Annotated in this window: 51 protein-coding genes and 1 tRNA gene (2 of these 52 only partly in view); 33 read left to right on the top strand and 19 right to left on the bottom strand. The window is 74.1% G+C overall.

The annotated features are described in order from the left end of the window. From treY to Q0817_RS03530, 5 genes are all read left to right on the top strand, one after another. Positions 1-1,220, top strand: the 3' portion of a protein-coding gene (gene treY, locus Q0817_RS03550; RefSeq protein WP_298584474.1) for a malto-oligosyltrehalose synthase. 1,138 nt of this gene lie to the left of the window's left edge; only the last 1,220 of its 2,358 coding nucleotides appear in the window; the start codon falls outside the window, past its left edge; it ends in the stop codon at positions 1,218-1,220. Positions 1,221-1,226: 6 nt separating this feature from the next. Continuing rightward, positions 1,227-3,098 (top strand): malto-oligosyltrehalose trehalohydrolase, encoded by a 1,872-nt coding sequence (gene treZ, locus Q0817_RS03545; protein WP_298584472.1) that lies wholly within the window; start codon positions 1,227-1,229, stop codon positions 3,096-3,098. 50 nt (positions 3,099-3,148) lie between these two features. Continuing rightward, a complete protein-coding gene (gene mgrA, locus Q0817_RS03540) occupies positions 3,149-4,231 on the top strand; it encodes an L-glyceraldehyde 3-phosphate reductase (protein WP_298584470.1) in 1,083 nt (360 codons plus the stop codon). 19 nt (positions 4,232-4,250) lie between these two features. Continuing rightward, positions 4,251-4,925 (top strand): LysE family translocator, encoded by a 675-nt coding sequence (locus tag Q0817_RS03535; protein WP_298584467.1) that lies wholly within the window; start codon positions 4,251-4,253, stop codon positions 4,923-4,925. A gap of 150 nt (positions 4,926-5,075) precedes the next feature. Continuing rightward, a complete protein-coding gene (locus Q0817_RS03530; protein ID WP_298584465.1) occupies positions 5,076-6,161 on the top strand; it encodes an inositol-3-phosphate synthase in 1,086 nt (361 codons plus the stop codon). 98 nt (positions 6,162-6,259) lie between these two features. On the opposite strand, the gene Q0817_RS03525 is transcribed toward Q0817_RS03530, so the two are convergent. Both Q0817_RS03525 and Q0817_RS03520 read right to left on the bottom strand, forming a co-directional pair. Beyond that, on the bottom strand, positions 6,260-7,048 hold the full coding sequence (locus Q0817_RS03525) for a phosphatase (protein WP_298584463.1): 789 nt from the start codon (positions 7,046-7,048) through the stop codon (positions 6,260-6,262). Next, positions 7,045-8,337 carry a glycosyltransferase gene (locus Q0817_RS03520; protein WP_298584462.1) on the bottom strand — a complete coding sequence of 431 codons (1,293 nt, stop codon included), beginning with the start codon at positions 8,335-8,337 and terminating at the stop codon, positions 7,045-7,047. The genes Q0817_RS03525 and Q0817_RS03520 overlap by 4 nt, the downstream gene beginning before the upstream one ends. Positions 8,338-8,530: 193 nt before the next feature. Here Q0817_RS03520 and alr point away from each other — a divergent pair, with 193 nt between their 5' ends. From alr to tsaD, 5 genes are all read left to right on the top strand, one after another. Next, positions 8,531-9,754 (top strand): alanine racemase, encoded by a 1,224-nt coding sequence (gene alr, locus Q0817_RS03515; protein ID WP_366139854.1) that lies wholly within the window; start codon positions 8,531-8,533, stop codon positions 9,752-9,754. Further along, positions 9,751-10,359 (top strand): tRNA (adenosine(37)-N6)-threonylcarbamoyltransferase complex ATPase subunit type 1 TsaE, encoded by a 609-nt coding sequence (tsaE, locus tag Q0817_RS03510; RefSeq protein ID WP_298584458.1) that lies wholly within the window; start codon positions 9,751-9,753, stop codon positions 10,357-10,359. Before alr ends, tsaE begins: the two co-directional genes overlap by 4 nt. Positions 10,360-10,420: 61 nt before the next feature. Continuing rightward, on the top strand, positions 10,421-11,098 hold the full coding sequence (gene tsaB / locus Q0817_RS03505; protein ID WP_298584455.1) for a tRNA (adenosine(37)-N6)-threonylcarbamoyltransferase complex dimerization subunit type 1 TsaB: 678 nt from the start codon (positions 10,421-10,423) through the stop codon (positions 11,096-11,098). 38 nt (positions 11,099-11,136) lie between these two features. Then, positions 11,137-11,652: a ribosomal protein S18-alanine N-acetyltransferase gene (gene rimI, locus Q0817_RS03500; protein WP_298584490.1), complete on the top strand. Its 516-nt coding sequence runs from the start codon at positions 11,137-11,139 to the stop codon at positions 11,650-11,652. Continuing rightward, a complete protein-coding gene (tsaD, locus tag Q0817_RS03495) occupies positions 11,649-12,746 on the top strand; it encodes a tRNA (adenosine(37)-N6)-threonylcarbamoyltransferase complex transferase subunit TsaD (protein ID WP_298584453.1) in 1,098 nt (365 codons plus the stop codon). Before rimI ends, tsaD begins: the two co-directional genes overlap by 4 nt. Before the next feature lie 30 nt (positions 12,747-12,776). Here the strand turns inward: tsaD and Q0817_RS03490 are convergent, their stop codons facing one another. The 6 genes from Q0817_RS03490 to Q0817_RS03465 all read right to left on the bottom strand — a co-directional run bounded on the left by Q0817_RS03490 (position 12,777) and on the right by Q0817_RS03465 (position 19,331). Continuing rightward, positions 12,777-13,922, bottom strand: a complete 1,146-nt coding sequence (locus Q0817_RS03490; protein WP_298584451.1) for a glutamate--cysteine ligase — start codon at positions 13,920-13,922, stop codon at positions 12,777-12,779. Between the two features lie 70 nt (positions 13,923-13,992). Then, entirely contained in the window at positions 13,993-15,276 is a 1,284-nt protein-coding gene (locus tag Q0817_RS03485; protein ID WP_298584449.1) for a class I SAM-dependent methyltransferase, read from the bottom strand. A 29-nt stretch (positions 15,277-15,305) separates the two neighbouring features. Then, a complete protein-coding gene (locus tag Q0817_RS03480; protein WP_298584447.1) occupies positions 15,306-16,064 on the bottom strand; it encodes an ABC transporter ATP-binding protein in 759 nt (252 codons plus the stop codon). A 13-nt stretch (positions 16,065-16,077) separates the two neighbouring features. Then, positions 16,078-17,094, bottom strand: a complete 1,017-nt coding sequence (locus Q0817_RS03475; RefSeq protein WP_298584444.1) for an iron chelate uptake ABC transporter family permease subunit — start codon at positions 17,092-17,094, stop codon at positions 16,078-16,080. Next, positions 17,091-18,179, bottom strand: a complete 1,089-nt coding sequence (locus tag Q0817_RS03470) for an ABC transporter permease (protein ID WP_298584443.1) — start codon at positions 18,177-18,179, stop codon at positions 17,091-17,093. The genes Q0817_RS03475 and Q0817_RS03470 overlap by 4 nt, the downstream gene beginning before the upstream one ends. A 180-nt stretch (positions 18,180-18,359) precedes the next feature. After that, positions 18,360-19,331, bottom strand: a complete 972-nt coding sequence (locus tag Q0817_RS03465) for a siderophore ABC transporter substrate-binding protein (RefSeq protein ID WP_298584442.1) — start codon at positions 19,329-19,331, stop codon at positions 18,360-18,362. 428 nt (positions 19,332-19,759) lie between these two features. On the opposite strand from Q0817_RS03465, the gene groES reads away from it, so the two are divergent. The 11 genes from groES (at position 19,760) to Q0817_RS03410 (ending at position 36,642) form a co-directional block, all read left to right on the top strand. Next, complete coding sequence (gene groES, locus Q0817_RS03460) at positions 19,760-20,056, top strand: co-chaperone GroES (protein ID WP_047801805.1); 297 nt, start codon at positions 19,760-19,762, stop codon at positions 20,054-20,056. 150 nt (positions 20,057-20,206) lie between these two features. Next, entirely contained in the window at positions 20,207-21,808 is a 1,602-nt protein-coding gene (gene groL / locus Q0817_RS03455) for a chaperonin GroEL (protein ID WP_298584438.1), read from the top strand. A 147-nt stretch (positions 21,809-21,955) separates the two neighbouring features. After that, positions 21,956-24,019 (top strand): acyltransferase family protein, encoded by a 2,064-nt coding sequence (locus Q0817_RS03450; RefSeq protein WP_298584436.1) that lies wholly within the window; start codon positions 21,956-21,958, stop codon positions 24,017-24,019. A gap of 194 nt (positions 24,020-24,213) precedes the next feature. After that, positions 24,214-26,313, top strand: coding sequence for an acyltransferase family protein (locus tag Q0817_RS03445; protein WP_298584435.1), 2,100 nt, complete (start codon positions 24,214-24,216; stop codon positions 26,311-26,313). Between the two features lie 42 nt (positions 26,314-26,355). Continuing rightward, entirely contained in the window at positions 26,356-27,918 is a 1,563-nt protein-coding gene (gene guaB / locus Q0817_RS03440) for an IMP dehydrogenase (protein WP_298584433.1), read from the top strand. Positions 27,919-27,952: 34 nt separating this feature from the next. Then, a complete protein-coding gene (locus tag Q0817_RS03435) occupies positions 27,953-29,074 on the top strand; it encodes a GuaB3 family IMP dehydrogenase-related protein (RefSeq protein WP_058872572.1) in 1,122 nt (373 codons plus the stop codon). A 100-nt stretch (positions 29,075-29,174) separates the two neighbouring features. Beyond that, positions 29,175-30,200, top strand: a complete 1,026-nt coding sequence (locus tag Q0817_RS03430) for an SURF1 family cytochrome oxidase biogenesis protein (protein WP_298584430.1) — start codon at positions 29,175-29,177, stop codon at positions 30,198-30,200. Beyond that, on the top strand, positions 30,193-30,789 hold the full coding sequence (locus tag Q0817_RS03425; protein WP_298584428.1) for a DUF3817 domain-containing protein: 597 nt from the start codon (positions 30,193-30,195) through the stop codon (positions 30,787-30,789). Before Q0817_RS03430 ends, Q0817_RS03425 begins: the two co-directional genes overlap by 8 nt. Before the next feature lie 23 nt (positions 30,790-30,812). After that, positions 30,813-32,420, top strand: a complete 1,608-nt coding sequence (guaA, locus tag Q0817_RS03420) for a glutamine-hydrolyzing GMP synthase (RefSeq protein WP_298584426.1) — start codon at positions 30,813-30,815, stop codon at positions 32,418-32,420. A 132-nt stretch (positions 32,421-32,552) separates the two neighbouring features. Continuing rightward, positions 32,553-36,347, top strand: coding sequence for a hypothetical protein (locus tag Q0817_RS03415; protein ID WP_298584424.1), 3,795 nt, complete (start codon positions 32,553-32,555; stop codon positions 36,345-36,347). Beyond that, positions 36,337-36,642, top strand: a complete 306-nt coding sequence (locus tag Q0817_RS03410; RefSeq protein WP_298584422.1) for a hypothetical protein — start codon at positions 36,337-36,339, stop codon at positions 36,640-36,642. The genes Q0817_RS03415 and Q0817_RS03410 overlap by 11 nt, the downstream gene beginning before the upstream one ends. Here the strand turns inward: Q0817_RS03410 and Q0817_RS03405 are convergent. The 3 genes from Q0817_RS03405 to Q0817_RS03395 form a co-directional block, all read right to left on the bottom strand. After that, positions 36,611-37,327 (bottom strand): SAF domain-containing protein, encoded by a 717-nt coding sequence (locus tag Q0817_RS03405; RefSeq protein WP_298584420.1) that lies wholly within the window; start codon positions 37,325-37,327, stop codon positions 36,611-36,613. The two genes, Q0817_RS03410 and Q0817_RS03405, sit on opposite strands and share 32 nt — an antisense overlap. 131 nt (positions 37,328-37,458) lie before the next feature. Next, a complete protein-coding gene (locus Q0817_RS03400; RefSeq protein WP_298584418.1) occupies positions 37,459-37,809 on the bottom strand; it encodes an FmdB family zinc ribbon protein in 351 nt (116 codons plus the stop codon). 63 nt (positions 37,810-37,872) lie between these two features. Then, entirely contained in the window at positions 37,873-38,514 is a 642-nt protein-coding gene (locus Q0817_RS03395) for a 5-formyltetrahydrofolate cyclo-ligase (RefSeq protein ID WP_298584415.1), read from the bottom strand. Between the two features lie 161 nt (positions 38,515-38,675). Between Q0817_RS03395 and galU the strand changes: the two genes are divergently transcribed. The 4 genes from galU to Q0817_RS03375 all read left to right on the top strand — a co-directional run bounded on the left by galU (position 38,676) and on the right by Q0817_RS03375 (position 43,266). Then, entirely contained in the window at positions 38,676-39,590 is a 915-nt protein-coding gene (gene galU, locus Q0817_RS03390) for a UTP--glucose-1-phosphate uridylyltransferase GalU (protein WP_298584413.1), read from the top strand. Between the two features lie 14 nt (positions 39,591-39,604). After that, positions 39,605-40,237 carry a GNAT family N-acetyltransferase gene (locus Q0817_RS03385; RefSeq protein WP_298584411.1) on the top strand — a complete coding sequence of 211 codons (633 nt, stop codon included), beginning with the start codon at positions 39,605-39,607 and terminating at the stop codon, positions 40,235-40,237. A gap of 155 nt (positions 40,238-40,392) precedes the next feature. Beyond that, on the top strand, positions 40,393-41,301 hold the full coding sequence (locus Q0817_RS03380) for a hypothetical protein (RefSeq protein WP_298584409.1): 909 nt from the start codon (positions 40,393-40,395) through the stop codon (positions 41,299-41,301). Positions 41,302-41,469: 168 nt separating this feature from the next. Next, positions 41,470-43,266, top strand: a complete 1,797-nt coding sequence (locus Q0817_RS03375) for a CYTH and CHAD domain-containing protein (protein ID WP_298584407.1) — start codon at positions 41,470-41,472, stop codon at positions 43,264-43,266. A gap of 111 nt (positions 43,267-43,377) precedes the next feature. Here the strand turns inward: Q0817_RS03375 and Q0817_RS03370 are convergent. After that, positions 43,378-43,450, bottom strand: a tRNA-Ala gene (locus Q0817_RS03370). 120 nt (positions 43,451-43,570) lie between these two features. Here Q0817_RS03370 and Q0817_RS03365 point away from each other — a divergent pair. After that, the gene (locus Q0817_RS03365) at positions 43,571-44,512 is read left to right on the top strand and encodes a LysR family transcriptional regulator substrate-binding protein (protein ID WP_298584406.1); all 942 of its coding nucleotides are present in this window, start codon (positions 43,571-43,573) and stop codon (positions 44,510-44,512) included. Between the two features lie 13 nt (positions 44,513-44,525). Here the strand turns inward: Q0817_RS03365 and Q0817_RS03360 are convergent, their stop codons facing one another. Both Q0817_RS03360 and Q0817_RS03355 read right to left on the bottom strand, forming a co-directional pair. Next, on the bottom strand, positions 44,526-44,867 hold the full coding sequence (locus Q0817_RS03360) for an antibiotic biosynthesis monooxygenase (protein ID WP_298584403.1): 342 nt from the start codon (positions 44,865-44,867) through the stop codon (positions 44,526-44,528). Beyond that, positions 44,864-45,892, bottom strand: coding sequence for a mechanosensitive ion channel family protein (locus Q0817_RS03355; protein WP_298584400.1), 1,029 nt, complete (start codon positions 45,890-45,892; stop codon positions 44,864-44,866). The genes Q0817_RS03360 and Q0817_RS03355 overlap by 4 nt, the downstream gene beginning before the upstream one ends. A gap of 123 nt (positions 45,893-46,015) precedes the next feature. Here Q0817_RS03355 and Q0817_RS03350 point away from each other — a divergent pair, with 123 nt between their 5' ends. After that, positions 46,016-46,819, top strand: a complete 804-nt coding sequence (locus Q0817_RS03350; protein ID WP_298584398.1) for a DedA family protein — start codon at positions 46,016-46,018, stop codon at positions 46,817-46,819. Positions 46,820-46,828: 9 nt separating this feature from the next. On the opposite strand, the gene Q0817_RS03345 is transcribed toward Q0817_RS03350, so the two are convergent. Then, positions 46,829-47,869, bottom strand: coding sequence for a magnesium and cobalt transport protein CorA (locus Q0817_RS03345; protein WP_298584396.1), 1,041 nt, complete (start codon positions 47,867-47,869; stop codon positions 46,829-46,831). Between the two features lie 103 nt (positions 47,870-47,972). On the opposite strand from Q0817_RS03345, the gene Q0817_RS03340 reads away from it, so the two are divergent. Genes Q0817_RS03340 through Q0817_RS03325 form a run of 4 tightly spaced genes read left to right on the top strand, consistent with a single transcriptional unit; the run spans position 47,973 to position 51,655 of the window. Next, on the top strand, positions 47,973-48,446 hold the full coding sequence (locus Q0817_RS03340) for an NUDIX hydrolase (protein ID WP_298584394.1): 474 nt from the start codon (positions 47,973-47,975) through the stop codon (positions 48,444-48,446). Further along, positions 48,443-49,474 carry a glycine betaine ABC transporter substrate-binding protein gene (locus tag Q0817_RS03335; protein WP_298584393.1) on the top strand — a complete coding sequence of 344 codons (1,032 nt, stop codon included), beginning with the start codon at positions 48,443-48,445 and terminating at the stop codon, positions 49,472-49,474. The genes Q0817_RS03340 and Q0817_RS03335 overlap by 4 nt, the downstream gene beginning before the upstream one ends. Positions 49,475-49,518: 44 nt before the next feature. Continuing rightward, entirely contained in the window at positions 49,519-50,736 is a 1,218-nt protein-coding gene (locus Q0817_RS03330) for a pyridoxal phosphate-dependent aminotransferase (RefSeq protein WP_298584392.1), read from the top strand. A gap of 49 nt (positions 50,737-50,785) precedes the next feature. Further along, complete coding sequence (locus Q0817_RS03325; protein WP_298584386.1) at positions 50,786-51,655, top strand: PPK2 family polyphosphate kinase; 870 nt, start codon at positions 50,786-50,788, stop codon at positions 51,653-51,655. A gap of 35 nt (positions 51,656-51,690) precedes the next feature. Here the strand turns inward: Q0817_RS03325 and Q0817_RS03320 are convergent, their stop codons facing one another. Both Q0817_RS03320 and xseA read right to left on the bottom strand, forming a co-directional pair. After that, positions 51,691-51,975 carry an exodeoxyribonuclease VII small subunit gene (locus Q0817_RS03320; protein WP_298584378.1) on the bottom strand — a complete coding sequence of 95 codons (285 nt, stop codon included), beginning with the start codon at positions 51,973-51,975 and terminating at the stop codon, positions 51,691-51,693. 58 nt (positions 51,976-52,033) lie between these two features. Beyond that, entirely contained in the window at positions 52,034-53,335 is a 1,302-nt protein-coding gene (xseA, locus tag Q0817_RS03315; RefSeq protein ID WP_298584372.1) for an exodeoxyribonuclease VII large subunit, read from the bottom strand. A gap of 63 nt (positions 53,336-53,398) precedes the next feature. On the opposite strand from xseA, the gene Q0817_RS03310 reads away from it, so the two are divergent. Both Q0817_RS03310 and Q0817_RS03305 read left to right on the top strand, forming a co-directional pair. Continuing rightward, positions 53,399-54,343, top strand: coding sequence for a hypothetical protein (locus tag Q0817_RS03310; RefSeq protein ID WP_298584345.1), 945 nt, complete (start codon positions 53,399-53,401; stop codon positions 54,341-54,343). Positions 54,344-54,353: 10 nt separating this feature from the next. Further along, on the top strand, positions 54,354-55,436 hold the full coding sequence (locus tag Q0817_RS03305; RefSeq protein WP_298584337.1) for a 4-hydroxy-3-methylbut-2-enyl diphosphate reductase: 1,083 nt from the start codon (positions 54,354-54,356) through the stop codon (positions 55,434-55,436). Between the two features lie 98 nt (positions 55,437-55,534). On the opposite strand, the gene Q0817_RS03300 is transcribed toward Q0817_RS03305, so the two are convergent. Together Q0817_RS03300 and Q0817_RS03295 are read right to left on the bottom strand one after the other, a co-directional pair. Beyond that, the gene (locus Q0817_RS03300; protein WP_298584330.1) at positions 55,535-56,896 is read right to left on the bottom strand and encodes a DNA recombination protein RmuC; all 1,362 of its coding nucleotides are present in this window, start codon (positions 56,894-56,896) and stop codon (positions 55,535-55,537) included. Between the two features lie 77 nt (positions 56,897-56,973). Continuing rightward, positions 56,974-57,112: the 3' end of an ABC transporter permease gene (locus Q0817_RS03295; protein ID WP_298584322.1), read on the bottom strand. Its footprint extends 623 nt past the window's final position; 139 of the gene's 762 nt are visible here — the last part of the coding sequence; its start codon lies beyond the right edge, outside the window; its stop codon occupies positions 56,974-56,976.

Genomic DNA, 57,112 nt, shown 5'->3' with positions numbered 1-57,112 from the left:
CCGAGCACCTGCGGACGGCCCTCGAGGCCGCCCGGGAGCAGCGTCCCGACCTCTCCGGCGCGATCGGGACCCTGGGCGGGCTGCTCGGGGTCGACGCGACGGACGAGGCGGAGCTCGGGGAGCTCGCCCGCCGCTTCCAGCAGACCTCCGGGATGGTCATGGCGAAGGGCGTGGAGGACACCGCGTTCTACCGCTTCTCCCGCCTCACGTCGCTGACCGAGGTCGGCGGCGACCCGTCGCACTTCGCCGTGACGCCCGAGGAGGCCCACGCCGAGCTCGCCCGGCGGGCCGCCGAGGAGCCCCTGGCCATGACGGCGCTGTCCACGCACGACACCAAGCGCTCCGAGGCGGTGCGGGCGCGGATCACCGTGCTCGCCGAGGCCGGGGAGCAGTGGGCCGGCGTGGTCGGCACCGTGAAGAGGCTCGCCGGGGCGGCCGGGGCCCTGGTGGGCGACGGCCCCCTCGTGAACCTCGTGCTCCAGGCCGTGGTGGGCGCCTGGCCCATCTCGCAGGACCGGGTGCTGGACTACGCCCTCAAGGCCGCCCGCGAGGCCGGCAACTCCACCGCCTGGGTCGACGGGGACGCCGAGTTCGAGCAGCGGCTCACCCGGTTCGTCGAGCTCGTCCTCCACGACCCGCAGATGCGGGCCGTCGTCGAGGGCTTCGCCGAGCACGTCACCCCGGCCGGGTGGTCGAACGGGCTCGCCGCCAAGCTCGTGCAGCTCACGATGCCCGGCGTCCCGGACGTCTACCAGGGCTCCGAGCGGTGGGCCGAGTCCCTCGTGGACCCCGACAACCGCCGTCCCGTCGACTTCGAGGAGCGGGCCGCCGTGCTGGCCCGCCTCGACAACCCCGTGGGCGGCACCGCGGACGGGATCCCCGCCGTGGGACCGGACGCCGCCGCCAAGCTGCTCGTCACCAGCCGCGCCCTGCGGCTGCGCCGGGACCACCCCGAGCTGTTCACCGGCTACACCCCGCTCACCGCGTCCGGGCCCCTGGCCGGGCACGTGTTCGCGTTCGACCGCGGCGGCGCCGTGACCGTGGCCACCCGCCTGCCCCTGGGCCTGGCCGCCGCCGGCGGCTTCGCCGGCGAGACCCTCGACCTGCCCCCGGGCGACTTCGAGGACGTGCTGACCCGCCGCCGGCACACGGGCACCGTGCCGCTGTCCGGGCTGCTGGCCGACTACCCCGTGGCGCTGCTGCGCCGGAAGGACTCCTGAACCTCCATGAACACCCGCGACCACCTCAACCGCTTCGACGTCTGGGCCCCGCACGCCAGGGCGGTGACCGCGCGCATCGAGGGCGAGGACCACGCCATGGTCCCCGCCGCGACCCTGCCCGAGGACTCGCCGGCCGGCACCGCGGCGCGCCGCGACGGCTGGTGGACCCTGCCCGACGGCGCCGACGTCCCCGACGGCACCGTGCGCTACGGCTACCTCCTGGGCAAGACCTTCGACGAGGGCACGGCCGAGGAGCGCTCCCAGGTCTCCGAGGTCCTGCCGGACCCGCGCTCCCGCCGCCAGCCCCAGGGCGTGCACGACCTCTCCTGCACGTTCGATCCCTCCGCGCACCGGTGGGGCGACGCCGCGTGGACCGGCCGCACCCTGGCCGGGTCGGTGATCTACGAGCTGCACGTCGGCACGTTCACCCCGGAGGGCACCCTCGACTCCGCGGTCGAACGGCTCGACCACCTCGCCGACCTCGGCGTGGACTTCGTGGAGCTGCTGCCCGTCAACGGGTTCAACGGCGAGCACAACTGGGGCTACGACGGCGTCCTCTGGTACACCGTGGCCGAGTCCTACGGCGGGCCCGCCGCCTACCAGCGCTTCGTCGACGCGTGCCACCAGAGGGGGATCGGCGTGATCCAGGACGTGGTCTACAACCACCTGGGCCCGTCCGGGAACTACCTGCCCTTGTTCGCCGACTACTTCAAGCCGGGCTCCAGCACCTGGGGCGACCTCATCAACCTCGACGGCTGGGGCTCCGACGGCGTCCGGGACTACATCCTGGACAACGTGGAGATGTGGCTGCGCGACTACCACGTGGACGGGTTCCGCCTCGACGCCGTGCACGCCCTGCAGGACCACCGGGCCGTGCACATCCTCGAGGAGATCGCCGAGCTCGTGGAGCGCGTGGGCGTGGAGACCGGCAAGCCCCTCTTCACCGTCGCGGAGTCCGACCTCAACGACCACCGGATGATCACGCCGACCACGGCCCACGGCCTCGGGATGACCGGGCAGTGGCTCGACGACTTCCACCACGCGGCGCACGTGGCGCTCACGGGGGAGACGCAGGGCTACTACGCGGACTTCGCCGCCCTCGGGACCCTCGACAAAGTGATGCGGGACGCGTTCTACCACGACGGCACCATGTCGGTCTTCCGAGGCCGCCACCACGGCCGGCCGGTCGACAAGCAGCGCGTGCGCCCGTGGCAGTTCGTCACGTGCATCCAGAACCACGACCAGATCGGCAACCGCGCCGCGGGGGACCGGATCAGCGCGAGCCTCACGCCCGACCAGCTCGTGCTGGGCGCCGCCGTGCTGCTCACCCAGCCGTTCACCCCCATGCTGTTCATGGGGGAGGAGTGGGGTGCGTCCACCCCGTGGCAGTTCTTCACCGCCCACCCCGAGCGCGAGCTCGGGGAGGCCGTGGCGAAGGGCCGCAAGGCGGAGTTCGCCTCCATGGGCTGGGACGAGGACACGGTCCCGGACCCGCAGGCCCCCAGCACGTTCACGGACTCGAAGCTGGACTGGGACGAGCTCGGCCGCGACGACCACGCCCGGGTGCTGGCCGCCTACCGCGAGCTCATCGCGCTGCGGCGCGCGGTGCCCGAGCTCACCGACCCGCGCTTCGACACGATCGGCACCGACCTCGACGAGGACGCCCGCTGGTTCGTGCTGCGCCGGGCCACGGCCCCGGGCTCCGCCCACGGGGTCGCGGTGCTGTTGAACTTCGGTGCCGAGCCCGCGCGGGTCCCGTTCCCGGGCCGCCAGGACGCCGAGGTGCTCTTCCGCTCCGGCGACGTGTCGCTGACCGACGGGAGCGGCAGCGCCGTCGCCGCGCTGCCCGCCCACGGCGCGGCCGTGGTGCGCTACTGAGCCACCGCCACCACCCACCGAACGACTCCCTCGAACCCCGAAAGGCCGCCGTGCGCACCTACGGACCCGATGTCCCCTACCTCCCGGCGGAGAACCGCTACGAGACCATGCCGTACCGCCGCGTGGGCGAGTCCGGGCTCAAGCTGCCCGTGATCTCGCTCGGGCTGTGGCACAACTTCGGCGACGACAAGCCGCTGGGCACCCAGCGCGCCACGCTGCGCCGGGCCTTCGACCTCGGCGTGACCCACTTCGACCTCGCCAACAACTACGGCCCGCCGGCCGGCGCCGCGGAGCTGAACTTCGGGCGGATCCTGGCGCAGGACCTCGCGCCGTACCGGGACGAGCTCGTGATCTCCTCGAAGGCCGGGTGGGACATGTGGCCGGGGCCGTACGGCTTCGGCGGCTCGCGGAAGTACCTGGTGTCCTCCCTCGACCAGTCCCTGCAGCGGATGGGCCTGGACCACGTGGACATCTTCTACCACCACCGCCCGGACCCGGAGACCCCGCTCGAGGAGACCATGCGGGCCCTCGACCACATCGTGCGCTCCGGGCGGGCCATGTACGTGGGGATCTCCTCCTACAACGCCGAGCTGACCCTGCGCGCCCAGCAGATCATGCGGGAGCTCGGCACGCCGCTGCTCATCCACCAGCCGTCCTACTCGCTGCTCAACCGCTGGATCGAGTCGCCCGGTCCGTCGGGGACCTCCCTGCTGGGCGCCCTGACGGAGGCGGGGATGGGCTCGATCGTGTTCTCCCCCCTGGCCCAGGGCATGCTCACGGACCGGTACCTCCAGGGCATCCCGGAGGGCTCCCGGGCCGCGGCGGAGAAGTCCCTGGACCCGGAGTGGCTGACCGGCACGACCCTGGAGAAGGTCCGCGGTCTGCACGACATCGCCGAGGCACGCGGGCAGAGCCTGGCCCAGATGGCGATCTCGTGGGTGCTGCGCGAGCAGGCGGACGGGCAGGTCAGCACGGCACTCGTGGGGGCCTCCTCGCCGCAGCAGCTCGAGGACAGCGTGGGCGCCGTGCGCCACCTGTCCTTCACCCCGGAGGAGCTGGACGCGATCGACCGGCTGGCCACGGACTCCGACATCAACATCTGGGCGGGCGCCCAGGACTCCAAGACCTCGTGAGCGACCGGGCCCGGTAGCCGTGGAGGTCTCGCAGTACCTCGCCCTGCTCGGGCTGTGGATCGCCGGGATCGTCGCCCCCGGCCCGGACGTCCTGGTGATCCTGCGCAACGCGTCACTGGGCTCCCGCGCGGCCGGGGTGCTCACCGCGGTGGGGGTGATGACGGGCAACCTCGTGTGGATCACGCTCTCCCTCACCGGGGTGACCGTCCTGATCGGCCAGGCGGACGGCGTCCAGCGGATCATCCAGGTGGCCGGGGCGCTGTTCCTCGGCTGGCTGGGCGTCAGCGGGATCCGGGCGGGACTCGCCGCGCGGACCCTGCCCGCCCGGGTGCCGTCCGCGGCGGGCGGACCCGGGACGGACCCGGACGAGCCGCAGGCGCCGCCGGGCCGCACGGTCACCCCGGGGCGGGGCTTCGTGCTCGGGCTCGTGACGAACCTCTCGAACGCGAAGGCCATCATCTTCTTCGTGGCGCTGTTCGCCAACGTGGTCCCGGCGGGCGCCCTGTGGTGGGAGACGGCCCTGGTCTTCGCGCTGCTCGTGGCGGTGGGCCTCGCCTGGTTCACCGCGGTCGCGTGGGTCGGCTCGGTCCAGCGGCTGGCCGCGGGCTTCCGGCGGCACGGCGCCGCCGTGGAGCTCGCCGCCGGCGTGCTGTTCCTGGTGCTCGCCCTCGGCCTGCTCCTCAGCGCGCTGTGAGCCCGACGGCGGGCCCCCCGGCCGGCCCCACCCCTGACGGGCACTAGACTGGAGCGCTGGGTCCTGCCCGGCACGGTGCCGGGCACCCGTGCGGGTGTCCGCCCGGCATCCGCCGGGGACGGAGCCCAGACGACCAGACAGAGGAGTCCCGTGTCCCACCATCCCATTCGCGTGGCCGTCGCCGGTGTCGGCAACTGCGCCTCGTCGCTGATCCAGGGCGTGCACTTCTACGCCGACGCCGACCCGGCCGCCTCCGTCCCCGGGCTGATGCACGTGCAGTTCGGCGACTACCACGTGGGCGACGTGCAGTTCGTGGCCGCCTTCGACGTCGACGCCGCCAAGGTCGGCCTGGACCTCTCGGAGGCGATCTCCGCCTCGGAGAACAACACCATGACCTTCGCCGACGTCCCGCACGCCGGGGTGACCGTCCAGCGCGGGCCCACCCTGGACGGGCTGGGCGAGTACTACCGGGCCATGGTCGAGGAGTCGGCCGCCGAGCCCGTGGACGTGGTCCAGGCCCTCAAGGACGCGCAGGTCGACGTCCTGGTGTCCTACCTGCCCGTGGGCTCCGAGGAGGCGGACCGGTTCTACGCCCAGGCCGCCATCGACGCCGGGGTCGCCTTCGTCAACGCCCTGCCCGTGTTCATCGCCTCCACCGACGAGTGGGCGGAGAAGTTCACCGCCGCCGGCGTGCCGATCGTGGGCGACGACATCAAGTCCCAGATCGGCGCGACGATCACCCACCGCGTCCTGGCCAAGCTCTTCGAGGACCGCGGCTACGTGCTCGACCGGACCTACCAGCTCAACGTGGGCGGCAACATGGACTTCATGAACATGCTCGAGCGCAACCGGCTGGAGTCCAAGAAGATCTCCAAGACCCAGGCCGTGACCTCCAACGTGCAGAAGGAGTTCGGCACCAAGGACGTCCACATCGGGCCCTCGGACCACGTCCCGTGGCTCGACGACCGCAAGTTCGCCTTCGTCCGGCTCGAGGGCCACGGCTTCGGCAACGCCCCGATCAGCCTCGAGTACAAGCTGGAGGTGTGGGACTCCCCGAACTCGGCCGGGGTGATCATCGACGCGATCCGGGCGGCGAAGATCGGCCTGGACCGCGGGGTGGGCGGCCCGCTGACCTCCGCGTCCGCCTACTTCATGAAGTCCCCGCGCGAGCAGCAGGCCGACGACGTGGCCCGGGCGAACCTGGAGGCCTTCATCCGGGGCGAGCGCGAGCGCTGAGCCCGCGCCCGCGGCCCGCAGGCCCCCGCACCGTCCCCGGTGCGGGGGCCTGCGCATCGGGAGTCCCGAGCACCTGGGGCCCCGCGCACCGGGAGCGCTCAGATGTAGTCCGCCAGGCCGGCGCGGTGGAGCACGAACGCCGTGACCGGCTCGTAGACGCGCGGCGGGAGGTTGTCGTCCAGCGGCACGGCGACCTCGATCTGGCCCTGCGCCTCCGCCACGAACACGCCGGGGTCGTTGCAGTCCGCGACCGCGACGGTCCGCAGCCCCCGGGAGCCGGCCGCCCCCGCGAGACCGTGGTCGGCGACCACGAGGTCGGGCGGGTTCTGCCCGTCGCGGCGCAGCTTCTCCAGGGTCAGGGACATGGGGCCGGGAAAGTGGGTGTGCCGCAGCCCGCCGTACTGCTCGACCATCACGACGCTCTCGATCTGCCGGACGTCGCCGTCCTCGAACGGGAAGCCGTCCGGGACCTGCACCACGTGCGCGCCCGCGCGGCGGGCCACCCGGGCCAGGTGCGCGTAGACCGGGAACAGGCCGGCCGGGTGGCCGGTGGCGAAGAGCACACGGCCGCCGCCGGAGACCACCTCGCCGAGGACCCCCGCGTAGCGCTCCAGCGCGGCGACGGCCCGTTCCGCGGAGATCGTGTCCTGGCCCTCGACGTGCGCCCGGTCGGGGGAGATGCCGACGCGGTCCCGCATGAGGGCGAACACGTCGTCGAAGGTCCACTCCCGGGTGCGCACCACGCCCATGTGCTGGTGCTGGTCGCCGTCGAGGAAGCCCTGGATGTTGCGCAGGTTCGCCTCGCGGGGCGTCGCGACCGCGCCCGTGATGCGGTGCTGGTCGAGATGATGGGTGAGGTCTGCGGAGGAGAGGGGGGGAGTCGTCACCGTTCGAGTGTATTCAGCCGCCGGCCGCTACCGTCGCGTACCCCCGCCCGGGCCCGCGTGCGCGCGTAGACCTCCGCCGTGGCCAGGGCCGTGCGCTCCCAGGAGTGTCCCTGGGCGCGCCGGGCGGCCGCCTCGCCCATGCGCACCAGCGCGGCCGGATCGGCCGCGAGCGCCACCACGGCCCGCGCCCACGAGCCGGGCTCGCGGTCGGGCACGAGCCGGCCGGTGAGCCCGTCGAGCACCGCGGTGCGCAGCCCGTCGACGTCCGTGGCGAGCACCGGCGTGCCGCACGCCTGGGCCTCCAGCGCCACGAGGCCGAACGTCTCGGAGGAGGACGGGACGGCGACGACGTCGGCCAGGCGCATCCGGGCCGCGAGCTGCGGGGCGGGCAGGGCCGGTCCGAAGCGCACGACGTCCTCCAGGCCGAGCTCCCGCACGCGCTCCCGCAGCGTGGCCGTGAAGCCGCGGGTGCCGACCCCCACGACGTCCAGCTCCACGGGCAGGCCGGGGTCGGTCTCCCGGATCCGGGCGAGTGCGTCGACGAGCACGTGCGGGCCCTTGAGGGCCTGCAGGCGGCCGGCGAACAGGATCCGCAGCGGGCGGCCGGGCGAGCCGGGGGGCGGTCCGCCGGCGCGGCGGGGCTCGCCGGGGGCGGCGTCCGGGGTGAAGGCCGAGAGGTCGACGCCGGGGGTGATCACGGTCAGGCGGGCCGGGTCCGCGTCGTAGAGCTCGATCATCTGCAGCGCCTCGGTCCGGGTGTTCACCACCGTGGCCTCGGCCCGGGCGATCAGCTCGGCCTCGGCCTCGGCCCGGGAGGCCGGCTCGAGCCCCTCGCCGGTCCGGGCGCGCAGGTTCTTCCCGAGCGCCGTGGTGTGCAGGGTCAGGACGAGGGGGACCCCCCAGCCGTCGGCGAGCTCCCGGCCCGCGGCGCCGGAGAGCCAGTAGTGGGCGTGCACCACGTCGGGCCGGTCGGCCTCCGCGCGGAGCACGTCCGCGAAGGCCGAGGTGAACCCGGGCAGGTCCTCCTTGCTCGCCCCGGCGGCACCGGGCAGGGCGACGGTGAGCAGCCGCAGCCCGTCGCGGATGCGGGTGCTCCGCACGCCCGCGGCGGGCGGGGCGCCGGCGCCGCGGTCCAGGGTGGCCATGTCCACGGTGTGGCCGGCGTCCACGAGGGCCTCGGCGAGGTGGCGGACGTAGACGTTCATCCCGCCCGCGTCACCCGACCCCGGTTGCTCGAGGGGACAGGTGTGCAGGCTGATCAGCAGGACGTGGCGGGGCGCGGCGGACACGGCTCAACTCTAGCCGCCGGCCGCCGGGTCCCCGGCGGCCCGCCCTGCGCGCGACGGTCCGGCCCGCCGCGCCCGCTGCGCCGGCCGCGGCGGGCCCGGTGCGAGAATGGGATCCGTGAACCGTGCTGATCCCGTCCCGACCGCCTCGTCCGGCGGCGTCCTCCCCCCTCCGCCCCGGTTCGAGCGCAGCGCCGTGGTCGACCTCGCCGCCGTCCGCTCCAACGTGCGCCGGCTCCGGGCCCTCGCCGCCCCCGCCCGGCTGATGGCCGTGGTCAAGGCGGACGCCTACGGCCACGGGGCCGTGCCCGTGGCCCGCGCGGTCCTCGAGGCCGGCGCGGACGCCCTGGGCGTCGCCCACGTCGGCGAGGCCCTCGCCCTGCGGGCCGCGGGGATCGGCGCCCCCGTGCTCGCGTGGCTGCACACCGTCGACACGGACTTCGGGGCGGCGCTCGCCGCCGACGTCGAGCTGGGCGTCAGCGGGTGGGAGCTCGCCCCGATCGCGGAGGCCGCCCGGGCGCTCGGGAGCCCCGCCCGGATCCACCTCAAGATCGACACGGGCCTGGGCCGCAACGGGGCGACGGAGGCCCTCTGGCCCGAGCTCGTGCGGGCCGCCGCCCAGGCCGAGGCCGCGGGGCTCGTGCGCGTCGTGGGCGTCTTCACCCACCTGGCCGTCGCCGACGAGCCCGCCCGGCCCGAGACCCGGGAGCAGCTCGAGCGCTTCCGCGGGGCCGTGGACACGGCCCGTGCCGCCGGGCTCCGGCCCGCCCTGCGGCACGCGGCGAACTCGCCCGGCCTCCTCGGCGCCGCCGGGCTCGAGCGCCCCGAGGACATGCTCCTGGACATGGTCCGGGTGGGGGTCTCCCTCTACGGGCTCTCCCCGTTCGCCGACCGCACCCCGGGCGAGCTCGGGCTCGTGCCCGCCATGACGCTGCGGAGCACGGTCAGCGCGGTCAAGGAGGTGCCGGCGGGACAGGGCGTCTCCTACGGGCTGAGCTACGTCACCGACCGGCCCACCACCCTGGCGCTCGTGCCCCTCGGCTACGCCGACGGCGTCCCGCGCACCGGCACCGGCGGGCCGGTGCGGATCCAGGGCCGCACCTACCCGGAGGTCGGCCGGGTCGCGATGGACCAGATCGTCGTGGACCTCGGCGCGCCGGGCCTCGCCGCCCCCGAGCACGGGCTGCTCGGGGCGGAGGCCGTGCTGTTCGGAGCGGGGGAGGACCCCTCGGCGAGCGCGTGGGCGGACGCCGCGGGCACCATCAACTACGAGATCGTCACCCGCGTCTCGCCCCGCGTGCCACGGGTGCACCTGCACGCCACGGAGCACGGGGTGGGCGCAGCCGAGGAGCAGGCAGCCGAGGAGCAGGCAGCCGAGGAGCAGGCAGCCGAGGAGCAGGCAGCCGAGGAGCAGGCATGAGCGAGTGGACGCGGACCGTGACGGTGGACGGGCCCGGGCGGACCCAGGCCCTGGCCGAGCGGCTGGGCGGACAGCTGCGCGCCGGGGACCTGCTGGTCCTCACCGGCGAGCTCGGCGCGGGCAAGACCACGTTCACCCAGGGCCTGGGACGGGGCCTGGGGGTGCGGGAGGGGATCATCTCGCCCACGTTCGTGCTGGTGCGCCGCCACCCCAACGTCCCGGACGGGCCCCGGCCCGGGGGACCGGACCTGGTGCACGTCGACGCCTACCGGCTGGGCTCGGCGGCGGAGGTCGACGACATCGACCTGGAGGACACGGTGGACACGGCCGTCACCGTGGTCGAGTGGGGCACCGGGAAGGTCGAGCACCTGGCGGAGTCCCGCCTCGAGATCGTGCTGGAGCGCGCCGTGGGCGCCGCCCCCCTCGGCCCCGGCGCACCGTGCGGACCCGCGGAGGCCGCGGACGACCCGGGAGGCCCGGTCGACGACGCCGAGGACCGGGACGAGGACCGGGACGAGGACCCGGACGAGGAGGACGAGCCCCGCCGCATCACGCTCACCGGGATCGGCCCGCGCTGGGCGGACGGGCCGCCGCGGCTCGACTGAGCCGGTCCGGCCGGCCCGACGGGGCCGGGCGGCGCCCGGGGGCGGGCACTACACTGGTCGGGTGCTCCTCCTGTGCCTGGACTCCTCCGCCGTCGCCTCCGCCGCCCTCGTGACCGGCGCGGGCGAGGTCCTCGGCTCCTTCGCGAGCCCGGACACCCGCTCCCACGCCGAGGTCCTGGCGCCCGCGGTCCGGGACCTGCTGGCCGGCCGCGGCGTCGCAGGCGGCGACCTCGACGGCATCCTGGTCGGCACCGGCCCCGGGCCGTTCACCGGCCTGCGCGCGGGGATCGCGACGGCGCGGGCGCTCGCCTTCGCGTGGGACGTCCCGCTGCACGGGCTCATGAGCCTCGAGGCCCTCGCCCAGGACGCGGCCGGGCACGCCCGGGCGGCGGGTCACGAGGAGTTCCTCGTGCTCACCGATGCCCGGCGCAAGGAGGTCTACTGGGCCCGCTTCGCCCTGGCCGAGGACGGCCCCCGGCCGGCCGGGGGCCCCGGTGTCGCCGCCGCCGAGCAGCTCCCGGCGCTGCCCGCCTACGGCCGCGGGGCGGGGATCTACGCGGACCGCCTGGCCCGTCCCGTGCCGGAGTTCGCCGCGGCGCAGCCCACGGCGTCGTCCCTGGGCCTCGCCGCCGCGCGCCGCACGGCCCGCGGGGAGGCGCTGTCCCCGGACACGACCCCGCTGTACCTGCGCGAGTCCGATGCGAAGGTCCCCGGCCCCCGGAAGCGGGCCGGGGCGTGAGCGCCGCACGCGGTCCCGGCCCCTGGACGCTGCGCCGGATGGTCCCCGCGGACGTCGCGGCGGTGCACGCGCTCGAGCGGCGGCTCTTCCCCGTGGACGCCTGGCCGCTGGAGATGTTCGCCGCGGAGCTGGCCCAGCCCGTCTGCTGGTACTGGGTGGCGGAGCAGGACGGTGAGATCGTCGGCTATGCGGGGCTGATGTGCATCCGCCCCGTGGGCGACGTGCAGACCATCGCGGTGGTCCCCGAGCACGAGGGCCGCGGGATCGGCTCCGCCCTGCTGCGCACGCTGCACGCGCAGGCCCGGGAGCTCGGCGCCACCGAGGTGCTGCTCGAGGTCCGCGCCGACAACCCGCGCGCCCAGCAGCTCTACCGCCGCTTCGGGTACGAGCAGATCCACGTCCGTCCCCGCTACTACCGGGACGGCGCCGACGCGCTGATCATGCGCCTCGACCTCGCCGCGCCGGGCGCACCCTGCGCCCCGGCCGCGGCGGCGGCCCCGACCGACCCGACCGCCCCGACCGACCCGACCGCACCGACGGAGGAGACCCCATGACCGACGGACCGCTCGTGCTGGGCATCGAGTCCTCGTGCGACGAGACGGGCGTGGGGATCGTGCGGGGGCGCACCCTGCTCGCCAACGTCGTCTCCTCCTCGATGGACGAGCACGTGCGCTTCGGCGGCGTGATCCCCGAGATCGCCTCCCGCGCCCACCTCGACGCGATCGTGCCCACCCTGCGCGAGGCCCTGGACCGGGCGGGCGTGGGCCTCGAGGACCTCGACGCCCTCGCGGTGACCTCCGGGCCCGGGCTCGCCGGGGCCCTCATGGTGGGCGTGGCCGCCGCCAAGGCCCTCGCCGTGGCCGCGGACAAGCCGCTCTACGCCATCAACCACCTCGTGGCCCACGTCAGTGTGGGCCTGCTCGAGGACTCCGGGATCGAGGGCTTCCAGGGCGCCTTCGACGACGGCCTGCCCGGCGACCTCGGGGCGCTGCTGGTCTCGGGCGGGCACACCGAGATCCTCGCCGTCGAGGACCTCGGCCGGGACGTGCGCCTGCTCGGGGCCACGATCGACGACGCGGCCGGCGAGGCCTACGACAAGGTGGCCCGGGTCCTGGGCCTGGACTACCCGGGCGGCCCGGCCATCGACGCCGCCGCCCGGGACGGGGACCCCGCCGCCTTCCGGCTCCCCCGCGGGCTCAGCGCGGGCAAGTACATGGGCTCCGCCGAGCGGCCCGGCCCGCACCGCTACGACTTCTCCTTCTCCGGGCTCAAGACCGCCGTGGCCCGGGTCGTCGAGGGCTACGAGGCCCGGGGCGAGCCGGTGCCGGTCGCCGACGTCGCGGCGTCCTTCCAGGAGTCGGTGGCCGACGTCATCACCCGCAAGGCCGTGCTCGCGTGCACCGAGCAGGGGCTCGGGACGCTGCTGCTCGGCGGGGGAGTGGCCGCGAACTCCCGGCTGCGGGAGCTCACCGCCGAGCGCTGCGCCGAGCACGGGATCGAGCTGGTGATCCCCCGGCTGCCGCTGTGCACCGACAACGGGGCCATGGTCGCCGCGCTCGCCGCCCGGGTCGTGGCCGAGGGCCGTGCGCCCTCCGGGCTGGACTTCGCCGCCGACTCGTCCCTGCCGGTCACCACCGTCTCCGTGTGAGCGGGCGCGCCGGGCGGACGCGCCCGGCGGTCAGTCGTTCTCGCGGGTGCGGCGGACGATGTCGAGGGCGACCGCGTGCAGGTCCCCGTCGTGGGCCCGGGCGACCGCTCGCTGGCGCTGGTAGCCGGCGCCCTGCTGCATGATCCGCTCCACGTCGGCGAGCTCCCGCGAGCAGCCGAGCTCCGCGGCCACCGGCTCCAGACGGTCGAGCAGCGCGGTCAGGTCCTCGCACAGGTCCCGCTCGATGTTGCGCGGGTCGGTGATGATCTCGGCGTCCAGCCCGTAGCGGGCCGCCCGCCACTTGTTCTCCTGGATGTGCCACGGCTTGAGCCGGACCGGTGCGCGCCCGGCCTCCACGTCCCGGGAGAGGGACTCCGCGAGGCACTGGGTGAGCGCCGTGAGGGCACCGACCTCCCACAGGGTCGAGAGCCCGTCGCAGAAGCGGACCTCGTCGGTGCCCAGCCGGGGCACGGGGCGCACGTCCCAGCGGGCCTCGCTCATCTCCTCGATGATGCCGGTGGCGATCATGTCCGTGATGCACTGCTCGTACGCCGTCCAGGACGGGAAGTGGTACGGCAGCCCCGCCGTGGACAGCTGCTGGAAGATCATGGAGCGCTGGGACGCGTAGCCGGTGTCCTCGCCCGCCCAGAACGGCGAGTTCGCGGACAGGGCCAGCAGGTGCGGGTAGTAGGTCAGCAGCCCGTCGAGCACCGGGAGGGCCTTCGCCCGCGAGTCGAGGCCCACATGGACGTGAACCCCGTAGATGACCATCTGCCGGCCCCAGTACTGGGCGCGGTCCACGAGCTTGTGGTAGCGCTGCTTGTCGGTGACCTGCTGGTCCTGCCAGCGCGCGAAGGGGTGGGTGCCCGCTGCGAAGACCTCGAGGCCCTGCGGGTCGGTGACCTTGCGGATCTCGTCCATCATGGTGGACAGCTGCTCGGTGGAGTGGGCCACGTCCCGGCACACCCCGGTGACCAGCTCGATCGTGTTGAGCAGGAACTCCCCGGTGAGGTGCGGGTGGTCGCCGTCCGTGCCCCAGTCCGGATGGGCGTCCAGGACCGCCTCGAACGTCTCCCGGCCGCGGGGCACGAGATCCCCCGTGCTGCCGTTCACGAGGGCGATCTCCCACTCGACGCCGAGCGTCGACTGGTGGGAGCGGGCGAACGAGATCTCCACGCGGCAGGTCCTCCGTGGTCTTGAGGGGCGGGCGCCCGGTCGGGGGCGGGCCGGACGGCCCGCGGAGCCCTCAGTCTACGGTTTCCACGACGATCACGACGCGCTTCTCCGCGGGGCCCGCACCGGTCCGTCCCGGGTCCCCCGGGGCGGGGTCCGGGGCCGTCCTGGTGACCACGAGCGTGGCCCGGCCGGGGCCCTTCGGCGCGAGCCGGCGGCGCAGCTGCTCCGGGGTCACGTCCGTGCCGCGCTTCTTGATCTCGAGGGTGCCGACCTCGTGCTCCCGGACCCACCGCTTGAGCACCTTGACGGTGTGCGGCAGCACCTCCCGCACGCGGTACGCGCGGGCCAGCGGGGTGCGCACGAGCTCGTCGGAGGTGAGATAGGCGATCCGGGGGTGGATCAGCCGCGCGCCCAGCTGCCGGGCGAGGTCCGTGACGAGGCCCGCCCGGATCACCGCGCCGTCCGGCTCGTAGAGGTAGGCGCCCACGGGACCGACCACCGCGTCGGCGTGGGCGGGGTCGTGGTCCTCCGGGCTGACGATCTCCGCGGACCCGTGCTCGGAGAGCACGAGCGCCGCGCGCCGCACCCCGGGGCGGGCCACCGCGTTGAACCACAGCACGGCCTCGACCACGTCGCCCCGGTCGGAGACCCACTGCGCCTCGCACCCGGCGGGGACCGCCTCGTGCGGGATGCCCGGCCCCAGCTTCACCCCGACCGGCAGGCCGCGCCCGGCCAGCGCCTCGACGAACGACAGGGGCGGGGAGAACGCCTCGGGGTCGAAGATCCGGCGGGTGCCGGACGACGACGTCGTGCGCCGGGCCGGGTCCAGCCACACCCCGTCCGGCGGCCCGGCGGGCAGGGCGGCGAGGTCCAGGGACGCCACGTCGGCGTGCAGGACCGTGGCCTCGGGGAACGGGGCGAGGTTGAGGGTGGCGACCGCGGCCGTGGTCTCGTCGAGCTCCACGGCGGTGACCCTGCGGTCGAGGGAGGCCAGCGCGAGCGCGTCCGCGCCGATGCCGCAGCCGAGGTCGGCCACGTGCTCGAGGCCCGCGTCGGCGAAGCGCCGCGCGTGCAGGGCGGCCACCCGCAGCCGGGTGGCCTGCTCGAGGCCGGCCCGGGTGAAGAGCATGCGGTCGGCGAAGTCCCCGAACTTCTCGCGCGCCCGGGTCCGCAGCCTCGTCTGGCTCAGGGCCGCGGAGACGAGCTCCGGGGCGTGCCCCTCGGCGCGCAGCCGGGTGGCCGTGCGCAGGGCCTCGGTCTCGTCGTAGGGGCCCAGGGACTCGAGCAGGGCCATGCCCTCCCGGGTCAGCAGCGGGGCGATCTCGCGGGGGTCGACGGGGGAGTCGGGGTTCATGGGTGCCGTTCGGGTCGGGGCGGGGAGGGTCAGACGAAGTAGATGCCGATGCGGTGGCCGTCGACCTCCTCCACGCGGATGTCGATGCCGTAGATCTCCCGGAGCACGGCCGGGCGCATGATCTCCTCGGGCGTGCCGTGGTGCAGGAGGGCGCCGTCCTTCATGGCCATGATCCGGTCGGAGTAGCAGGACGCGAAGTTGATGTCGTGGATGACGAGCACCACGGTCTTGCCGAAGTCGCGGGCCATCTGCCGCAGCAGGCGCATCATCTCCACGGCGTGCTTCATGTCGAGGTTGTTGAGCGGCTCGTCGAGCAGCACGTAGTCGGTGTCCTGGGCGATGACCATGGCGATGAACGCCCGCTGCCGCTGCCCGCCGGAGAGCTCGTCGACATAGCGGTCGGCGAGCTCCTCGAGCTGGAGGTAGCGCAGGGCGCGCTCGACGTGCTCCCGGTCCGCGGCGGTGTGCCGGCCCTTGGAGTGCGGGTGGCGGCCGAAGGCCACGAGGTCCCGGACGCTCAGCCGGACCGTCAGGCTGTTCTCCTGGCGCAGGATGGACAGCTTGCGGGCCAGCTGGTCCGAGGGGGTGCTCAGGACGTCCAGGTCGTCCACGAACACGGTGCCCTCGTCCATGGGCAGCAGCCGAGCGGCCATGGACAGCAGGGTCGACTTCCCGGCGCCGTTGGCGCCGATGATCGAGATGATCCCGCCCGCCTCGATGGTCCCCGAGACGGCGTCGACGACGGTCCGGGTCCCGTACCTCTTGGTGAGGCCGGTCAGTTCGATCACGGTGCGCTCCTTGTCACTTGATGGATCCCCGCAGCAGCAGCACGAGGAACAGCAGCCCGCCGGCGAACTCGATCACGATGCTCAGCGCGGTGTCGAAGGCGAAGACCTGCTCGAGGACCACCTGGCCGCCCACGAGCGCGATGATCCCCAGCAGCACGGCCATGGGCAGCACGTGCCGGTGGCGGAAGGTCCGGCACAGCGCGTAGGCGAGGTTCGCCACGATGAGCCCGAAGAACGTGATGGGCCCGACCAGTGCGGTGCAGACGCCCACGAGCACGGAGCAGACCACCAGCACGGCCGTGACCACCCGGGTGTGGTCGACGCCCAGGCTGATCGCCGTGTCCCGGCCCAGGGCCAGGACGTCGAGGTGCCGGCGGAAGGCCAGTGCCACGAGGGAGACCAGCCCCACGAGCAGCGCGGACAGGCGCAGGAGCCCTGTGTCCACGTTGCCGAACGAGGCGAACATCGCGTCCTGGAGGACGACGAACTCGCTGGGCTCGAGCAGCCGCTGCAGCAGCGAGGAGATCCCGCGGAAGACGGTGCCGAAGACGATGCCGACGAGCAGCACCAGGTGCAGGGACTTCCCGGAGCCGGTGAACAGCCACCGGTAGATCAGCCAGCTGAACGCGACCATGAGGGCGAGCTCGAGCCCGAACGTCGCGCCGTCCCCCAGGGCGACCAGGCCTGCGGAGCCGACGAAGAAGACGAGGACCGTCTGGAGGAGCACGTACAGAGCGTCGAAGCCCATGATCGACGGCGTGAGGATGCGGTTGCCGGTGATCGTCTGGAACAGGACCGTGGACACGCCCACGGCGTAGGCGACGAGCACCATCGTCAGCACCCGGTTGACCCGGCGGGGCAGGACGTAGCCGAGGTCGCCGCTCAGGTCCACGGTCAGGTAGAGGCCGACCGAGGCGGCGGCCAGGACGGCGAGGATCCCGATCCAGGCGCCGGGGGACAGGGCGGGGCGCGCCCGCCGGGGTCCGCGGACGGTCAGGGCGGGGGGCAGGACGGAGGTCCTGGTGCTCACCGGTGGCGCCCCCTCAGCAGCATGGTGAGGAACAGGGCGCCGCCGACCACGGCGACGACGGTGCCCACCGGGATCTCGTAAGGGTAGCGGATCACCCGGGCGACGATGTCGCACGCCAGCACGAAGCCGGCGCCGAAGACGGCGACCCAGGGCACCGTGCGGCGGGAGTTGTCCCCGACGAGCATGGACACCAGGTTGGGCACGACGAGCCCCAGGAAGGGGATCGACCCGACGGTGACCACGACGACGGCCGAGATCAGGGCCACGAGGGTCATGCCGAGGGCCATGACCTTCCGGTGGTCGATGCCGAGATTGGTGGTGAACTCGTGGCCCATGCCCGCCACCGTGAACCGGTCGGCGGCGACGTAGCCCACCACCGTCAGCACCAGCACGAGCCACAGCAGCTCGTAGCGGCCCCGCAGGACGCCGGAGAAGTCGCCGAGCATCCAGGCGTTGAGCGTCTGCAGGAGGTCGAACCGGTAGGCGAAGAACGTGGTGACGGAGGCGATGACGTTGCCGAGCATGATCCCCACGAGCGGCACCAGCAGGGCGCTGCGCAGGGGGATGCGCTGGAGCACGAGCAGGAACAGGGCGGTCCCGGCGACCGCGAACACGGAGGCCGTGCCCATCTTCAGCAGGAGCGGGGCCGAGGGCAGGAGCAGGGTCACCACGAGCAGGCCGGCCTGCGCGGACTCGACGGTGCCCACGGTGGAGGGCTCCACGAACTTGTTGCGGACCATGAGCTGCATGATCAGCCCCGCCACGGACAGGGCGAGGCCGGCCAGCACGACCGAGGCGGTGCGCGGGAAGCGGGAGACCGCGATGATCTCCATCGAGGCCCGGAAGCCGTCGAGGTCACCGGTGACGAGCTGGTTCCCCAGGGACCACGGGGTGACGTCCAGGACCCCGACGAAGGTGCTGACGACCGCCAGGACCAGCACGAGGGCGCTCGCGGCGGCGAGCCGGCGGGCGTTGGCCCGGCCGGACGCGCCGGGGGCCACCGGGGTGGAGCCCTCCGCGGGCGGCGCCGCCGGCACGGGGCCGGCGGCCGCGGGGCGCGGGGCGGGGGTCACGGCGGTGCTCATCGCTGCGTGGTGGTCATCGGGGGACCTTCCGGTGCTCGGGGTGGCCGCGGTCGCGGTCCGGCGCGGTCCGGCCCGGTCCCGGCCGCTCCGCACGGGCGCCGTGCGGAGCGGCCGGGAGCCGTGCTCGACCGGGCCGGTGGATCAGGCCGGTGGATCGGCTCGGTGGATCGGCTCGGTGGATCAGGAGAGGGAGTCCCGGACCTCGCCGATCATGGCGGGGAAGTTGTCCAGGCCGAAGCCGACCAGGTACCAGCTCGCGCTGTCCACGGAGGTGATCCGGTCCTGCTGGGCGGCGGCGGTGCCGTTGACGAGCTCGTTGTCGAGCACCTGCTGGGCGGCCTCGCCGCCGGACTGGCCGATGGCGGTGTCGCGGTCCAGCACGAAGAGGTGGTCGGGGTTCGCGTCGGCGATCGCCTCGAAGGAGACGGCCTCGCCGTGGGTGCCCTCGGCCCGGACGTCGGCGGCGGACTCGAAGCCCAGCAGATCGAAGACGATGTTGCCGAAGCGCGACTGGGGGCCGTAGGCGTTGACCTCGCCGGCGCTGGTCAGCAGGAACATGGCGGAGCCGGCCTCGGCGGTCCGGGCCTTCGTCTCCTCGATCTGCTCCTCGATGGCGGTCAGCCGCTCCTCGACCTCGGCCTCCTTGCCGAAGATCTCGCCGAGGGTCCGCGACTGCTCCGTGAAGGAGTTCAGCGCGTCGGTCTGGTCGAGCGAGAGGTCCACGGTGGGGGCGATCTCGGTGAGCTCGTCGTAGAAGTCCGCGGTGCGCCCGGAGATCACGATCAGGTCCGGGTCGGCCTCGGCGACGGCCTCCAGGTCCGGCTCCTTCATGGACCCGGCGTTGACGTACTCGTCCGAGCGGTACTCGGAGAACTGCTCGGGCAGGCTCCCGCCCTGGGGCAGGCCCTGGACGTCCTCGTCCAGTGCCCGCATCGAGTCGAGGACCCCGAGGTCGAAGGTGATGACGTTCTGCGGGTCCACGGGGACGTCCGTGGTGCCCTGCGCGTGCTCCACGCTGACGGTCTCCGTCGAGGCGCCGCTCGGCGCGTCCCCGTCGGTGGTCGCCGCGCCGGAGGTCGAGCAGCCCGCCAGGGCCAGGACCGAGGCGGCGGCCAGCAGGGCGGTGGAGCGGTGTCGGGCAGTGCGGTTCATGGTCTTCCTTCGTGCAGAGGACGCCGGCGCGCTCCGGGAGGGAGGGCGCCGGCGGGATCCGATGGGCGCGACGACACCGCACGCAGGCGTGCGGTTCGTCCAGGAGGGCACCGCTGCTCGGCCGAGGTAAGGGTTGCCTTACCGCCAACCTAGAGCGTCGGGCGGGCGTGAGGCAAATCATTGGGAAACACCGGCATGACCTAATTCGGCCACCGTGGATCCTGGACGTCGACGCGCTGGCACTCGCCTTGACCGACTGCCAGCCCCCTCCTACAGTTGGCCTTGGCACTCTCCGGGTGAGGGTGCTAAGGGCCAGGCGATCGATCGGCACCGCGACGACGGTTGGTGCGCCAACCGGCCCGAAGCTCGACAGCGGGCTCCGCCCGCGGTCGCCCACCGTTTTCCACCCCTACAGACAAGGAGAGATCGTGTCGGTCTCCATCAAGCCTCTCGAGGATCGCATCGTCGTTCAGCCGCTCGCCGCTGAGCAGACCACCGCGTCCGGTCTCGTCATCCCGGACACCGCCAAGGAGAAGCCCCAGGAGGGCAAGGTCCTGGCCGTCGGACCCGGTCGTGTCGACGACTCCGGCAACCGCATCCCGGTCGACGTCAAGGAGGGCGACGTCGTGATCTTCTCCAAGTACGGCGGGACCGAGGTCAAGTACAACGGCGAGGAGTACCTCGTGCTCCCGGCCCGCGACGTGCTCGCCGTCGTCGAGAAGTAGACCGGGCGCACCGACCCGGCGCAGACCGCGCAGTCCTGACGAAGGGTGCCTGCCGCACACGCCCCGCGGGGCCCGCGGCGGGCACCCTTCGCCGATCCTGATCCACGAACCCCGCTGGCGACCCCAGCCACCCAGAAGGAGCCATAGTCCATGGCCAAGCAGCTGGCATTCGACGATGCCGCACGCAAGTCCCTCGAGAACGGCGTCAACAAGCTCGCCGACACCGTCAAGGTCACCCTCGGCCCGCGCGGGCGCAACGTGGTGCTCGACAAGAAGTGGGGCGCCCCCACGATCACCAACGACGGCGTGACCATCGCCCGCGAGGTCGAGCTCGACGACCCGTTCGAGAACCTCGGGGCCCAGCTCGCCAAGGAGGTGGCGACCAAGACCAACGACGTGGCCGGCGACGGCACCACCACCGCCACCGTGCTCGCCCAGGCGCTCGTCAAGGAGGGCCTGCGCAACGTGGCCGCCGGCGCCGACCCGCTGAGCCTCAAGCGCGGCATCGAGAAGGCCGTCGAGGCCGTCTCCGCGCGCCTGCTCGAGGACGCCCGCCCCGTGGAGGGCGCCAACGTCGCCCACGTGGCGACCATCTCGGCGCAGGACCCGGCGATCGGCGAGCTCATCGCCCGGGCCTTCGAGACCGTCGGCAAGGACGGCGTCATCACGATCGAGGACGGCTCGAGCACCGAGGTCGAGCTCGACGTCACCGAGGGCATGCAGTTCGACAAGGGCTACCTGTCCCCGTCCTTCGTGACCGACGCCGAGCGCCAGGAAGCCGTCATGGAGAACTCCCTGGTGCTGCTGTACCAGGGCAAGATCTCCTCGGTGCCGGAGCTCATGCCGGTGCTGGAGAAGGCCCTCCAGGCCAAGAAGCCGCTGACCATCATCGCCGAGGACGTCGAGGGCGAGGCCCTCTCCACCCTCGTGGTCAACAAGCTGCGCGGCAACCTCGACGTCGTGGCCCTCAAGGCCCCCGGCTTCGGCGACCGCCGCAAGGCGATCCTGCAGGACCTCGCGGTCCTCACCGGCGGCGAGCTCATCACCAGCGAGCTGGGCATCAGCCTCGACCAGGTCACCCTGGAGCAGCTGGGCACCGCCCGGCGCGTCACGGTCACCAAGAACACCACCACCGTGGTCGACGGCGGCGGCACCCAGGCCGCGATCCAGGACCGGGTCGCCACGATCCGCGCCGAGGTGGAGCGCACCGACTCCGAGTGGGACCGCGAGAAGCTGCAGGAGCGGCTCGCCCGCCTGGCCGGCGGGGTCTCCGTGATCAAGGTCGGCGCCGCCACCGAGGTCGAGGCCAAGGAGCGCAAGCACCGCATCGAGGACGCCGTCTCCGCGACCCGCGCGGCCCTCGAGGAGGGCATCGTCTCCGGCGGCGGCACCGCTCTCGTGCAGGCCGCGAAGGTCCTCGACGAGTCCGACCTCGGGCTCACCGGTGACGCCGCGACCGCCCTCGGCATCGTCCGCCGCGCCCTGCGGCAGCCGCTGTACTGGATCGCCCAGAACGCCGGCCAGGACGGGGCCGTGGTCGCCGCCCGCGTGGCCGAGCTCGAGGCCGGCCACGGCTACGACGCCGCGACCGGCGAGTACGTCGAGATGGTCGGCGCGGGGATCATCGACCCGGTCAAGGTCACCCGCTCGGCGCTGCAGAACGCCGCGTCCATCGCGGCGCTCGTGCTGACCACCGAGACGCTCGTGACGGACAAGCCGGCCGAGGACGACGGGCACGGCCACCAGCACTGACCCGGCCCGCCCCACGGACCCGTCCCACCACCGGTGGGGCGGGTCCGTCGCCGTCCCCGGGGTCCGCACCGGGGCCTCCGGTAGAGTGCGGGGACCCGCCCGACCAGTGCCGCGCCTGCGGCGGCACGGTGCTCCCAGGAGGTGCCCATGACGAGCTCCGGTGTGCAGGACCCGCCCGTCGGCGCCGGCACGGCCCGGCGGGTGGCCCGGTACGCGGGGTTCCGCCCGGAGGTGCAGGGGCTGCGGTTCGTGGCGGTGCTGCTGGTGGTGGTCTACCACGTGTTCCTGGACCGGGTGTCGGGGGGCGTGGACATCTTCCTGCTGATCTCGGCGTTCTTCCTGACCCTGTCCTTCGTGCGCAAGCTCGAGGCGGGGCGGCCGCTGGCCCTGGGACGGTACTGGCTGCACGTGTTCAAGCGGCTGCTGCCCCTGGCGGTGCTCACCATCCTGGGCACGCTGGTGCTGGCGTGGTGGTTCTTCCCGGAGGCGCGGATCGACCGGGTGCGCACGGAGGCGCTGGCCTCGGTGCTCTACGTGGAGAACTGGGCGCTGGCGCTGGCCGAGGTGGACTACTACGCGGCCGACGACTCCACGGCCTCCCCGTTCCAGCACTTCTGGTCCCTGTCGGTGCAGGGGCAGGTGTTCCTGCTGTGGCCGCTGGTGTTCGGGGCGGCGTGGCTGGTGTGCCGGCGCGGCCGCTGGCGCCCCGTCCCGGTGCTGGCGGTGTTCTTCGGGCTGATCCTCGTGGCCTCCCTGGCGTGGTCGGTGCACTCGACGGCCACGAACCAGGCCTTCGCCTACTTCGACACCCGGGCCCGGCTGTGGGAGTTCGCCCTGGGCTCGCTGCTGGCCCTGGCCGTGCCGTACCTGAACCCGCCGCGCACCGCGCGGGTGGTGCTGGGCTGGGCCGGGATGCTGAGCATGGTCTCGGTGGGGATGCTGGTCGACGTGCAGGGGGCGTTCCCCGGGTGGATCGCGCTGTGGCCGCTGCTCTCGGCGGCGGCGATCGTCGTGGCCGGGCGGACCGGATCGCCCTTCGGCGTGGACCGGCTCCTGGCCTCGCGGCCGCTGGTGCGGCTGGGGGACGCCTCCTACGCGCTGTACCTGGTGCACTGGCCGCTGCTGATCACGTACCTGGTGCTGCGGGACCGGCCGGTGGCCGGGCCGCGGTCGGGGGTGGTGATCATCGTGGTCTCGCTGGTGCTGGCGGTGCTGGCCACGAAGCTGGTGGAGCGCCCGTTCCAGCGGTGGGCGTGGCCGGAGCGGGACAAGCGGCGGCTGGCGGTGTCGGTGCTGGTGAGCCTGGCGCTCGTGGCCGTGCCGGTGCTGGTGTGGCAGCAGGCCGACGCCCGGCGGGCGGCGGTGCTGGCGGAGGAGGCCGCCCGCAACAGCCCGGGGGCCGCGGTGCTGGACCCGGACTTCGAGTTCCGGGGCGACCCGGAGGCCCCCACCCTGCCCCTGGCCTCCGCGCTGGGCGACGAGTGGGTGGGACTGCCCGAGCCCTGCTCCGGCGAGTTCGCCCCCGAGCGGGAGGTCCTCGAGCAGTACTGCCGCCAGACCCCCGCCCTGTCGGACCCCGCGCGCACGATCGCGGTGGTCGGGAACTCCCACATGGAGCAGTTCATGGGCGCGCTGATCCCGGTGGCGGAGGAGCGCAACTGGCAGCTCGTCGCCGTGCTGCAACCGGGCTGCGCCTTCGCTGTGCGCCCGGAGGGGGACGCCTGCCACGAGGGCAACGACGCGGCGATCGAGTACGTCGAGCGGCTCGCACCGGACGCGGTCATGACGACCTCCACCTACGCGGCCCTGATGGACGGCTCCGCCGAGGCCCTGGTCGGCGGGTTCCCCGAGCTGGTCGACCGTCTGACGGGCCGGGGCATCGACGTCGTCGGCTTCCGCGACAACCCCCGGTTCGACTTCAACCCCTACGAGTGCGCCCAGCGCCACGGCCAGGACGCCGACCGGTGCCGCGTGCCCGTCGAGCAGGTGCTGGCCCCCGTCAACCCGGCCGACGCCCTCCGGGACCGCAGCGGGTTCACCTCGCTGGACCTCACCGACCTCATCTGCCCGGAGGGGCTGTGCCGCCCCGTGGTGGGCAACGTGTACGTCTTCTTCGACCCGCACCACCTCACCTGGACCTACGCACGGACGATGGCGCCGGGCCTCGAGGCGCGGCTCCCCGGCACGCTCCTCCAGGAGGCGACCTCGTGAGCACGGTGCGGTCCGGCGCCCCGGGACGCGTCCCGGGGACCCCGGCCCGGGGCGCGTCCCCCGGTGCGGCGCCGGTCGTGCGATAAGGTCGCGAAGGGTCTCCCCGCCCCGCCCCCCCCCAGCTCGTCCCCCCCGTTCCCCCCTCCCGGCGCCGCCCCGCGGCCGCGCCGGTCCGCTCCTCTGGAGGTGCCCCCGTGGCCACCGTGCACGCCGCCGCCCCGCAACCGCCCACCGGGACCTCCGAGAGCCGGGACGCGGCGCCGCGGCGGGGAAGCCGGTACTCGGGGTTCCGTCCCGAGGTGCAGGGCCTGCGCGCGGTGGCGGTGCTGCTCGTGGTGGTCTACCACGTGTTCCTCGGGCGGGTCTCCGGGGGCGTGGACGTCTTCCTGCTGATCTCGGCGTTCTTCCTGACCCTGTCCTTCGTGCGCAAGCTCGAGGCGGGGCGGCCGCTGGCCCTGGGACGGTACTGGCTGCACGTGTTCAAGCGGCTGCTGCCCCTGGCGGTGCTCACCATCCTGGGCACGCTGGTGCTGGTGGAGCTGTTCTACCCGGCCTACGACGCCGGGCGGTGGCGGGCCGAGGCGCTGGCCTCGGTGTTCTACGCGGAGAACTGGGCACTGGCGCTGTCCGCGGTGGACTACTACGCCGCCGACCACTCGACGGCCTCCCCGTTCCAGCACTTCTGGTCCCTGTCGGTGCAGGGGCAGGTGTTCCTGCTGTGGCCGCTGGTGTTCGGGGCGGCGTGGCTGGTCTCCCGGCGGAGCCGGTGGCGCCCCGTCCCGGTGCTGGCGGTGTCCTTCGGGCTGATCCTCGTGGCCTCCCTGGCGTGGTCGGTGCACTCCACGGCCACGCAGCAGGAGTTCGCCTACTTCGACACCCGCACCCGGCTGTGGGAGTTCGCCCTGGGCTCGCTGCTGGCCCTGGCCGTGCCCCACCTCCGGCCCGGCCGCGGGCTGCGCGTGGTGCTCGGCTGGGCCGGGCTGGTCAGCATGGTCTCGGTGGGCGTGCTCGTCGACGTGCAGGGGGCGTTCCCCGGGTGGATCGCGCTGTGGCCGCTGCTCTCGGCGGCGGCGATCATCGCGGCCGGGCAGTCCGGGTCGCGCTTCGGCCTGGACCGGATCCTCGCCTCCCGCCCCCTGGTGCGGCTCGGCGACTCGGCCTACGCGCTGTACCTGATCCACTGGCCGGTGCTGATCACCTACCTCGTGCTCCGCGACCGCCCCATGGCCGGGCCCCGCTCGGGGGTGGCCATCGTCCTGGTCTGCCTGGTGCTGGCGGTGCTGGTCACCCGGCTGGTCGAGGACCCGCTCAAGCGCTGGTCCTGGCCCGAGCGGAGCCGGCTGCGGCTGGGCGCGGTGATCGTCGTGTGCCTCGCGACGGTCGCGGTGCCCGTGACCGCGGCCCGGGTGGCGGAGGACCGGCGGGCCCTCGAGATCGCCGCCTCCGCCGACCGCAACAACCCCGGGGCGGCCGCCCTGCTGCCGGGCTTCCGGTACCAGGGCGACCCGGACGCCGAGACCGTCCCCGTGATCACCGGGGAGCCGTACGCGAAGCCGGTGCTCGGCGAGCCCTGTCCGCCCGCCACGGGGGTCGGCGAACGCTTCCAGCAGTGGTGCTTCGACACCGTCCCCAACCCCGAGCCCGCCGCCACGATGCTGGTGATCGGCAACAGCCACGTGCACCAGTGGATCCCGGCCGTCGAGCACCTGGCCGAGCGCAACGACTGGCGCGTGGTGACCTACATCCGGGGCAACTGCCTGTACGGACTGCCCGAGGAGCAGGTCGCCGACCACGAGGCGTGCGCCCGCTGGCTCGAGGGCACCGACCCCGTGGTGGAGGCCGTGGACCCGGACCTGGTGCTGCTGCAGGGCACCCGCAGCACGGACGAGAACGAGGAGCAGTTCACCCCCGGGATGGAGCAGCGCGTCCGCGGGCTGGCGGAGCGCGGCATCCAGGTCGTCGCCCTGCGCGACAACCCCCGGTTCGACTTCGTCCCCGCGCGCTGCGCCGCGGACCACGGCCCCGACGCCCCCGAGTGCACCGCCTCCCACGTGATCCTGGGCCCGGACAGCCCCCTGGCCCCGGTGGCCGAGCTGCCGCGGGTCTCCATGGTCGACCTGGGGGACCTGATCTGCCCGGACGGCACCTGCACCCCGGTCGTCGGCAACGTGTTCACGTACTGGGACAACAACCACCTCACGGTCGAGTACGTGCGGACGCTGGCCCCCATGTTCGCGCAGCGGGTCGAGGCGGCCCTGCTCGCGGACCGGGCCGGGTTCGCCGTCGGGTCGTGAGCGCGGCCACAGCCGTCCGCCGGCCGGGGACCGGCCCGTAGAATGGTCGCGACTCCCTCGAACCCGAAAGGCCCCACCGTGTCGGATACCGCCGTCCCCACCGCCCTGTCCGAGGACCCCTTCGGGTTCACCGGCCTGACCTACGACGACGTCCTGCTGCTGCCCGGCAACACGGACGTCATCCCGTCCGAGGCCTCGACGCGCACCCGGCTGTCCCGGCGCATCGACCTGGAGGTGCCGCTGCTGTCCGCCGCCATGGACACCGTCACCGAGTCCTCGATGGCGATCGCGATGGCCCGCCAGGGCGGCATCGGCGTGATCCACCGCAACCTCTCGATCCAGGACCAGGCCGAGCACGTGGACCGGGTGAAGCGCAGCGAGTCCGGGATGATCACCGACCCCGTGACCATCTCCCCGGAGGCGACGCTCGAGGAGCTGGACCGGCTCTGCGGCTACTACCGGGTCTCCGGCCTGCCCGTCGTGGACGCCGAGCAGAAGCTGCTGGGCATCATCACCAACCGCGACACCCGGTACCTGCCGGAGAGCGAGTTCCCGCGGCGCCGGGTGCGCGAGATCATGACCCCCATGCCGCTGATCACCGGCAAGGTCGGGATGGCGAAGGAGGACGCGCACCAGCTCCTGGCGTCCAACAAGATCGAGAAGCTGCCGCTCGTCGACGACGCGGGCCGGCTCACGGGCCTGATCACGATCAAGGACTTCACCAAGGCGGAGCAGTACCCCCACGCCACCAAGGACGACGAGGGCCGACTGCGCGTCGGCGCCGCCGTCGGCTTCTTCGGCGACGGCTTCGAGCGGGCCATGGCCCTCGTCGAGGCCGGCGTCGACGCCCTGTTCATCGACACCGCCAACGGGCACTCCCAGGGCGTGCTGGACATGATCGCCCGGCTCAAGGCGGAGACCGCCGCCGCGCACGTGGACGTCATCGGCGGGCAGGCGGCCACCCGCCACGGCGCCCAGGCCATCGTCGACGCCGGCGCGGACGCCGTGAAGGTGGGCGTGGGCCCCGGCTCGATCTGCACCACCCGCATCATCGCCGGCGTGGGCGTCCCCCAGGTCACCGCCGTCAACGAGGCGGCGAAGGCGGCGATCCCGGCGGGCGTGCCCCTGATCGCCGACGGCGGCCTGCAGTACTCCGGCGACATCGGCAAGGCCCTCGTGGCCGGGGCGGACTCCGTGATGGTCGGGTCCCTGCTCGCGGGCTGCGACGAGTCCCCGGGCGAGCTGATCTTCGTCAACGGCAAGCAGTTCAAGACCTACCGGGGGATGGGCTCGCTGGGCGCCATGCAGTCCCGCGGCAAGAACACCTCCTACTCCAAGGACCGCTACTTCCAGGCCGACGTCGCCAGCGACGAGAAGCTCATCCCCGAGGGCATCGAGGGCCAGGTCCCGTACCGCGGCCCGCTCTCCGCCGTGGTCCACCAGCTCGACGGCGGCCTGCGCCAGACGATGTTCTACGTGGGCGCCCACACCGTCGAGGAGCTCAAGCACCAGGGCCGGTTCGTGCGCGTCACGCCGGCCGGGCTCAAGGAGTCCCACCCGCACGACATCACGATGACCGTCGAGGCACCCAACTACCAGCGCTGAGCGACCGTCCGCGGCACCGTTCGGAAAGGACACCATGAGCTACGACATCGAGATCGGCCGCTCCAAACGCGCCCGCCGCACCTTCTCCCTGGACGAGATCGCCCTCGTCCCGTCGCGCCGCACGCGCGACCCCCGGGACGTGTCCACGGACTGGCAGATCGACGCCTACCGGTTCTCCATCCCGTTCCTGGGCGCCCCGATGGACTCGGCGACGTCCCCGGAGACGGCCATCGCGCTCGGCCGGGCCGGGGGACTGGGCGTGCTGGACCTCGAGGGGCTGTGGACCCGCTACGAGGACCCGCAGCCGGTGCTCGACGAGATCGCGGAGCTCTCCGGCGAGGACGCCCCGGCCTCCACGCGCCGGATGCAGGAGCTCTACGAGGCCCCCGTCCAGCCGGAGCTGATCACGGCCCGGCTGGCGCAGATCCGGGAGTCGGGCGTCATCGTCGCGGGCTCCCTGACGCCGCAGCGCACGGTGGAGCACTACCGCACCGTCCTGGACGCCGGCGTGGACGTCTTCGTGATCCGCGGGACCACGGTCTCCGCGGAGCACGTCTCCCGCAACCAGGAGCCGCTGGACCTCAAGAAGTTCATCTACGACCTCGACGTCCCGGTGATCGTGGGCGGCGCCGCGGGCTACACGCCGGCGCTGCACCTCATGCGCACGGGCGCGGCCGGCGTGCTCGTGGGCTTCGGCGGCGGTGCCTCGATGCGCATCCAGAACACCCTCGGGATCCACGCGGCCATGGCCACCGCGATCTCCGACGTCGCGGCCGCCCGCCGGGACTACCTCGACGAGTCCGGCGGGCGCTACGTCCACGTCATCGCCGACGGCGGCGTGGGGGTCTCCGGGGACATCGTCAAGGCGCTCGCCATGGGCGCGGACGCCGTGATGCTCGGCACCGCGCTGGCCCGCACGGAGGAGGCGCCCGGGCAGGGCTGGCACTGGGGCGCGGAGGCCCACCACGGGCAGCTGCCGCGCGGGCTCCGCACCCGCGTGGGCACCGTGGGCCCCCTGCAGGAGGTCCTCTTCGGGCCGTCCCGCCACGTGGACGGCACCTCCAACCTCGTGGGCGCGCTGCGCCGCTCGATGGCCACCACCGGGTACCTGGAGCTCAAGGAGTTCCAGCGCGCCGAGGTGGTCATCCGCGGCTGAGCCGCGCCGCCCCGGCGGGGCCCGCGCCGCGCCCCGCCGGCGCGGCGCGGGCCCCGCGCGGAACTGGCGAACGTCCAGGAAGGCGCACTAGCCTTGACGGGTGCTCACGACCGCCCTGCGCCCCCGCTCGATCCTCGCCCTGATCGTGAGTCTCGGGCTGGCCGTGGGATTCGTGCTGCTGAGCCAGTGGCAGCTGGAGTCGAGCGAGCAGTCCCGCACGGTCGCGGACCCCGCGAAGGACGTGGCCGTCCCGCTGGCCGAGGCCGTCGAGGCCGGTGCCCCCGTGACCGCCGAGCAGGCCGACCAGCTCGTCACCGTCACCGGCGAGTACCGGGACGGGTCCACCGTCCTGGTCCCGGGGCGGCTGCAGGACGGCGCGGAGGGCTGGTGGGCGGTCACCGCCCTCACCGTGCCGGGCAGCGCGGACCTGTGGCCGGACGCCGGCGGCGAGCTGACCCTCGCGGTGGCCCGCGGCTGGATCGCCGACCCCGCGTCGGTGCCGGAGGAGCCGGAGGGCGCCGTCGACCTCGTCGGGCGGTACCTGCCCGCCGAGGGCCCGGTGCCGGGCGAGGACCTGCCCGCCGGGCAGGTGCGCACGGTGTCCCCGGCGCAGCTCACCAACCTCTGGGACGCCCCGCTGTGGTCCGGGTACGTGGCCGCCTTCGCCGAGAACCCCGCCCCCGCGCCGCCGCCGCTCGCCGAGGACGGGACCCTCGCCCCGGACGCCGCGCTGCTGAGCCCGGAGCTGTCCCGGCTCGACATCGACCAGCAGCCCACGGACGAGTCCGTCAACCTGCTCAACGTCTTCTACGCGGTCGAGTGGGTGGTCTTCGCCGGGTTCGCCCTCTACATCTGGTGGCGGTTCGTGCGCGACGAGTGGCAGCGCGAGCAGAACCCGGAGGAGTACTTCTACTTCGAGGGCGACTCCTCCGGTGACTCGTCCGGCGGCTCGTCCGACGGCTCGTTCCACGGCGACTACTACTACGACGAGGCCAGCGGCCGCTACTACTACTACGACCCCGAGGCGGGGGAGTACTACTGGTTCGACGACCAGCCCGGCGACCGGGCGCGCGAGCCCAGGACCCACGACAGGACCCAGGACAGGACCGGAGCCCACCATGACTGAACCCACGCAGCCGACCCCCTCCCCGGCGCCCTCGCCGAAGGAGCGCACCGACGGGGTGCGCGTCTCCCTGCCGCCGGACGCCCGGCCCTCGGAGGCGGCGTCCCCGGGTCGCGTCCCGCGCCGGGCGGCCGCCCTGCAGCCGCGCCGCCGCTTCGGGGGCACCGAGGCCCAGATCCGCGGCGCCCTGGGCTTCTACATGGTCTGCGCCTGGATCTCCGGGACGTTCCTGCTGCTGCTCGTGGCCGAGATGATCACCCGCTACGGACTGGGCTACGACCTCGTCGCGGGCGGCACCGACCGGGCCACCGGGCAGACCGTGGCCCTCGGCTGGCAGGACCTCGAGCTCGAGAACCTCGCCGGCGGGGTCAACATCTCCACGTGGATCCTCATCGTGCACGGCTGGTTCTACGTGGTCTACCTCATCTCCTGCTTCCGGATCTGGACGCTCATGCGCTGGCCCTTCCCGCAGCTCGTGGTCATGGCCCTGGGCGGCGTGGTGCCGTTCCTCTCCTTCGTGGTGGAGCGCAAGATCCACGCCTCCACCACCGCCGAGCTGCGCGCCAACCCGAAGGCCGCCAAGCGGTACTGAGCCGGTCCCGCGCCTGGCCTAGGATGGAGGGCGTGACCGAAACAGCTGAGACCCGCACCGATCTGGAGCAGCGCCCGGTCCTGGTGGTCGACTACGGCGCGCAGTACGCGCAGCTGATCGCCCGCCGGGTCCGCGAGGCCAGTGTCTATTCCGAGATCGTCCCCCACACCTGGTCGACCGAGCAGATCCTCGCCAAGAACCCGGCGGCGATCATCCTCTCGGGCGGCCCCTCCTCCGTCTACGCCGAGGACGCGCCGCAGCAGGACGCGGCGCTCTTCGAGGCCGGCGTGCCCGTCCTCGGCATCTGCTACGGCTTCCAGGCCATGGCGCAGGCCCTCGGGGGGACCGTCGCCCACACCGGCGCCCGCGAGTACGGGGCGACCACCGCCACCGCCGTGGGCGGGCCCGCGGCCTCCATCCTGGAGGGCTCGCCCGGCACCCAGACCGTCTGGATGAGCCACGGCGACTCGGTCGTCGAGGCCCCCGCCGGCTTCGAGGTCCTCGCCTCCACGGAGACGACCCCGGTGGCCGCCTTCGCCGATCACGCCCGCCGGCTCTACGGCGTGCAGTGGCACCCGGAGGTCAAGCACTCCGTGCACGGGCAGCAGGTGCTCGAGCACTTCCTGTTCGAGGGCGCGCAGGTCGAGCCCACCTGGTCGACCGGCAACATCATCGAGGAGCACGTCCAGCGGATCCGCGAGCAGGTCGGCACCGCGTCCGTGATCTGCGGGCTCTCCGGCGGCGTGGACTCCGCCGTGGCCGCCGCCCTGGTCCAGCGGGCCGTGGGCGACCAGCTCACGTGCGTGTTCGTGGACCACGGGCTGCTGCGCGAGGGCGAGGCCGAGCAGGTCGAGCAGGACTTCGTCGCCGCGACCGGCGTCAACCTCTACGTCGCCGAGGAGAAGGAGCGCTTCCTCACCGCGCTCGCCGGCGTCACCGACCCCGAGCAGAAGCGCAAGATCATCGGCCGGGAGTTCATCCGCTCCTTCGAGGCCGCCGCGGAGGAGGTCGCCCGGACCGCCGCCCAGGAGGGCGAGCCCGTGCGCTTCCTGGTCCAGGGCACCCTCTACCCCGACGTCGTGGAGTCCGGCGGCGGGGAGGGCGCCGCCAACATCAAGAGCCACCACAACGTGGGCGGGCTGCCCGAGGACCTGCAGTTCGAGCTGGTCGAGCCGCTGCGCACGCTGTTCAAGGACGAGGTCCGGGCCGTGGGGCGCGAGCTCGGCCTGCCCCACGAGATCGTCGGCCGCCAGCCGTTCCCCGGCCCCGGGCTCGGCATCCGCATCATCGGGGAGGTCAGCGAGACCAACCTCGCGATCCTGCGCCGGGCCGACGCCATCGCCCGCGAGGAGCTCACCCGCGCCGGGCTCGACGACGAGGTCTGGCAGATGCCGGTCGTGCTCCTGGCGGACGTGCGCTCGGTGGGCGTGCAGGGCGACGGCCGCACGTACGGGCACCCCATCGTGCTGCGGCCCGTCTCGAGCGAGGACGCGATGACCGCCGACTGGTCCCGTCTGCCCTACGACCTGCTGGCCCGGGTCTCCAACCGCATCACCAACGAGGTCGAAGAGGTCAACCGGGTGGTCCTGGACGTCACGTCCAAGCCCCCGGGCACCATCGAGTGGGAGTAGGCCCGGGCGCGGGCCCAGCGCCCGCCCCGCACGGGCGGAACACGAGCAGCCGGGGTCGAGCGGTCCGCACGGACCGCTCGACCCGTGCGTGAGCGGTGCCCGGCCCCCGGGCCGAGGCGCAGGAGGAGAACCATGTCGATCGGAGCCGACCGCACCCCCCAGGAGTCGGACCCCTCCGGGGCGCAGCCCCCGCGCGTCTCGCTGCAGCCCTGGACCCGCCAGATGGACGCCTACACCGGTCCGGACACGCTGCTGGACTTCAACCAGGTCGACAACGTGTGCATCGACCTCACCGAGGCCAACTCCTCGGGCCAGGCGCAGCTGCTCATGGGCCGCCCCACCCGCCTGTCCACGATCGTGCACGAGCCCGAGGCCTACGGGCACGCCGTGCGCGCCGCCCGGGCCCTGCGCACCAAGACCCACGAGCTGTCCGTCAACCACGGGCTGGACGCCGCCTACCTCGCCGCCGGCACCGCGTCCTGGCTCGCCCGGCCCCGGGGCTCCGACCCCACCGGCGCCGGCCAGCGCCGCTGGATCGCGCCCGTCCTGCTCGCGCCCCTCGCGCTGAAGCCGCGCCCGGACCTCGACGACTTCGAGCTCCAGCTCGTCGGCCCCGCCCGGCTCAACCCCGCCATGGTCCGCCGGCTGGCCGCGGACCACGGCGTGGACCTGACCTCCGGGGACCTCGCCCGGCTCGCCTACGGCACCCGGCGGCTCGACCCGGCCCCCGCGCTCGAGACGCTGCGCACCCTGGCCGGGGCGGTGCCCGGGATGCACGTCGAGCACAAGCTGCTCGTCTCCACGTTCGCGGACCTGCACGACCGCCCCGCCGACCTGTCCGTCGTGGCCCGCACCGCGGTCGTGCGGGACCTCGCCCGGCTCAAGGACTCCGCGGTCGGACGAGTCCCCCAGGTCGAGGAGATCTCCAGCGACGCGCCCCCGCTCGACGAGCGCGACCCCGCCGACGAGCTGCTGCTGCTCGACGCCGACGGCCCCCAGCAGGAGGTCCTCGACCTCGCCGCGCAGGGGCACTCCTTCGTGGTGACCGCGGCCCCGGGCACCGGTCAGCTCGACACCGCCGTCAACACGGTGGGCACCCTCGTGGCCGCCGGCCGCACCGTCCTGGTCCTGGGGGAGCGGCGCACCACGCTCGCCGCGTTCGGGCGGCGGATGGACGGCCTGGGCCTGGGCACCGCCGTCCTGCCGCTGTCCTCGCAGCTCAGCGACGCCGACGTGGCCCAGCAGCTCATCCGGGCGGTCGCCCGCAACGAGCGGACGGAGCGCCCGGACCTCACCGAGCTGCACGAGACGCTGCGCACCAGCCGCGACCAGCTCGCCGAGCACGTGCGGTCCCTGCACACCGTCCGGCCGCGGTGGTCCGTCTCCCCGTACCGGGCCGTGCAGGCGCTCGCCGAGCTGACCTCCCGCCGGCCGGCGCCCGCCACGTCGGTGCGCTTCCCGCGCTCGGTGCTCGACGCCGTCGTCGAGCGGGGCGACGTGGTCGCCCGGCTCGAGCGCGCCGCCGAGCTCGGCGCCTTCGACGCCGGGACCCTGGCCGGGCCCTGGACCGGGGCGCGCCTGGTCAACGAGGACGAGGCCCGCCAGGCGCACCGGCTCGCCCAGTCGCTGCTGCTGGAGCTGACCACCCTCGAGACCGGGATGCGGCACGTGCTGACCACGAGCGGGCTGCGCGGCGGCACGACCGTGCCCGAGTGGGGCCGGCAGCTGCGGCTGCTGCAGGAGGTCCAGGACTCCCTGACCCGCTTCACCCCCGACATCTACGACCGGCCCGTGACGGACCTGGTCGCCGCCACCGCCGGGTCCGGCTGGCGGCGCGAGCACGGGATCGAGATGACCGGGCTGCAGCGCTCGCGGCTGCGCAAGGCCGCGAAGGAGTACATCCGGCACGGGGTGCACCTCACGGACCTGCACAGCGCGCTGCTGCGCGTGCAGTCGGAGCGGGAGCGGTGGCGGGAGTGGGCCACGTCGTCGAAGCACCCGGTCGTCTCCGAGCGCGTCGAGGAGCTCGCGGCGGTGCAGGCCCGCTTCGTGGAGGACCTCGAGGGCCTGGCCATCGCCCTCGAGGGATCGCCCACCGGCGACGACCTCCTCGGGCAGCCGATCGACCGGCTGCGGGAGACCCTGGACCGGCTCATCAACGACGAGGAGAACCTCGCCGTGCTGCCCGAGCGCACCGTCCTGCTCGACGAGCTCCGCGGCCAGGGCCTCGGCGAGCTCGTGGACGACCTCGTCCGGCGCACCGTGCCCCGCGAGGAGGTCCCCGGGGAGTTCGACCTCGCCTGGTGGCAGTCCACGCTCGAGGCCATGATCACCGGCGACGACTTCCTGGCGATGCCCGAGGGCCACGCCCTGCGGAAGGCGGAGTCCGTGTTCCGCCGGGCCGACGCCGCCCACGTCGCCTCAGGAGCCGGCCGCCTCCTGTGGGAGCTCGCCGACCGCTGGCAGCGCACCGTGCGGCGCTCCCCGCGCGCGGCGGCCGCCCTGCGCCGGATGCTCCGGGCGGGTGCCGCGCCGCTCGAGGAGGTCGGGTCCTCGGCGGGCGAGCTGATCGGCTCGCTGGTGCCCGTCTGGACGGCCAGTCCGCTGGTGCTCTCCGCGGCCCTGCCCGAGGACCACGAGTTCGACGCCGTGGTGGTGCTCGACGCCGAGAGCTCCCCGCTCGCGGCCGTGCTGCCGGCCCTGACCCGGTGCCGGCAGGTCATCGCCTTCGGGGACCCGCACCTGGGCCGGCCGCAGCCGTTCACGGTGGCCCCCACCGCGGTCCCCGCCCCGGGCGCGCAGCCGGTGGTCGAGGTGGACAGCGCTTTCGACGCCCTCTCCCGCGTGGTGCCGGAGCGGGCGCTGCGGACCGTGTACCGGTCCATGGACGAGCAGGTCTTCCGCCACCTCAACGAGCAGTTCTACGGCGGACGCCTGCACCGGATCCCGCACGGCGAGTCCGTCACCGGGGCCACCCCCGTCCTCGACGTGGAGTACGTCCCGGACGGCGTGGGCGCCCTGACCGCGGGGATCGAGGGCATCCAGGCGCCGGCCGCCGAGGTGCGGCGCGTCGTGGAGCTCGTCTTCGAGCACGCGGCCCGCCATCCGCGCCGATCGCTGGCCGTGGTGACGGCCAGCGCGGTGCACGCCGCGCGGATCGCGCAGGCCGTCCGGCAGCGGATGCGCGAGGAGCCCGGTGCCGCGGAGTTCTTCGCCCCGGGCCCGGAGTCCTTCCGGGTGGTCGACCTGCACCGGGCGGCGGGCATCGTGCGGGACACGGTCATCTTCTCGCTGGGCTTCGGCAAGACGGCCAACGGGCGCACCGTGCCGTACCTCGGGGCGCTGTCCGAGCGGCACGGCCGCCAGCACTTCGTGCTCGGGATGACCCGCGCCCGCCACACCACCCGCATCGTGACCTCGCTGCACCCGGGCGAGATGGAGGGCAAGGGCCTCCAGCACGGGGCCCGGGACTTCGCCCGCGTGCTCGCCGCGCACCTCGGCGGGCCGCCCCCGGGGGAGGAGGACGCGCGGGACACCCACGACGACGCCCTGGTGGTCGACCTCGCCCGCCGCCTCGGCGAGCGCGGGGCCTCGGTGCGGCTGCACTACGCGGGCGTCCTCGACCTGGTCGCGTGGGCCGGCACGGAGTCGATGTCCGCGGGAGCCGTGCTGCCGGGCCGGGCCCGCGCCGAGGACCGGCCGCTGCGGATCCCCGTGGCCGGGCAGTCCGACGGCTCGGCGGAGAACGCCGCCCTGTCCGTGCGGGAGCGCTCCCGGCTGCGGCCCCAGCAGCTCGAGCGCACCGGCTGGAACTACCTCACCCTGTGGACGATCGAGGTCTTCACCGACCCGGACACCGTGGCGGAGTTGATCCGGCGCTATCTCGGCCTGCCCGCCGGCGACCGTCGGGGCTCCCGTGCCGGCTGAGCCGGACCCGACGCGCAGCAGGGGACCCGTGCCGGGGGAGCCGGGTCCGACGCTCGGCGGGGCCCCCGTGCCGGCCGAGCCGGACCCGACGCCGCGGCAGGACGCGCCCGCGGTCCCGCGCCCCCGCCGGCGCGGGCCGCGGCGGGCCACCGGTGGCACCTTCACCGGGGCGGAGCCGCGCCTGCCCGGCCTGGACGGGCGGGCGCCCGGGACGGACGAGGAGGCGGCGGAGGGGCCGCGGGAACGGGAGCACGAGGAGTGGCTCAGGGCGCAGCGGCCTCCGCACTGGGGCTGATCGGCGCGGGGACGAGGACCACGGTGGTGCGCCCGGTGCCCCCGGCGCCGGCGAGCTGCGCGGAACCCTCGTGCGGGGCCCCCACCACCAGCAGCCCCTCCTCCTCGGGCGCCGCGGGTCCCGCGAGCAGGCCGCTGTCCCCGCCGGGGCCCCCTGAGGACACCCACAGCACGGGCAGGCCCCGGCCCAGGACGTGGCGCTCGCCCGGCGCGGCGCCGTCGGGCAGGTGGACGACGTCCACGTGGTCGCCCGCGCGCACGTGCCGCAGCACGCCGGGATCGTCGATGCGCAGGGTCACCGCCGTGACGCCCTCGGCCTGCCCGGTCAGCAGGCCCGGTCCCACGAGCGCGGTCTCCGTCAGCGGCTGCCCCGGGCCCACGGCGCCCGCGAGGACGCGCCCGGACAGCTCCGCGGGATCGGCGACGGCACCCTCCGGCGCCAGCCCGTGCGGATAGGCGGCCACCGCGAGCTGCTCGGGGGCGACCACCGCGCCGGCGGGCAGCGCCTCGGCGGCGGTGACCACCGGCAGCGTCCTGGTCTGGGGCGGGCCGAGCCGCAGGAGGACCAGACCGACGGCGAGGCCGAGGAGCAGCGAGGCCACCAGCCGCCGGCGCCGGGACACGACCGAGCGCAGGCGCAGGGACAGCGGATAGCGGCGTCGGACGGTCCGGGGGCGTCGGCTCATGCGCCGCACACTACGGCGCGGGCGTGCCGGCCCGCCGGTGCGCCGGGGCCGCCCGGGGAGGGGCGGGGACCGCCGCCGGGGAGGAGCAGCGCTGTGCAGTCCGGACGCCGGGACGGCGTCCGGGGACCGTCTCAGTCGGAGGATCCGCCCGTCGACGAGGAGGCGGACGAGGACGAGGAGGCGGACGAGGACGAGGAGGCGGACGATGACGCGCCGGCGGTCGCCGGGGTCGCGGCCGCCGTGGACGTCGCAGCCGGTGCGGTCTCGGCGGAGGAAGAGGAAGAGGCGCCGGAGTCCGTGCCGCCGGAGCGCGAGTCGTTGCGGTAGAAGCCGGAGCCCTTGAACACCACGCCCACCGTGTTGAACTTCTTGCGCAGGCCCCCGTCGCACTCCGGGCAGACGGTCAGGGCGTCCTCGCTGAACGACTGGCGGATGTCGAACGCGTGGCCGCAGTCCTTGCAGGCGTAGGCGTAGACGGGCATGGGTCCTCCTGGGAAGGGTCGACGAGTGCGCTCTCTGGCACTCGAAGGGGTCGACTGCTGATTCTACCGCGTTCCCGGGGCGGAGCCTGCGGGTCCGTCCAGGCGCACGGGCCCGTTCTCGGTGAGGGCCAGCGGCACGGGGGCGTCGAGCTCCTCGACGGGCACGGTCCCGGCGGGGAGGACCTCGTCGGCGAAGACGCACACCGCGGTGCGCAGCTCCGGGTGGGCCGTGCGGGGCAGCGTCGCCAGGAAGCGGTCGTAGTAGCCGCCGCCGAAGCCCAGTCGGGCGCCGTCGGGCGCCACGGCGAGCGCGGGCACGAGCAGCAGGCCCACGGAGTGCATGATCTCGGCGCCGTGGCGGGAGCCGACGGGCTCGCGCAGTCCACCGGCGCCCCCGCTGCGCTCGGGGGTGCCGGGCGACCACCGCGCCCACGAGAGCCGGCGCCCGGGCTCGCACACGGGCACCCAGATCCGGTGGCCGCGGTGGTGGGCGGTGACCAGGGCGGGCTCGAGGGGCGGTTCGGTGGGCAGCGGGAGGTACGCGGCGACATCGAGGTGCGGGCGGTCGGCGAGCAGCTCCGCGAGGTGCCGGCCGAACCCCACAGCGGCGTGCTCCCGGGCGGCCCGGGAACGTCGCGCACGGGCGGCCCGCAGCTCGCGGCGCAGCCGCGCCTTCGCCTCGGCGGGGGCACCGGGATCGGTCATCGTCGTGTCCGCTCCTGTCCGGCGCTCGGGCCGGGGAGGCGCCCCGGACGCGCCGGCCCTCCCGGGCCGGTGGTGCGAGGCTAGCCGTGGCCGCCGTGGCGATCAACCGTGCCCGGCCGGGAATCCGCTGGCCCGCGTCCCCGATCCGTTAGCCTGAGCCCATGAGTGGAAACAGCAACCCCCGGACGGTCCGGAAGGCCGTCATCCCCGCCGCCGGGCTCGGCACCCGGTTCCTCCCCGCGACGAAGGCCATGCCCAAGGAGATGCTGCCGGTCGTGGACCGCCCGGCCATCCAGTACGTGGTCCAGGAGGCGGTCGACGCCGGCCTCCAGGACGTCCTCATGATCACCGGCCGCTCGAAGCGGGCGCTGGAGGATCACTTCGACCGCGTGCCGGCCCTGGAGCACCAGCTCGAGGAGTCCGGCAAGACCGAGCTGCTCCGGGAGGTCGAGCACGCCTCCGAGCTCGGCGAGATCCACTACCTGCGCCAGGCGGACCCCAAGGGGCTGGGCCACGCGGTGCTGCGCGCCAAGATCCACATCGGCGACGAGCCCTTCGCCGTGCTGCTCGGCGACGACCTCATCGACGCGCGGGACTCCCTGCTCACCGAGATGATCGCGGTGCAGGAGCGCACCGGCGGCTCCGTCGTCGCGCTCATGGAGGTCCCGCAGGATCAGATCGGCTCCTACGGCTGCGCGGACGTCACCGCGGTCGAGGGCGAGGACTACGTGCGGATCAACGGGCTCGTCGAGAAGCCGTCCCCGGAGGAGGCCCCCTCCAACCTGGCCATCATCGGCCGCTACGTGCTGCCCCCGGAGGTGTTCGAGGTGCTCGAGAACACCGCCCCCGGGCGCGGGAACGAGATCCAGCTCACCGACGCGCTGCAGACCCTCGCCCAGCGCGAGGGCGAGGGCGGCGGGGTCTACGGCGTGGTCTTCAAGGGCCGCCGCTACGACACCGGTGACAAGCTCAGCTACCTGAAGGCCAACATCATCCTGGCCTCGGAGCGCGAGGACCTCGGGCCCGAGCTGTGCGAGTGGCTCAGGGAGTACACCCGGACCCTGCCGGTCGGCTGAGAGGCCTCGCTCCCGTGGCCGGACAGCTCCGGTGGCCCGTCACCGTCTCCTGGGGGGAGCTCCGGCTGCGCCCGCTGGCCCGGGGGGACCGGCGGGAGTGGGACGCCGTGCGCTCCCGCAACCGGGACTGGCTCGATCCCTGGGAGGCCACGAACCCCGCACCCGGCGGGCGGCCGCCCACGTTCGGGCAGTTCGTGCGGACCCTCGACCAGCAGGCACGGCAGGGCACGGCACTGCCCTTCCTGATCACGGAGCGGGTCCCGGGGACGGAGCGGTTCGGTCTCGTCGGCCAGCTGACCGTCTCCGGGATCTCGTGGGGCTCGTTCCTGTCCGCGTCCCTGGGCTACTGGGTGGACCGGGAGCAGGCGGGCCGCGGCGTGGCCCCCATGGCGGTGGCCATGGCCACCGACTACTGCTTCGAGGGACTCGGGCTGCACCGGATGGAGATCAACATCCGGCCGGAGAACACCAAGTCCCTGCGGGTGGTGGAGAAGCTCGGGTTCCGGGACGAAGGCCTGCGCAAGGACTTCCTGCACATCGACGGGCGCTGGACGGACCACCGCAGCTTCGCGCTCACCGCGCCCGAGGCCCCGGAGGGACTCGTCCGCCGGTTCACGGGATCGGACCGGCCCGCCGTGTGGCAGTGACCGGACCGGCCGTGTCCACAGGGATACCCACAGGCGCGCCCCCGCGGTAGTAGGCTGTTCCTCACGGCCCGAGCCCGGGCCCCGGACACGCCGGCGCAGTGCGCCGGCGGCTCACGTCCGCTCGATCCAGCGACCACAGAGGCAGGACCGCGACCATGATCTGGGTGAGCAGCTCGGCCGTGCTGGCCGTCGTGTGCGCGCTCTCGCTGTTCTGGGTCGCGCCTCGGCTGCAGCGCCGCCGGGAAGCCCCCGTCGAGGCGCAGGTCGAGACGGACGGCCCCGGTCCCGCCCCGGAGCGCCTCTCCGCGCCCATCGAGCAGCCCTCACCCGCGTCCCGCCGACGAAGGAACATCATGGCGACCACCGACACCGTCCCCCGGCCCGCCGACGGCGACCCCGGACGCTCCGGCACCGGGACCCTGCACATCAAGCGGGACCGCGCCGGGATCCTCCTCGCCGGGGGCGCCGCCCTCCTGGCCGGACTGGTCACTGCCGTCCTCGCGCCGTTCTCCGCCGCGGTGAGCTGGCCCTGGCCCGTGTTCCTGCTGCTGCTCGGCGCCGGTTCCGTCCTGGCCCTGCGCTACCTGGCCGTCCAGGACCGGGCCGCCCGCCGCGCCGCGCGTCCGGCGGTCCGGGCGCCGGCGGAGGAGCCGCACGCCCCCCGGGAGGACGTCGCCCTGTTCGACAACGAGCACGCCGTGGCCGAGGAGGTCCGCGAGCAGTCGCGCCTGGCCGCCGAGGACCTCGACCTCCCCGCCGCCGGCGAGCAGCCCAGCGCTCCCGCCGCGCCGGCCTTCACGGTCGAGGAGCTCCGGGCCGAGGCGCTCCGCGTGGCCCGTGAGGCCGCCGCCGCGGCGCCGGGCCGGACCTGGGAACCGGTCCCCGTGCCGCGGCCGACGTACGCCGAGGCCCCCGTGGTCCAGCGTCCGGAGCCGGAGCCCCTTGCGGTGCCGGAGCAGCCCACCGCCCGCTCCGCGAGCCTCAAGGACGCCGTGCGCACGGGCGAGGAGCAGGGCCGCGCCGCCCTCGACCTCGACGACGTCCTCAAGCGCCGCCGCGCCTGACCGAACACACCGCGCGGCCCGGGGGACCGGGCCGCACGAACCGCCGCACGCTCCCCCGGGAACGTGCGGCGGTTCGCGTTGCCGGGGGCCGCGCGCCGTCCCGGTATCATCGCCGCAACGGCCGGCCGCCGGAACCGGCGGCCGGTGGCCCCGACCAGGAGGACACCCATGACCGCCGTCGCCCAGCGCGAGGTCGAGCGCAAGTACGAGTTCCCGGAGGGCGCCGAGGCCCGCGTGGACTGGAGCGGACTGGAGGGGGGCACGGTCTCGGCGGACCCCGTGGAGCACCGCATGGAGGCCGTCTACCACGACACCCCGGACATGGCCCTGGGCCGGCGGCTGGTCGCGCTGCGCCGGCGCCGGGGCGGGGCCGACGACGGGTGGCACGTGAAGTTCGACGGCCCGGGCGGGCGCCACGAGCTGCAGGTACCCCTGCTGCGCACGCCGGACCGGATGCCCGCGTCCGTGCGCAACCTCCTCGCCGGGCTGACCGGCGGCCAGGAGCTGCGGCCCGTCGCGACGCTGCGCACCGTCCGGCAGGTGCGCATGATCAGTGACAGCACGGGGGCGGAGGTCGCCGAGCTCGCCGTGGACGTGGTCGATGCCGTCGACGAGCGCACCGGCACGGCACGGTCCTGGTCGGAGTGGGAGGTCGAGATCCTCGACGGCACGGTCCCCGAGGAGCGCCAGGAGCAGATCTTCGCCGCGGTCGAGGCCGTGGTCCTCGCCGCCGGCGGGAAGCCGTCCACCTCCCGGGCGAAGATCGCCCGTGCCCTCGGCGAGGAGGACGGCGACACCCCGGTGGAGGCGGCCCCGACGCAGCAGAAGCAGGGCAAGAAGGGCAAGCAGGGCGAGAAGGCGGAGAACGCCGGGCAGAAGGGGAAGAAGGACCAGAAGACGGGGAAGAAGAAGGACGAGGACACGGGGAAGAAGTCCAAGAAGAGGAACGGGAAGAAGAACGGGAAGAAGAAGGGGAAGAAAGCGGGCGGGGAGCCCGGGCCGGAGGTGCTGCGGGCCGTGCTCGGGGAGCTCGCGGAGCAGCTGGTGCTCTGGGACTTCAAGGTCCGCCTCGACGTGCCGGACGCGGTGCACCAGATGCGCGTGACCTCCCGCTCGCTGCGCAGCGTCCTCAAGGCGGCCGCGCCGTTGCTCGACGGCGAGGCGGCGGAGGAGCTGGACGCCAGGCTGCGCCGGCTCGCCCGTGCCCTGTCCGGGGCGCGGGACGCGGAGGTCACCGCGGAGCTGCTGGCCGGGCGCGTGGCGGAGCTCGACGGCCGGGTGGAGCCGGCCGCGGCGGAGAGCCTGCAGCGGCGGGCGGAGGAGCAGGCACGGACGGCCGCCGGGAGGGTGCGCCGGCAGGTGACCGGCCAGGAGCACCTGCGGCTCCTGGCGGACGTCCAGGACTTCGCGGCGGCTCCGCCCGTGACCGAGGACTGCGCCCGGCTCTCGGGGCGCGAGGTCTCCGACGCGCTGGTGCACCGGGCGCTGGGAAAGGTGGTGCGCGTGGCCGAGCGCGTCGCGGATGCGGAGCAGGACGGCGGGACGGAGCAGGCCGGTGGGAAGGAGCAGGCCGGCGGGACGGAGCAGGCCGGTGGGACGGAGCAGGACGGCGAGACCGGCGGGCAGCAGCGGCTGGAGCACCTGCACGACGTCCGCAAGGCGGTCAAACGCGTGCGCTACGTCGACGCCGTCCTGGACCGGACCGGGATGCGGCCGGGCAAGCAGCTGCGGCGGGCGGCCCGGGACGCGGAGGACTACCAGGACGAGCTGGGCCGGATCATGGACGCCGCGGTGCTGGAGCGGTGGCTCGCGGACACCGCGCGGGCCCTCCGGCGCACGGGGGAGGACCGTTACGCCGTCGGGGCGCTGCACGGCGCGGAGGTCGCCCGGCTGCATGCCGGGACCGACGGCGGGGCGGACGTGGTGGGGGTGCTCCTGTCCCAGCTCCGCGAGGACCTCGCCTGACAGGCCCTGCCTGACGGGCCACAGGAGCATCGGGTGCTCCGAGGACCCGGAGAACGGTCCGGGAACGACGAAGCGGGACATCCCGGTGGGATGTCCCGCTTCCTCGATCCGTGGAGCTAAGGGGAATCGAACCCCTGACCTTTTCATTGCGAACGAAACGCTCTACCAACTGAGCTATAGCCCCGGAGCAACCGTTCCATCCTATACACCCCGCGCCGGTTTCGCATCTCGGGTGACCGGCGCGTCCGGGACGGCTCCCGCCGGTGGTCGGGGAGCAGGCCCGGCAGTGGGTAGATTGGCCGCCATGGACGACACGCCCGGACCCCAGGAACCCGCAGCCGAACCGGCCGACCAGACGACCGGTGGGACGGCCGAGGAGACGGTCGGTGGGACGGCCGAGGAGACGGCCGACCTGGTCGTCGCCTTCGTCCCCGGCGTCATGCCCGGCAAGTGGTTCTTCCGGTGGCGGGACCGCAATCCCGGCCGCGTCCTCGTCGAGCACCCGCTGGAGGCGGACGCGTGGCAGGAGGAGCTCGGAGAGGGGCGCGCCCACGCGTGCTTCGTGCGGCTGCCCGCCCACCCGCGAGCCGGGGTCGACGACCTCACCGCGCTGCGCGAGCGGTACCGGGCGGTGGAGCTCTACGCGGAGCAGCAGGTCGTGGTGCTGCCCCGGGACCACGAGCTGACGCTGCTCGACGAGGTGCCGGTCGCGGAGCTCGTGGACGAGGTGCTGCTGCAGGAGCCCGCGACCCTGCCCGAACGGCACCGGCTGCGCTCCCCGGAGGCGGTCGCCGCCGACGCCCCGCTGCCCCCGATGCGCCATGCCCGGGACGCCGTCGAGCTCGTCGCCGCGGGTCTCGGGCTGGTGGTCGTGCCCATGTCCCTGGCCCGGCTGCACCACCGCAAGGACCTCGTCCACCGGGTGGTGCCCGACGCGGCCGCGGTGCCCGTGGCGCTGGTGTGGCCGCAGGACCTGCCGGAGGAGCAGGAGGAGCTCGTGCAGGACTTCGTGGGCGTCGTGCGCGGGCGGGGGCTCAACAGCTCGCGCGGCGGGGCCGCACCGCCGTCCCCGGCCGCGGAGGACCGGCCGGCGTCCGGCGGGAAGCCGGCGCGCGCGTCGTCGTCGCGCCGTGGGGGCCGGTCTCCGCAGGGGGCACGGCGGGCGGGCGGACCCCGGGGAGGGGCCCGGGGAGGTCGCGGCGGGCCCCAGGGCGGGCGCCGGACCGGCGGCCGCGGACGGCGCTGAGCGCGCGGGCGATCTACTGCTGCGCGGCGTCCTGCTGCTCGACGGCCACGGCCACCGTGTAGGACCACAGCTCCGAGGAGGTGCCCACGGGCCGGGGTCGCTCGCCCTCTCCGGCGGTGCCGCCGCCGTGGGACCGGGCGAAGTCCTGCGAGGACCGCCAGGCGTCGTAGGACTCCTCGTCGGCCCACCGGGTGAGCACGAGCCACTGCGTGCGCCCGTCCGTGGGCTGCAGCAGCTCGAAGCCCTCGAAGCCCGCGACCCCGGCCATGGAGTCGCTGTGGGCGGCGAAGCGCCGGCCCAGCTCGTCGCCGGAGTCGGCGGGGACGGTGATGGCGTTGATCTTGACGATGCTCATGCGTCCGATCCTGGCACATCGCGCCGGACGGCCCGGACCTGGCCCGTCTCCGGGGCACCGGGCGCGGCGGCGCCGGCATCGGCCTGCCGGATCACGGTCTGGTTCAGCAGGGGCACGTGCAGGCCCTCGCGGTCGAGCATCTTCTTGAGCCGCAGCCGCAGCGCCCGGGCCACGTCCCACTGCTTGAGGGGGACGGTGCGGACGGCCACGCGCACGGTGATGGACTCGCCGGTCACGGCCTCGACGCCCCACACCTCCGGGTCCTCGGTGACGTACTCGCCGACCTTCGGGTCGTCCCGCAGGAGGCCGGCCTCGTGCAGGATCAGCTCCGTCACCAGCTCGATGTTCGTGTCGTAGGGCACCGGCAGGTCGAGCACGCAGCGGGCCCAGCCCTGGGACTGGTTGCCCACGCGCAGGATCTCCCCGTTGCGCACGTGCCACAGGGTGCCGTTGACGTCCCGGACCTGGGTCACGCGCAGTCCCACGGACTCCACGGTCCCGCTCGCCTCGCCGAGGTCGACGACGTCCCCGATGCCGAGCTGGTCCTCCGCGACCATGAAGATCCCGGACAGGTAGTCCTTCACGAGGGACTGCGCCCCGAAGCTCAGGGCCACGCCGGCGATGCCGGCGGACGCCAGGACGGGACCGATGTCGTAGTCCAGCTCCGAGATGATCATCACGAGGGCGACCGCCCAGATCACCACGGTCGCCACGGACGAGAGCACCGACCCGATGGTGTGGGCGCGCTGGGACTGCCGTGCCCCGGCCAGGCCCGCGTCCTCGACCCAGCGCGGTCTGCCCCGCTCCATCCGGCGCACGATCCGCGACCGGCTGCCCCTCGCGATCCCCCCGGTGACCCTGCGGATCAGCAGCCGCACCACGGCGGCCAGGATCGAGGCGCCCAGCACCACCAGCAGGATCCGCAGCGGCTTGTCGAGCCAGAAGTCCCACATCGGGTCCAGGGCCGGCATGGAGGAGGACAGGGGCACGGGGGAGGACAGGGGGAGGAGGGCGGGGAGGAGCATGGGGGAAGCTTAACGAACCACGTCCGCGGCCCGGCATCCGTCCAGCCGCCCCGGAGGCGGGTCGGGCACAATGGTGGTCGCGCCCGCCGGGCCGCCACGCACCCCGCCCACCGCCGAGGACCCATGACTGCACCCAGCCCCGCCCCGACCGCCGCCCCCACCCCGGGCACTGCCGTTCTCGCCGCCCGGGACACCACCGTCCAGGACACCGCAGCCCAGGACACCGCAGCTCAGGACGCCGTGGCCCAGGACATCGTGGCGCAGGGCTCCGGCGCCGAGGCGATGGGCGGGATCGCCGACTGGGCCGTCGACGTCATGGAGACCATCGGGGCCCCGGGCGCCGGGCTGCTCGTCGCGCTCGAGAACCTCTTCCCCCCGCTGCCGTCCGAGGTGATCCTCCCGCTGGCGGGGTTCACCGCGAGCCAGGGCAGCTTCTCGCTGGGCGGGGCGATCTTCTGGACCACCTTCGGCGCGGTGGTCGGCGCCGTGGCCCTCTACTGGATCGGCGCGGCCCTCGGCCGCCGCCGGCTGCGGGCGGTCGTGGACCGGATGCCCCTCGTCGATCTGCACGACCTCGACCGCACCGAGGCGTGGTTCGAGCGGCACGGGAAGGCCGCGGTCTTCTTCGGGCGCATGATCCCGGTCTTCCGGTCGCTGATCTCGGTCCCCGCCGGCATCGAGCGGATGTCCTTCGGCGCGTTCGTCCTGCTCACCACGGCGGGCTCCCTCATCTGGAACACCATCTTCGTGCTCGCCGGGTACTACCTCGGTGAGAACTGGCACGTCGCCGAGCAGTACGCCGGTGTCTTCTCCCGGGTCGTGGTGGTCACCGTGGGGGTGCTCCTCGGCTGGTGGGTGCTCAAGCGGGTGCTGCGCAACCGCAGGGGCCTGTCCGACGCCGCCCGCCGGGAGCAGGGACGGCCGTGACCGCGGCGCTCACAACCACCGTTTGAGCCGGAATACGGTGTAGAGCACCACCCCTGTCAGGAGCATCAGCAGCAGGGCCATGGGATATCCCCACACCCACGACAGCTCCGGCATGAAGCGGAAGTTCATCCCGTACACGGAGCCGATGATCGAGGGCGCGAAGAGGATCGCCGCCCAGGACGAGATCCGTTTCATCTGCTCGTTCTGCTCGATCGCGGCCTCGTTCTGCCGGGCGGCGAGCTGGGTGGAGTCGAGCATGAGGGCGTTGGTGAGGGACGACTGGAAGGCCTCGACCTTGTTGTTGACGAAGATCAGGTGGTCCAGGACGTCCCGCAGGCTGTGCTGCAGCTCCTCGGCCGCGCCGGCCTCGGCGAGCTCCTCGAGGAACTGCCGCAGCTCCATCTCCAGCGGGGCGACCGCCCGGTGGAACGCACTGACCTCCCGGGTGAGCTGGTAGATGCGCCGCGAGACGACACCGTCCCCGGTGCCGGAGTACAGGGCGTCCGAGATCTCGTCGATGTCGTTCTCGAGGCCTTCGACCACGGGGTAGTAGTCGTCCACGGTCTGGTCGAGCACGGCGTAGAGCACGGCCTCGGCGCCGGTCCCCAGCAGCCGGGGCTGCGACTCCACCCGGGACCGGACCCGCCCGACCCGCCCGTGCTCGGACTGCCGGACGGTGAGCACGAAACCGGGTCCCGTGACGATGTGGATCTCCCCGAAGTCGACCGTCTCGGTGGCGTCCTGGTAGAAGGCGGGGCGCAGCACGGTGAACAGGGTGTCCCCGTAGCGGTCGAGCTTGGGCCGCTGCTCGGCCTGCCGGATGTCCTCCACGGCCAGGTCGTGCAGGCCGAACTGCACGGCCAGGGAGTCGAGCTCGTCGTCGGAGGGCCGGTGCAGGCCGATCCAGGCGAGGACGCCGTGCTCTCCCGCGTCGGTGCAGCGGGGGTCCTCGGCCCGCAGCCGGGCGAGCAGCCGGTAGGTCTCCTCGAGGGTGGCCGGGGACGCGATGCGCTGCCCGCCCCGGTAGACGGCGTTGTCGACGATGCTCACGCGCCCATTATCCCCGGACCGCAGGGGGCCGCCCGGGAGCCGCCCGGCAGCCCGCCGCGCGCGCCGTCGTCGGCCCGTCCCGGGCGTTCCTAGAATGGGGGGCATGAGTTTCCCCATGGACACCCGGGTGGGTGCCTACGCCGTCATCGTCCGGGACGTGTCGGTGCTGCTCAGCCACTGGAACCCGCGCCACCCCTCGCTGCGGGGGGCGTGGAGCCTGCCCGGCGGCGGCATGGAGATCGGGGAGCAGCCTGCGCAGACCGCGATCCGGGAGGTCCACGAGGAGACCGGGTTCACCGTGGAGCTCGACGAGCTGCTCGGCGTGCACAGCCGGCACATGGGCCCCGACGAGCGGCTGGACGGGCGCGGCCGGCCCTTCCACGCCCTGCGCGTGATCTACCGCGCCCACATCACCGGCGGGACGCTCACCTCGGAGCTGGACGGGTCCTCCGACGAGGCCCGCTGGTTCCCCCTGGCCGCGCTGGCGCAGCTGCCCCTGGTCAGCCTGGTGCCCGTCGGCCTCGAACTGGCCGGGCTCGTCGCCGCGGACCCCGCGCGGACGGGGGAGGGCCGGTGACCCGCCGTCGTGCGACCGCGGGACTGCTCGCCGTCGCGGCGCTCACCGGGTGCGGTGGGGCGGGCGAGGCCCCGGAGCCACCGCCGGCCCCCGTGACGTCCCCCGCCGCGGAACCGGTCCGGATCGCCGCGGGGCCCACCGGGCAGACGGCCGTGCTCGCCCACGTCTACGCCGGGCGGCTCCGGGAGGCGGGCTTCGAGGCGAGCGTGGTCGACGCCGGGACCGACCGCGCCGACTACCTCGGGGCCCTCGAGCGGGGCGACGTGGAGGTCGCCGCGGACTACTCCGGGAACCTCTACCTGCACCTGCGCGGCCGCGCCCCCGTGGGCCCTGCCACGGCGGCGCCCACGGTCGGTCCGACGCCCACCCCCACCCCGTCCCCCGCCGCCGAGGACGGCGGGCTCGCCGAGGACCTCTCCGAGCTGCTGGGGCTGGGGGAGGAGCGCGCCGACGACGACGACGTGCTGGCCGGTGTGCAGGACGTGCTGCCCGAGGGGCTGCGGACCCTCGAGCCGGCCCCGGCGGAGAACACGGTGGCGGTCGTCGTGACCCGTCCGACCGCCGTCGAGCACGGGCTCACCGATCTGGAGGACCTGGGCCCGGTGTGCGACGAGCTCGCCCTCGGCACCGACCTCGACTTCGCGGGCCGCTCCTACGGCCCGGAGGGGCTGGCGGAGGCCTACGAGTGCGTGCCCGGCCGGTTCGTGCCGTTCGGCGCCCAGGACGACCTCGTGGACGCGCTGCTCCAGGACCGGGTGCAGGCCGCGGCCCTGTTCACGGCCTCGCCCGCGATCGAGGACAACGCCCTCGTGGTCCTGGCCGACCCGCTCAACAACTTCGTCCCGCAGCGCGTGGTTCCCGTGGCCGTGGAGGACCTGCCGGACGCGGCAGCGGATGTCGTCGACGCCGTCTCCGCGCAGATCGGCACCGACGACCTGGTGCTGATGACCCGGATGACCTCCGCCCGCGATCCGTACACCCCGGAGGAGGCCGCGCGGTACTGGCTCGAGGGCGGCGACGACACCTGAGCGGCGCCCCGGGCGGCGCCCGGCCCGGGGGTAAGGTGTACCGCATGTCAGTGGTGAAGCAGTCCGACAAGCTCAAGAACGTCCTCTACGACATCCGCGGCCCCGTGCTGGAGCAGGCGGAGCACATGGAGGCGGAGGGCCACCGGATCCTCAAGCTCAACATCGGCAACCCCGCGCCGTTCGGCTTCGAGGCACCCGACGCGATCCTCGTGGACATGATCAAGAACCTGCCCAACGCGCAGGGCTACTCGGACTCCCGCGGCATCTACTCGGCCCGCACGGCCGTGGTGCAGTACTACCAGACGCGCGGGATCATGAACCTCGACACCGACGACGTCTACCTGGGCAACGGCGTCTCCGAGCTCATCACCATGACGCTGCAGGCGCTGTGCAACCCGGGCGACGAGATCCTGATCCCCTCCCCGGACTACCCGCTGTGGACGGCGTCGGTGGCCCTGTCCGGCGGCACCCCCGTGCACTACCGGTGCGACGAGGACAACGACTGGAACCCCGACCTCGAGGACCTCGCGGCGAAGATCACCCCCAACACCAAGGGCATCGTGATCATCAACCCGAACAACCCCACCGGCGCGGTGTACTCCCGCGAGGTGCTGCAGACCATCGTGGACCTCGCGGCCGAGCACGAGCTGATCCTGTTCTCCGACGAGATCTACGAGAAGATCACCTACGACGACGCCGAGATGATCAACACCGCGACCCTCACCGGCGAGGACGTGCTGTGCCTGACCTTCTCCGGGCTCTCCAAGGCCTACCGGGTGGCCGGGTACCGCGCCGGGTGGCTGGCGATCACCGGCCCCAACTGGAAGGCCGAGAGCTTCATCGAAGGCATCAAGCTACTCGCCAACATGCGCATGTGCGCCAACGTCCCGGCCCAGCACGCCATCCAGACCGCCCTGGGCGGGTACCAGTCGATCAACGACCTGATCCTGCCCGGCGGGCGCCTCAAGGCCCAGCGCGACCTCGCCCACCGGCGGCTCAACGAGATCGACGGCGTGTCCTGCCGGCAGGCCGACGGCGCCCTGTACCTGTTCCCCAAGCTCGACGTGGAGAAGTTCAACATCGTCGACGACGAGAAGTTCGCCCTCGACCTGCTCAAGGAGCAGAAGATCCTCGTCAGCCACGGCCGGGCGTTCAACTGGCCGGAGCCCGACCACTTCCGGCTCGTCACCCTCCCGTCCGTGGAGATGCTGGCCACGGCGCTGGACCGGATCGAGGAGTTCCTGAGCAACTACCGCCAGTGACCGGCGGGCCGTCCAGCGCGGCCCGCCCCGCATCCCCAGGAGGTCCCGCATGAGCGCAGCCGACCAGAGCCCCGGCACCGGGTTCGAACAGGACGTGCGGCCGCTGCTGCGCGCCCGGCCGGGGCTGTCCCTGGACGCCGTGGACACCGGTTCCACCCCGGGGTTCACGGGGAGCAAGAAGCACGGCAACGCGCTGCGGATCGCCCGGGACGCCGAACTGTCGGAGCTGCAGCGCCAGATCTACGCCAACGCCACGGTGGGCGCCCGGCACCGGGTGCTGCTCGTGCTCCAGGGCATGGACACCTCCGGGAAGGGCGGCGTCATCCAGCACGTCCTGGGCGGGCTCAGCCCGCACGGCGTGCACACCCACGGCTTCGGCCGGCCCACCGAGGAGGAGGCCGCCCAGCACTTCCTCCAGCGGGTCCGGCGCCAGCTGCCCCGCCCGGGGGTGATCGGCGCGTTCGACCGGTCCCACTACGAGGACGTCCTCGTGCCCGTGGTGCACGACGTGCTCGACGACCGGCAGCTCGAGCGGCGCTACACCGAGATCCGCCACTTCGAGCAGGAGCTCGCCGACGACGGGGTGGTCGTCGTCAAGGTCTTCCTGCACCTGGGCCTGGACGAGCAGCGCGAGAATCTCCTCGCCCGCATGGGCGACCGGACGAAGCAGTGGAAGTTCGACCCCTCGGACCTCGAGGCCCGCAGCCGGTGGGACACCTACCTGGCCGCCTACGAGCGGGCCATCGACGCGACCGACGCCGACCACGCGCCCTGGTACGTGGTGCCCACCGACCGGAAGTGGTACGCCCGGGCCGTGGTCCAGGACCTGCTGATCGCCGCGCTCAGGGGCCTGCGGCTCGACTGGCCGGACCCCGGCTACGACGTCGAGGACGCGCGCCGGCGCCTCGCCGCGCTCTGACTCCTGCCGGGCCCGTTTCCTGCCGCGCGCCGGGCTCAGCCGCGCCCGGCCTCCTCGTCGTCGCTGTCGGCGTTGTTCCCGTCGCCGTCCGCGCGCCGGGCACGGGCCGCGTCGAGCCGCTCGCGGGCGCCGTCGAGCCACTGCTCGCACCGGCTGGCCAGGGCCTCGCCGCGCTCCCACAGCGCGAGCGACTCCTCGAGGGAGGTGCCCCCGGTCTCGAGCCGGGAGACGACCTGGACGAGCTCCTCGCGGGCCTGCTCGTAGCCCAGGCCGGCGATGTCGGACAGGTCGGGTGCTGCGGGGTGGTCGGTGCTCGCCATGGGGGCGCCTCTCGTTCGGGACGGTCGGGATGTCGGTGCTGCGGAGGATCAGGGGGGATCAGGGGGAGCCGGGACGCTCGCCGGGGCGCCGGGCGGAGACGGTCTCGGTGCGCACGCCGAGCTCGCCCGCGGCCAGGCGCACCCCCAGCAGGTCCCCGGCGCGCACCGTGGCCGCGTCGGTGACCACGGCGCCGGAGGCGTCCAGGACCACGGAGTAGCCGCGCTGCAGGGTCTCCTGGGGGGAGAGCGCCCGCACCCGGGCGCGCAGGTGCCGCACGGCGTCGCGCTCGCGCAGCGTGCGGGAGTCCACGGCGGACAGCGCCCGGGTGCGCCACCGGTCCACGTCCTCCTCGCGGAGCAGGATCATGTCCTCCGGCTGGGCCAGGGCGGGCCGGGAGCGCACGGCGGCGAGACCGGCGGACTCCCGGTCCAGGAAGCCCCGCACGGCACGGTCCAGGCTCGCCCTCGCCCGGGCCACGCCGGCGCGCTCCTCGACGACGTCGGGGACGATCCGCTTTCCGGCGTCCGTGGGGGTCGAGGCCCGCAGGTCGGCCACCCAGTCGAGCAGCGGCTGGTCGTTCTCGTGCCCGATGGCGCTGACCACCGGGGTCCGGGCGGCCGCCACGGCGCGGATCAGGGACTCGTCGCTGAAGGCCAGGAGGTCCTCGAAGGAGCCGCCACCGCGGGCGATCACGATGACGTCCACCTCCGGCATGGCGTCGAGCTCGCGCAGCGCCTGGGTCACGGCGCGCACCGCGCCGGAGCCCTGCACCGCGACCTCCCGCACCTCGAAGTCCACGGCGGGCCAGCGCAGGGACGCGTTGCGGATGACGTCCTTCTCGGCGTCGGAGTTGCGCCCCGTGACGAGGCCGACCCGGCGGGGCAGCAGCGGCAGCGGCTTCTTCCGGGCGGCGTCGAAGAGTCCCTCCTCCGCGAGGACCCTCCGCAGCCGCTCGAGCCGCTCCAGCAGGTCCCCGAGGCCCACGGGCCGGATGCCGCGGCCCAGCATGGACAGCCGGCCGGTCTTGGCCCAGAAGTCCGGCTTGAGCTGGGCGACCACCCGCATCCCCTTCTCCAGCGGGCGGTCCAGGTGGGCGGTCTCGTTGGCGAACAGGGTCACGGGCACGGAGATCTCGGCGTCGACGTCCCGCAGGGTCACGTAGGTCACGCGGGCGCGCCGGTTGAGCTCGATGATCTGCCCCTCGACCCACGTGGGCGCGCAGCGGGCGATGTAGGCGTGCAGGTTCTCCGAGAGCATCCGCAGCGGCCACGGGTTCTCCGGGGTGGTGCGGTCCGCCCGCGACGGCAGCTCCCGCGCGCTCCCCGTGGGCGCGTCCTGCTGCGGCTCCAGATACGTCATGCCTCATGCTTACCACCCGACGGGGACAGCCGTGCGCGCGCTCCCCGTGCGTACAGTGGTCCCGTGAGCCCCTCAGCACCCACCGCTTCCGGACACCGCTCCCGACGACGCGCCACGACCGTCCTGCGCACCGGCCTCGGCACCGTCCTCGGCCTCGCCACCGCCTCCCTCGTGGCGCTGCTCGTGCCCCTGCACTGGGCCGAGGACACCGTGGTGTCCCGCGACGGGTTCACCCAGGTGGTGGGCACCCTCGCCGAGGACCGGCCGTTCCAGGAGGAGCTGGCCCGCACCGCCGTGGGACAGGCGACGGACCGGTTCCTGGGTGAGCGGGCCACCGGCGTGCCCTTCCTGGACCGGGCCCTGGAGAACCTGACGCGCCGCGCCGCGGACGTCGCCGTCGGCCTGACGTCCGATCCCGCCTACCAGCGTGCGTGGACGCAGAGCCTCGCCCGCACCCACGCGGCGAACGTCCCCGCCGAGGACGGGGTGGCGGAACCGCCCCGGGACCTCGTGCTCGACCTCGGCCCGATGCTCCACGAGGTGGACGCGGCCGTGGAGCGCACCGCGGGCGTGGACGTCGGGCTCTCCGACCGGGAGGGCACCATGACCGTGCCCGGCTCGCGCACCGGGCGCCTCATCGAGGCCGGCACCCGGCTCACCGACCTCGCCGTGCCGCTCACGTGGACCGCCGCGGTGCTCGCGGTGCTCGCGCTGCTGGTGACCCGGCACCGCTTCGCCACGCTCGCCGTGATGGGGCTGGGCTCGCTCGCCGGCCTGGGCGGGGTGTGGCTGCTCGTGGAGCACGGCGTGGAGCGGGCGAGCGGCGTCCTGGGCTCGGACCCGGTGGTCCGGCTCGCCGTCGACCGGGTCGCCGTCCTGCTCACGGGCTCCCTCGCCGAGCAGATGGTCACGGCCGCCTGGGCGGCAGGGATCACCGGCGTCGTGGGTCTCGTCGGGGCGATCCTGGTGTCGGGCGGATCACGGCGCGGGCGCCGCCCCACCGCGTAGCATGGAGGCCATGCCGACCACCGTTGCGCTCTCCATGCCCACCGTCCCCCGTTCCCGGCGCACCCCCGAGGACGTGGCCGCCGCCGCCCCCGTGGACGGGCCCAAGAAGGTCCTGCTCGCGTCCCCCCGCGGATACTGCGCCGGCGTGGACCGCGCGGTCATCGCCGTGGAGAAGGCGCTCGAGCACTACGGCGCCCCGGTGTACGTGCGCAAGGAGATCGTGCACAACAAGTTCGTGGTGAGCACCCTCGAGGAGCAGGGCGCCGTGTTCGTCGAGGAGACCGACGAGGTCCCCGAGGGGTCGCTGCTGATCTTCTCCGCCCACGGCGTCTCCCCGGCCGTGGTGGAGTCCGCGAGGTCCCGCGACCTGCACACCATCGACGCCACGTGCCCGCTGGTGACCAAGGTGCACCGCGAGGCCGTGCGCTTCGCGAAGAGCGACTACGACATCCTGCTGATCGGCCACGACGGCCACGAGGAGGTCGAGGGCACCTCCGGCGAGGCCCCCGAGCACATCCAGGTGGTGAACAGCCCCGACGAGGTCGACCAGGTCGTGGTCCGCGACCCGGACAAGGTCGTGTGGCTGTCCCAGACCACCCTCAGCGTGGACGAGACCCTGGAGACCGTGCAGAAGCTGCGCGAGCGCTTCCCCTCCCTGCAGGACCCGCCCAGCGACGACATCTGCTACGCGACCTCCAACCGGCAGACCGCGATCAAGAAGATCGCCCCGGACGCGGACCTCGTGATCGTCGTGGGCTCGGCGAACTCCTCGAACTCCGTGCGGCTCAAGGAGGTCGCCCTCGAGTACGGCGCCCGCCGCGCCGAGCGCGTGGACTTCGCGAACCAGGTCGATGAGTCCTGGTTCGAGGGCATCGCCACCGTGGGCGTCACGTCCGGCGCCTCCGTGCCGGAGGTGCTCGTGAAGGACGTGCTGCGCCTGCTGGCCGACTACGGCTACGGCGAGGTCGAGGAGGTCGTCACCGCCGAGGAGGACGTCCTGTTCTCCCTGCCCAAGGAGCTGCGCGCCCGGCTCACCGCGGCCGGGGACACCTCCCACCGGCTCGGCGGCCGGGGGGCCCGTCCCGCCCGCTGAGCCGCAGGGTTCGCCCTGCCCGTTGAGCCACCGGGCCTGTCCCGTCCGCTGAGCTGCAGGGCCCGCCCCGCCCGCTGAGCCGCGGCGGACCCGCTCGCTCAGCCCGCCGCGCGCTCGTCGAGCTGCCCCGGAACGGCGCCGCCCGCCCCGGAGCGGCCCGGGTGCTCCGCGGCCTCCGGAAGCTGCGACGTCTCCGGTCGCTCCACTGCCTCCGGCGGCTCCACTGCCTCCGGCGGCTGCGCCGCCGCGGTGAACTCCGGGGCGGTCAGCGGGCGCGGCGCCACCACGAGCGGACGGGTGGTGAGCCGCTCGTCCTCCGCGAGGGTGGGGTCGAGGTCGTTGATCCGCCGGGCCGTGGGGAACACCCGGGTCTCCACGGACCCCGTGAGCCGGTTGTAGGTCTCGACCGACTTCTGCAGGGACCGGCCCATGTCGTCGAGGTGCTTGCCGACCGTGCCCAGCCGCTCGTAGAGCTGGCGGGAGAGGTCGAAGAGCTCCTTGGCGTTCTCCGTGAGCCCGTTCTGCCGCCACGTGAACGCCACGGCCTTGAGCGAGGCGAGCAGCGAGACCGGCGACACGAGCGCCACGTTGCGGCTCGCGGCGTGGTCCAGCAGGGTCGGGTCCGCGTCCAGGGCCGCAGACAGCGCCGACTCGGCGGGCAGGAAGCACAGCACCAGCTCGGGGGAGGCGTCCCGTGCCTCCCAGTACTTCTTCGACGCCAGTGCGTCCACGTGCCCGCGCACGGCCTTCGCGTGGCCGGTCAGCTGCGCCCGGCGCCCGGCGTCGTCCTCGGCGTCCTGGGCGCGCAGGTATGCGGTCATGGGCGCCTTGGCGTCGAGGACGATGTCGCGGCCCCCCGGGAGGTGCACGACCATGTCGGGGCGGATGGCGCTGCGCTCGCCGTCCGCGGTGGTGCCGTTGGAGGCGACCTGCTCCCGGAAGTCGACGTGCGCCGTCATCCCGGCGGCCTCGACCACCCGGCGCAGCTGCACCTCCCCCCACGTGCCGCGTGCGGAGCCCGAGCGCAGCGCGGAGGAAAGGGACGTGGTGGCGGTGCGCAGGTGGTCGCCCACCTCACGGGTGTGGGCCAGGGCCTGGGTGATGCCCCCGTACTGCTCGGCCCGGTCCCGTTCGAGCGCGCTCACGTGCTCCTCGACCGAGCGCAGCTGGTGGGCCACCGGGGCCAGGGCTCGCAGCACGTTGTTGTCCTGCACGGAGCGGGCGTCGGAGTCCCGCAGCCGCTCCTCGAGCTGGGCGCGCGCCTCGACGGCGGCAGCCCGCTCGGAGGCCAGGTCCACGAGCCGGTCCTGGACGGCGGCGAGCTCGGCCTGGAGCCCGGCGCGCTCCTCCTCCGCCGCCCGCGCGTCCCGGGCGGAGCGGGTCCGGGCGACAGCGACGCCCAGGAGGGCGCCCAGGAGCAGGGCGAGCAGGACGAGGACGACGACGAGGCTGACGGTCATGCCCAGCAGTGTGGCACGCCCGCCGGACACCGCACGGCAGCGGCGCCCACCGCCTCGCTCCTCGGAGCGTCGCCCGGTCAGCGCCGGACCGTGGTGCGGCGCATGGCCAGCAGCGCCACGGCCGCGAAGACCACCGTCCAGATCCCGGTGTTGAGCAGCAGCGCCCACAGGGGGTCGGACTCCACGGGCGGTCCGCTGGTCGCCACGACGTCCCCC

The organism is uncultured Kocuria sp. (assembly GCF_947500125.1).
Taxonomy (GTDB): domain Bacteria; phylum Actinomycetota; class Actinomycetes; order Actinomycetales; family Micrococcaceae; genus Kocuria.
Note: the sequence above shows the minus strand (reverse complement) of the source record. Positions and strands in the feature narration are given on the sequence as shown.

Excerpts from the sequence above, each read along its gene's own strand:
- treZ (WP_298584472.1), top strand. The coding sequence starts at position 1,227 with ATGAACACCCGCGACCACCTCAACCGCTTCGACGTCTGGGCCCCGCAC.
- tsaE (WP_298584458.1), top strand. The coding sequence starts at position 9,751 with ATGAGCGAGTGGACGCGGACCGTGACGGTGGACGGGCCCGGGCGGACC.
- rimI (WP_298584490.1), top strand. The coding sequence starts at position 11,137 with ATGGTCCCCGCGGACGTCGCGGCGGTGCACGCGCTCGAGCGGCGGCTC.
- tsaD (WP_298584453.1), top strand. The coding sequence starts at position 11,649 with ATGACCGACGGACCGCTCGTGCTGGGCATCGAGTCCTCGTGCGACGAG.
- Q0817_RS03485 (WP_298584449.1), bottom strand. The coding sequence starts at position 15,276 with ATGAACCCCGACTCCCCCGTCGACCCCCGCGAGATCGCCCCGCTGCTG.
- Q0817_RS03470 (WP_298584443.1), bottom strand. The coding sequence starts at position 18,179 with ATGAGCACCGCCGTGACCCCCGCCCCGCGCCCCGCGGCCGCCGGCCCC.
- Q0817_RS03465 (WP_298584442.1), bottom strand. The coding sequence starts at position 19,331 with ATGAACCGCACTGCCCGACACCGCTCCACCGCCCTGCTGGCCGCCGCC.
- groL (WP_298584438.1), top strand. The coding sequence starts at position 20,207 with ATGGCCAAGCAGCTGGCATTCGACGATGCCGCACGCAAGTCCCTCGAG.
- Q0817_RS03450 (WP_298584436.1), top strand. The coding sequence starts at position 21,956 with ATGACGAGCTCCGGTGTGCAGGACCCGCCCGTCGGCGCCGGCACGGCC.
- guaB (WP_298584433.1), top strand. The coding sequence starts at position 26,356 with ATGGTCGCGACTCCCTCGAACCCGAAAGGCCCCACCGTGTCGGATACC.
- Q0817_RS03435 (WP_058872572.1), top strand. The coding sequence starts at position 27,953 with ATGAGCTACGACATCGAGATCGGCCGCTCCAAACGCGCCCGCCGCACC.
- Q0817_RS03425 (WP_298584428.1), top strand. The coding sequence starts at position 30,193 with ATGACTGAACCCACGCAGCCGACCCCCTCCCCGGCGCCCTCGCCGAAG.
- guaA (WP_298584426.1), top strand. The coding sequence starts at position 30,813 with ATGGAGGGCGTGACCGAAACAGCTGAGACCCGCACCGATCTGGAGCAG.
- Q0817_RS03415 (WP_298584424.1), top strand. The coding sequence starts at position 32,553 with ATGTCGATCGGAGCCGACCGCACCCCCCAGGAGTCGGACCCCTCCGGG.
- Q0817_RS03405 (WP_298584420.1), bottom strand. The coding sequence starts at position 37,327 with ATGAGCCGACGCCCCCGGACCGTCCGACGCCGCTATCCGCTGTCCCTG.
- Q0817_RS03400 (WP_298584418.1), bottom strand. The coding sequence starts at position 37,809 with ATGCCCGTCTACGCCTACGCCTGCAAGGACTGCGGCCACGCGTTCGAC.
- Q0817_RS03395 (WP_298584415.1), bottom strand. The coding sequence starts at position 38,514 with ATGACCGATCCCGGTGCCCCCGCCGAGGCGAAGGCGCGGCTGCGCCGC.
- galU (WP_298584413.1), top strand. The coding sequence starts at position 38,676 with ATGAGTGGAAACAGCAACCCCCGGACGGTCCGGAAGGCCGTCATCCCC.
- Q0817_RS03380 (WP_298584409.1), top strand. The coding sequence starts at position 40,393 with ATGATCTGGGTGAGCAGCTCGGCCGTGCTGGCCGTCGTGTGCGCGCTC.
- Q0817_RS03375 (WP_298584407.1), top strand. The coding sequence starts at position 41,470 with ATGACCGCCGTCGCCCAGCGCGAGGTCGAGCGCAAGTACGAGTTCCCG.
- Q0817_RS03365 (WP_298584406.1), top strand. The coding sequence starts at position 43,571 with ATGGACGACACGCCCGGACCCCAGGAACCCGCAGCCGAACCGGCCGAC.
- Q0817_RS03360 (WP_298584403.1), bottom strand. The coding sequence starts at position 44,867 with ATGAGCATCGTCAAGATCAACGCCATCACCGTCCCCGCCGACTCCGGC.
- Q0817_RS03355 (WP_298584400.1), bottom strand. The coding sequence starts at position 45,892 with ATGCTCCTCCCCGCCCTCCTCCCCCTGTCCTCCCCCGTGCCCCTGTCC.
- Q0817_RS03350 (WP_298584398.1), top strand. The coding sequence starts at position 46,016 with ATGACTGCACCCAGCCCCGCCCCGACCGCCGCCCCCACCCCGGGCACT.
- Q0817_RS03340 (WP_298584394.1), top strand. The coding sequence starts at position 47,973 with ATGAGTTTCCCCATGGACACCCGGGTGGGTGCCTACGCCGTCATCGTC.
- Q0817_RS03330 (WP_298584392.1), top strand. The coding sequence starts at position 49,519 with ATGTCAGTGGTGAAGCAGTCCGACAAGCTCAAGAACGTCCTCTACGAC.
- Q0817_RS03325 (WP_298584386.1), top strand. The coding sequence starts at position 50,786 with ATGAGCGCAGCCGACCAGAGCCCCGGCACCGGGTTCGAACAGGACGTG.
- Q0817_RS03320 (WP_298584378.1), bottom strand. The coding sequence starts at position 51,975 with ATGGCGAGCACCGACCACCCCGCAGCACCCGACCTGTCCGACATCGCC.
- xseA (WP_298584372.1), bottom strand. The coding sequence starts at position 53,335 with ATGACGTATCTGGAGCCGCAGCAGGACGCGCCCACGGGGAGCGCGCGG.
- Q0817_RS03305 (WP_298584337.1), top strand. The coding sequence starts at position 54,354 with ATGCCGACCACCGTTGCGCTCTCCATGCCCACCGTCCCCCGTTCCCGG.
- Q0817_RS03300 (WP_298584330.1), bottom strand. The coding sequence starts at position 56,896 with ATGACCGTCAGCCTCGTCGTCGTCCTCGTCCTGCTCGCCCTGCTCCTG.